Annotated in this window: 52 protein-coding genes and 1 pseudogene (2 of these 53 running past the window's edge); 19 read left to right on the plus strand and 34 right to left on the minus strand. The window is 66.0% G+C overall.

The features are described from left to right. The 5 genes from AC4EEO_RS14560 to AC4EEO_RS14580 form a co-directional block, all read left to right on the plus strand. A protein-coding gene (locus AC4EEO_RS14560; RefSeq protein ID WP_491339155.1) for an MSMEG_6728 family protein crosses the window boundary here: on the plus strand, positions 1-465 show its 3' portion. It extends 450 nt beyond the left edge of the window; the window shows 465 of its 915 coding nt (coding positions 451-915); its start codon lies off the left edge, out of view; its stop codon occupies positions 463-465. Between the two features lie 2 nt (positions 466-467). Beyond that, the gene (locus AC4EEO_RS14565; RefSeq protein ID WP_491339156.1) at positions 468-1325 is read left to right on the plus strand and encodes an SDR family oxidoreductase; all 858 of its coding nucleotides are present in this window, start codon (positions 468-470) and stop codon (positions 1323-1325) included. A 66-nt stretch (positions 1326-1391) separates the two neighbouring features. After that, positions 1392-1787 carry a DUF1622 domain-containing protein gene (locus tag AC4EEO_RS14570; protein WP_491329393.1) on the plus strand — a complete coding sequence of 132 codons (396 nt, stop codon included), beginning with the start codon at positions 1392-1394 and terminating at the stop codon, positions 1785-1787. A 116-nt stretch (positions 1788-1903) separates the two neighbouring features. Beyond that, complete coding sequence (locus tag AC4EEO_RS14575; RefSeq protein ID WP_133832481.1) at positions 1904-2683, plus strand: isocitrate lyase/PEP mutase family protein; 780 nt, start codon at positions 1904-1906, stop codon at positions 2681-2683. 100 nt (positions 2684-2783) lie between these two features. After that, positions 2784-3527: a YqjF family protein gene (locus AC4EEO_RS14580; RefSeq protein ID WP_491330901.1), complete on the plus strand. Its 744-nt coding sequence runs from the start codon at positions 2784-2786 to the stop codon at positions 3525-3527. Positions 3528-3555: 28 nt separating this feature from the next. Here AC4EEO_RS14580 and AC4EEO_RS14585 read toward each other — a convergent pair whose 3' ends face one another. Continuing rightward, complete coding sequence (locus AC4EEO_RS14585) at positions 3556-6006, minus strand: Tex family protein (protein WP_491339157.1); 2451 nt, start codon at positions 6004-6006, stop codon at positions 3556-3558. 128 nt (positions 6007-6134) lie between these two features. Between AC4EEO_RS14585 and AC4EEO_RS14590 the strand changes: the two genes are divergently transcribed. Beyond that, positions 6135-6452 (plus strand): hypothetical protein, encoded by a 318-nt coding sequence (locus AC4EEO_RS14590; protein ID WP_018762229.1) that lies wholly within the window; start codon positions 6135-6137, stop codon positions 6450-6452. A 231-nt stretch (positions 6453-6683) separates the two neighbouring features. Here AC4EEO_RS14590 and AC4EEO_RS14595 read toward each other — a convergent pair whose 3' ends face one another. The 4 genes from AC4EEO_RS14595 to AC4EEO_RS14610 all read right to left on the minus strand — a co-directional run bounded on the left by AC4EEO_RS14595 (position 6684) and on the right by AC4EEO_RS14610 (position 11414). Next, positions 6684-7754: an alkene reductase gene (locus AC4EEO_RS14595; RefSeq protein WP_285318498.1), complete on the minus strand. Its 1071-nt coding sequence runs from the start codon at positions 7752-7754 to the stop codon at positions 6684-6686. 122 nt (positions 7755-7876) lie between these two features. Next, the gene (locus tag AC4EEO_RS14600) at positions 7877-8620 is read right to left on the minus strand and encodes a hypothetical protein (protein WP_491339158.1); all 744 of its coding nucleotides are present in this window, start codon (positions 8618-8620) and stop codon (positions 7877-7879) included. Between the two features lie 188 nt (positions 8621-8808). Continuing rightward, positions 8809-9486 carry a DUF6318 family protein gene (locus AC4EEO_RS14605; RefSeq protein ID WP_491339159.1) on the minus strand — a complete coding sequence of 226 codons (678 nt, stop codon included), beginning with the start codon at positions 9484-9486 and terminating at the stop codon, positions 8809-8811. Positions 9487-9686: 200 nt separating this feature from the next. Further along, entirely contained in the window at positions 9687-11414 is a 1728-nt protein-coding gene (locus AC4EEO_RS14610) for a purine-cytosine permease family protein (protein WP_491339160.1), read from the minus strand. Between the two features lie 217 nt (positions 11415-11631). Between AC4EEO_RS14610 and bioB the strand changes: the two genes are divergently transcribed. From bioB to AC4EEO_RS14630, 4 genes are read left to right on the plus strand one after another with little or no spacing between them, the layout of a single operon-like run. Continuing rightward, positions 11632-12651, plus strand: a complete 1020-nt coding sequence (bioB, locus tag AC4EEO_RS14615) for a biotin synthase BioB (RefSeq protein WP_285318492.1) — start codon at positions 11632-11634, stop codon at positions 12649-12651. Beyond that, the gene (gene bsaP / locus AC4EEO_RS14620; RefSeq protein ID WP_491339161.1) at positions 12648-12941 is read left to right on the plus strand and encodes a biotin synthase auxiliary protein BsaP; all 294 of its coding nucleotides are present in this window, start codon (positions 12648-12650) and stop codon (positions 12939-12941) included. Before bioB ends, bsaP begins: the two co-directional genes overlap by 4 nt. Positions 12942-12992: 51 nt before the next feature. Then, a complete protein-coding gene (locus AC4EEO_RS14625; protein WP_026264709.1) occupies positions 12993-13427 on the plus strand; it encodes a pyridoxamine 5'-phosphate oxidase family protein in 435 nt (144 codons plus the stop codon). Between the two features lie 18 nt (positions 13428-13445). Beyond that, positions 13446-13904: a very short patch repair endonuclease gene (locus tag AC4EEO_RS14630; protein WP_491339162.1), complete on the plus strand. Its 459-nt coding sequence runs from the start codon at positions 13446-13448 to the stop codon at positions 13902-13904. A 126-nt stretch (positions 13905-14030) separates the two neighbouring features. On the opposite strand, the gene AC4EEO_RS14635 is transcribed toward AC4EEO_RS14630, so the two are convergent. Further along, positions 14031-15248, minus strand: coding sequence for a glycosyl hydrolase (locus AC4EEO_RS14635; protein ID WP_018762220.1), 1218 nt, complete (start codon positions 15246-15248; stop codon positions 14031-14033). A 247-nt stretch (positions 15249-15495) separates the two neighbouring features. On the opposite strand from AC4EEO_RS14635, the gene AC4EEO_RS14640 reads away from it, so the two are divergent. Beyond that, complete coding sequence (locus tag AC4EEO_RS14640) at positions 15496-15906, plus strand: Hpt domain-containing protein (protein WP_018762219.1); 411 nt, start codon at positions 15496-15498, stop codon at positions 15904-15906. Here AC4EEO_RS14640 and AC4EEO_RS14645 read toward each other — a convergent pair. Then, on the minus strand, positions 15879-16643 hold the full coding sequence (locus AC4EEO_RS14645; protein WP_208294429.1) for a response regulator transcription factor: 765 nt from the start codon (positions 16641-16643) through the stop codon (positions 15879-15881). The two genes, AC4EEO_RS14640 and AC4EEO_RS14645, sit on opposite strands and share 28 nt — an antisense overlap. Before the next feature lie 94 nt (positions 16644-16737). On the opposite strand from AC4EEO_RS14645, the gene AC4EEO_RS14650 reads away from it, so the two are divergent. After that, entirely contained in the window at positions 16738-18393 is a 1656-nt protein-coding gene (locus tag AC4EEO_RS14650) for a sensor histidine kinase (protein WP_491339163.1), read from the plus strand. A gap of 11 nt (positions 18394-18404) precedes the next feature. On the opposite strand, the gene AC4EEO_RS14655 is transcribed toward AC4EEO_RS14650, so the two are convergent. The 11 genes from AC4EEO_RS14655 to AC4EEO_RS14705 form a co-directional block, all read right to left on the minus strand. Beyond that, complete coding sequence (locus AC4EEO_RS14655) at positions 18405-19652, minus strand: 5-methylcytosine restriction system specificity protein McrC (protein WP_491339164.1); 1248 nt, start codon at positions 19650-19652, stop codon at positions 18405-18407. Continuing rightward, positions 19639-21870, minus strand: a complete 2232-nt coding sequence (locus AC4EEO_RS14660; protein WP_133832488.1) for an McrB family protein — start codon at positions 21868-21870, stop codon at positions 19639-19641. Before AC4EEO_RS14660 ends, AC4EEO_RS14655 begins: the two co-directional genes overlap by 14 nt. Before the next feature lie 83 nt (positions 21871-21953). Beyond that, a complete protein-coding gene (locus AC4EEO_RS14665; RefSeq protein ID WP_018762214.1) occupies positions 21954-22211 on the minus strand; it encodes a PLDc N-terminal domain-containing protein in 258 nt (85 codons plus the stop codon). A gap of 66 nt (positions 22212-22277) precedes the next feature. Next, the gene (locus AC4EEO_RS14670; RefSeq protein WP_018762213.1) at positions 22278-22694 is read right to left on the minus strand and encodes an acyl-CoA thioesterase; all 417 of its coding nucleotides are present in this window, start codon (positions 22692-22694) and stop codon (positions 22278-22280) included. A gap of 38 nt (positions 22695-22732) precedes the next feature. Beyond that, on the minus strand, positions 22733-24814 hold the full coding sequence (locus AC4EEO_RS14675) for an ABC transporter ATP-binding protein (protein WP_018762212.1): 2082 nt from the start codon (positions 24812-24814) through the stop codon (positions 22733-22735). Beyond that, a complete protein-coding gene (locus AC4EEO_RS14680; RefSeq protein WP_109863821.1) occupies positions 24811-26544 on the minus strand; it encodes an ABC transporter ATP-binding protein in 1734 nt (577 codons plus the stop codon). Before AC4EEO_RS14680 ends, AC4EEO_RS14675 begins: the two co-directional genes overlap by 4 nt. A gap of 190 nt (positions 26545-26734) precedes the next feature. Then, complete coding sequence (locus AC4EEO_RS14685; protein ID WP_491339165.1) at positions 26735-28942, minus strand: MDR family MFS transporter; 2208 nt, start codon at positions 28940-28942, stop codon at positions 26735-26737. Further along, positions 28942-29424: a MarR family winged helix-turn-helix transcriptional regulator gene (locus AC4EEO_RS14690; RefSeq protein ID WP_018762209.1), complete on the minus strand. Its 483-nt coding sequence runs from the start codon at positions 29422-29424 to the stop codon at positions 28942-28944. Before AC4EEO_RS14690 ends, AC4EEO_RS14685 begins: the two co-directional genes overlap by 1 nt. Positions 29425-29580: 156 nt before the next feature. Beyond that, entirely contained in the window at positions 29581-31284 is a 1704-nt protein-coding gene (locus AC4EEO_RS14695; RefSeq protein WP_491339166.1) for a thiamine pyrophosphate-binding protein, read from the minus strand. Between the two features lie 4 nt (positions 31285-31288). After that, positions 31289-32353 carry an agmatinase gene (gene speB / locus AC4EEO_RS14700; RefSeq protein ID WP_109863824.1) on the minus strand — a complete coding sequence of 355 codons (1065 nt, stop codon included), beginning with the start codon at positions 32351-32353 and terminating at the stop codon, positions 31289-31291. 113 nt (positions 32354-32466) lie between these two features. After that, entirely contained in the window at positions 32467-33042 is a 576-nt protein-coding gene (locus tag AC4EEO_RS14705; RefSeq protein WP_018762206.1) for a helix-turn-helix domain-containing protein, read from the minus strand. Positions 33043-33317: 275 nt separating this feature from the next. On the opposite strand from AC4EEO_RS14705, the pseudogene AC4EEO_RS14710 reads away from it, so the two are divergent. Next, positions 33318-34839, plus strand: a pseudogene (locus AC4EEO_RS14710) (sodium:solute symporter family protein). 77 nt (positions 34840-34916) lie between these two features. On the opposite strand, the gene AC4EEO_RS14715 reads toward AC4EEO_RS14710, so the two are convergent. Then, a complete protein-coding gene (locus tag AC4EEO_RS14715; protein ID WP_018762204.1) occupies positions 34917-35144 on the minus strand; it encodes a hypothetical protein in 228 nt (75 codons plus the stop codon). Positions 35145-35409: 265 nt separating this feature from the next. On the opposite strand from AC4EEO_RS14715, the gene AC4EEO_RS14720 reads away from it, so the two are divergent. Continuing rightward, entirely contained in the window at positions 35410-36552 is a 1143-nt protein-coding gene (locus AC4EEO_RS14720; RefSeq protein WP_133832495.1) for a VIT1/CCC1 transporter family protein, read from the plus strand. A 41-nt stretch (positions 36553-36593) separates the two neighbouring features. Here AC4EEO_RS14720 and AC4EEO_RS14725 read toward each other — a convergent pair whose 3' ends face one another. Further along, the gene (locus tag AC4EEO_RS14725; protein WP_491339167.1) at positions 36594-37730 is read right to left on the minus strand and encodes an LOG family protein; all 1137 of its coding nucleotides are present in this window, start codon (positions 37728-37730) and stop codon (positions 36594-36596) included. A 257-nt stretch (positions 37731-37987) separates the two neighbouring features. Between AC4EEO_RS14725 and AC4EEO_RS14730 the strand changes: the two genes are divergently transcribed. Then, a complete protein-coding gene (locus AC4EEO_RS14730) occupies positions 37988-38728 on the plus strand; it encodes a GntR family transcriptional regulator (protein WP_018762201.1) in 741 nt (246 codons plus the stop codon). 17 nt (positions 38729-38745) lie between these two features. Beyond that, positions 38746-39639, plus strand: a complete 894-nt coding sequence (iolB, locus tag AC4EEO_RS14735) for a 5-deoxy-glucuronate isomerase (RefSeq protein ID WP_491339168.1) — start codon at positions 38746-38748, stop codon at positions 39637-39639. Between the two features lie 36 nt (positions 39640-39675). Here iolB and AC4EEO_RS14740 read toward each other — a convergent pair whose 3' ends face one another. Beyond that, entirely contained in the window at positions 39676-40878 is a 1203-nt protein-coding gene (locus tag AC4EEO_RS14740) for an MFS transporter (RefSeq protein ID WP_018762199.1), read from the minus strand. A 172-nt stretch (positions 40879-41050) separates the two neighbouring features. Between AC4EEO_RS14740 and AC4EEO_RS14745 the strand changes: the two genes are divergently transcribed. Further along, a complete protein-coding gene (locus AC4EEO_RS14745; RefSeq protein ID WP_018762198.1) occupies positions 41051-41500 on the plus strand; it encodes a MarR family winged helix-turn-helix transcriptional regulator in 450 nt (149 codons plus the stop codon). A 63-nt stretch (positions 41501-41563) separates the two neighbouring features. Here the strand turns inward: AC4EEO_RS14745 and AC4EEO_RS14750 are convergent, their stop codons facing one another. The 8 genes from AC4EEO_RS14750 to AC4EEO_RS14785 form a co-directional block, all read right to left on the minus strand. Beyond that, on the minus strand, positions 41564-43021 hold the full coding sequence (locus AC4EEO_RS14750; RefSeq protein ID WP_491339169.1) for a sugar porter family MFS transporter: 1458 nt from the start codon (positions 43019-43021) through the stop codon (positions 41564-41566). 76 nt (positions 43022-43097) lie between these two features. Continuing rightward, entirely contained in the window at positions 43098-44111 is a 1014-nt protein-coding gene (locus AC4EEO_RS14755; RefSeq protein ID WP_133832500.1) for a Gfo/Idh/MocA family protein, read from the minus strand. A gap of 57 nt (positions 44112-44168) precedes the next feature. Further along, on the minus strand, positions 44169-45080 hold the full coding sequence (locus tag AC4EEO_RS14760) for a sugar phosphate isomerase/epimerase family protein (RefSeq protein WP_491339170.1): 912 nt from the start codon (positions 45078-45080) through the stop codon (positions 44169-44171). Between the two features lie 71 nt (positions 45081-45151). Further along, positions 45152-46666: a CoA-acylating methylmalonate-semialdehyde dehydrogenase gene (locus AC4EEO_RS14765; protein WP_018762194.1), complete on the minus strand. Its 1515-nt coding sequence runs from the start codon at positions 46664-46666 to the stop codon at positions 45152-45154. Positions 46667-46696: 30 nt separating this feature from the next. After that, positions 46697-48646, minus strand: a complete 1950-nt coding sequence (gene iolD, locus AC4EEO_RS14770; protein ID WP_491340429.1) for a 3D-(3,5/4)-trihydroxycyclohexane-1,2-dione acylhydrolase (decyclizing) — start codon at positions 48644-48646, stop codon at positions 46697-46699. Between the two features lie 29 nt (positions 48647-48675). Next, the gene (locus AC4EEO_RS14775; protein ID WP_196803332.1) at positions 48676-49596 is read right to left on the minus strand and encodes a Cgl0159 family (beta/alpha)8-fold protein; all 921 of its coding nucleotides are present in this window, start codon (positions 49594-49596) and stop codon (positions 48676-48678) included. Positions 49597-49607: 11 nt separating this feature from the next. Then, complete coding sequence (gene iolC, locus AC4EEO_RS14780) at positions 49608-50627, minus strand: 5-dehydro-2-deoxygluconokinase (protein ID WP_491339171.1); 1020 nt, start codon at positions 50625-50627, stop codon at positions 49608-49610. Between the two features lie 186 nt (positions 50628-50813). After that, entirely contained in the window at positions 50814-51218 is a 405-nt protein-coding gene (locus tag AC4EEO_RS14785) for a tautomerase family protein (RefSeq protein WP_109863835.1), read from the minus strand. A gap of 142 nt (positions 51219-51360) precedes the next feature. Here AC4EEO_RS14785 and AC4EEO_RS14790 point away from each other — a divergent pair, with 142 nt between their 5' ends. Together AC4EEO_RS14790 and AC4EEO_RS14795 are read left to right on the plus strand one after the other, a co-directional pair. Continuing rightward, the gene (locus tag AC4EEO_RS14790; protein ID WP_240617841.1) at positions 51361-51741 is read left to right on the plus strand and encodes an ArsR/SmtB family transcription factor; all 381 of its coding nucleotides are present in this window, start codon (positions 51361-51363) and stop codon (positions 51739-51741) included. Next, on the plus strand, positions 51738-52226 hold the full coding sequence (locus AC4EEO_RS14795) for an SRPBCC family protein (protein ID WP_018762188.1): 489 nt from the start codon (positions 51738-51740) through the stop codon (positions 52224-52226). The genes AC4EEO_RS14790 and AC4EEO_RS14795 overlap by 4 nt, the downstream gene beginning before the upstream one ends. Here AC4EEO_RS14795 and AC4EEO_RS14800 read toward each other — a convergent pair. The 5 genes from AC4EEO_RS14800 to AC4EEO_RS14820 all read right to left on the minus strand — a co-directional run. Continuing rightward, positions 52178-52993, minus strand: coding sequence for a triose-phosphate isomerase family protein (locus tag AC4EEO_RS14800; RefSeq protein ID WP_491339172.1), 816 nt, complete (start codon positions 52991-52993; stop codon positions 52178-52180). The two genes, AC4EEO_RS14795 and AC4EEO_RS14800, sit on opposite strands and share 49 nt — an antisense overlap. Before the next feature lie 29 nt (positions 52994-53022). Beyond that, positions 53023-54369: an MFS transporter gene (locus AC4EEO_RS14805; RefSeq protein ID WP_491339173.1), complete on the minus strand. Its 1347-nt coding sequence runs from the start codon at positions 54367-54369 to the stop codon at positions 53023-53025. Positions 54370-54466: 97 nt separating this feature from the next. After that, positions 54467-55234, minus strand: a complete 768-nt coding sequence (locus AC4EEO_RS14810; RefSeq protein ID WP_133832505.1) for an SDR family NAD(P)-dependent oxidoreductase — start codon at positions 55232-55234, stop codon at positions 54467-54469. A 28-nt stretch (positions 55235-55262) separates the two neighbouring features. Continuing rightward, positions 55263-56216: a 3-hydroxyacyl-CoA dehydrogenase family protein gene (locus AC4EEO_RS14815; protein ID WP_491339174.1), complete on the minus strand. Its 954-nt coding sequence runs from the start codon at positions 56214-56216 to the stop codon at positions 55263-55265. Continuing rightward, on the minus strand, positions 56213-56655 hold the 3' portion of the coding sequence (locus AC4EEO_RS14820) for a ribose-5-phosphate isomerase (protein WP_018762183.1). Its footprint extends 52 nt past the window's final position; 443 of the gene's 495 nt are visible here — the last part of the coding sequence; its start codon lies off the right edge, out of view; the stop codon is at positions 56213-56215. The genes AC4EEO_RS14815 and AC4EEO_RS14820 overlap by 4 nt, the downstream gene beginning before the upstream one ends.

Below are 56655 nucleotides of genomic sequence, written 5' to 3' on the forward strand. Positions count from 1 at the left end.
CAGGAGCCGGACGGAGACCTGTTGTGGATCCTCCGCGACCCTCACGACGACGTCGACCCGCAGTCGCTCACCACGGTGGCACTTCCGCCGGTGAACCGGAACGCCTCCGCAGCGGCGTCAGCCGGGGACGATGGTTACGCCCCGGTCTATGTTGACGACGGTTCCCGGCGTCCGTCCCGCGCCCCGAAGAAGGCGCCGCCCAGGCCCCAGGTGAAGAAGCCCACCCGTAAACGGCAGGCGCAGGAGGAGGCATTCCGCACCCTCCCAGGGAAGACGCCCGTCGCTGTCCCGCTGGAACACGGGGCAAAGTTCGCGCTCGGCCAGGTAGTGGGCCGTCCGATCACCCTCGATGACGGTCGCTTTGGCAGGACTTTCGAGGTTTTGGAGATCATCGACCGTTCGGCATTCGCCTACCCCGCCCTGCTGCAGGACCCCCGGGTGTTCTTTCCGGTCGAGGCCCCGTAGCCATGACTGTTTTGCTGGCAGGGTGCGGCGACCTGGGCACCGAGGCGGGCCTGCGGTTCGCCGCCCTTGGCCACAGGGTCATAGGGTGGCGGCGGTCCCCCGAAAAACTGCCGGCAGCCATCGAGGGAGCCGCGGCAGACTTGGGATCCGCAGACCTGCCGCCGATCCCGGCGGACACCACCGCCGTCGTCATCGCCGTTGCGGCTGATGCCCCCTCAGAGGAGGCATACCGTGCTGCGTATGTACGCGGCGTGGCACATGTGCTGGATGCGCTGGAGCGGGACGGCGTGACACCGGAACGCGTCCTCTTTGTGTCTTCCACGGCGGTTTACGGGGACGCAGCGGGCGGCTGGGTGGATGAGGCCACGGAGCCGAACCCGGGTGGTTTCTCCGGGAAGGTGCTGCTTGAGGCCGAGGAGCTCCTGCACGGCCGGCTTTCCGGCAGGAGCGCCACCACGGCCCTCAGGCTGGGTGGCATCTACGGACCCGGCCGGACCAGGCTGATCGACCAGGTGCGGAGCGGCTCCGCCGTCATTCCGGACGATGTGCGCTACACCAACAGGATCCACCGGGATGACGCCGCGGCGGCGATCGTGCACCTGGCCACCATGGCGGATGTCCCTGCTCCGGTTTACGTCGGCGTGGACGACGAACCGGCCGATCTGGGTGCCGTACTGCGTTTCCTGGCGTCCGAACTCGGGCTGCCCGAACCCCAGACGGGCGATGCTGGTCCCGCCCGCGGCGGCAACAAGCGCTGCCGGAACGACTTGCTCCGAAGCACCGGGTTCAACTTCACGTTTCCCACCTTCCGGGAAGGGTACAGGGACGTCATCGCAGGGAACGGCAGCCGCCATCCGTAGCCCGGCCCCGTGCCCCAGTCGGTTCCACGTCGGGCGGCACATGCCAGGCTCTAAGTAAGGCAGGGAATGGAATTCAGGCAGATCATTGAAGCCACCGGCCAGCTGGTCGATTTTGCAGGGGTTGCGGTCATGGTGGTTGGGGCGTTGGTGTCCCTCCCGCTGGCGATCCGCGGTTACCAGCCGCGGCAGGTCCCGGCCGGGGCGAAGAGACTGAGCTTCTACCGCTCCTACCGCCAGTCGCTGGGCCGTTCGATCCTCCTGGGCCTTGAATTACTGGTCGCTGCGGACATCATCCGCACTGTCGCGGTCACTCCGACGTTCGAAAGCGTCGGGGTGTTGGCCGTCATTGTGCTGATCAGGACCTTCCTCAGCTTTTCCCTGGAGCTTGAGATCACGGGTCGCTGGCCTTGGCAAAAGGACCCGGCGGCAGCCCACCCCGGAGCCTCCGCCCCTGCCGGATAAAGGCGCCTGGGACCGCGCCGTCGGGCCCATCCCTGGCAGGGGCTAATCCGCGCCTGGGAATAGAGGTTTGCGCTATGCCCCGCCGTTACCCTTGCAACGTCCGTTAGGCTTCAGCCATGGCTGAAACTCTTCGCACCAAAGCGTCCGAACTGCTCCGACTCCATCAGGCCCCTGAGATCCTTCAAGTGGTCAACGTGTGGGATGCCATCACCGCCAAAGTCATCACGGACGTCCCGGGCACCACCGCCCTCGCCACGGCAAGCCACTCCATCGCGGCCTCGCTGGGCTACGAAGACGGCGAGAACATTCCCGTCGACGAGATGATCGCCGCCGTTGGCCGCATCGCCGCCGCCTCGCATCTTCCCGTCAGTGCCGATCTGGAGTCCGGCTACGGCAACCCCGGGGAGACCACCCGCAAGGCCATCGGCGTTGGCATCGTCGGGGCAAACATCGAGGACCAGATGAGGCCGCTGGCGGATGCGGTCAACCAAATGTCAGCAGTGGTGCACGCCGCGTCAACGGAAGGGATCGATTTCGTCCTTAACGCCAGGACCGACGCCTTCCTCAAGGGCAAGGACCGGGACGCCGGCGAGGTGCTGGCGGACGCCATCGCCCGCGGCAGGGCCTTCCTGGACGTGGGTGCCACTACAGTCTTCGTGCCCGGGCTGCTGGATGAGCCTACCGTCACCGCGTTGGTCGAGGGTATTGGCTGGAACAAGGTCTCCGTCATCAACGTCCCCGGGTCCCTTCCCCCGGCCCGGCTGCAGGAACTGGGCGTTGCCCGCATCTCCTACGGTCCGTGGACACAGCGCGTGGCACTGACCGCACTGGCCGACACCGCGGCCGCGTTGCTCGCCGGCGGACAGCTTCCCGAGAACACGCGTCCCTTGAACTAGGAGCGTCGGCGGCCGTGCCCAGCGAAGGAGTCGATTGACTGTGACCGGAAGTGCAAGTGCGGCAGGAGTGTGGCCGCGGCCTCCGGAACTTCCTGCGCCGGTGTTCTCCGACCAACGCTGGCTTGAGGCCGTTTTCCTTCACTGGCGTACCCCGGAGGCGGAGGCAGCGGCGTTCATGCCTGAGGGAATCCGGCCGGACGTGTTCGACGGCAGTTCCTGGGTGGGTTTGATCGGCTTTCGCATGGAGCAGGCGGGGCTTGGGCGCGGCCCAGGCGTTCCGTACTTGGGCAGCTTCAACGAGGTGAACGTCCGGCTGTACTCCCGTGAGCCGGACGGGACCCGCGGAGTGGTGTTCCTGAGCCTGGATGCGAACCGGCTGCCGGTGGTCCTGGCCACACGGGCGGCTGCCATCCCCTACGTCTGGTCGCGTATCCGGCAACGTCCGCCCTTTCCGGACGCCAGGAGCCGAACACAGCATCCCGGCGGAGACGCTGCCGGGTCCACTGATGAATTTCCAGTCGGCTACACCGTGCGCCGGTTTGGCAGCACGGGAGCACGGAGCGACTTCGTGGTCGTCCCCAAGCTCCGGGAGCCGGCCACTGATTCCCTGTCTGTCTTCCTGACCGCGAGGTTCGGGATGCACGGCCGCTTTTTGGGCCGGACCGCCTACGTGCCGAACACCCACCAGGCGTGGCCGCTCTTCCACGCGGAGGTGCGGCAGCTAACCGATGGACTGATTGGAGCTGCCGGGATCACTGTTGACGGGCCGCCGGATTCAGTGCTCTATTCGCCGGGAGTCCGGACCAGGTTCGGACGGCCCCGCATGATCGGTGGGCCCGGATAACAGCGTGTCCGGGCTCACCGCAAGGCTGCTAAGCCAGGCCGGCTTTCCGGAGCGCCTCGGCCATGGCCGTATTGCTGCCGGGCTGGGGTTTGGGAGCCGACCGGACAGAGCCGGGCGCTCCGGCCGCTTGCTTTGGCTGTTGGCGGTCGGGGCGGCCACCACGCTCGCCGCGGTCAGGTTTTCCGCCGCGCTCAGGCTTTCCGGTCCGCTCCGTCTTACCGGCGCCCGGGCCGCGCCGCCCCGAAGCTGCCCCGCCGCCGGCCGGTTCGTCGTCGAGCCTTAGGGTCAGCGAAATCCGCTTCCGTTCCGGATCAGCCTCCAAGACTTTGACGCGCACCACTTGCCCGGACTTGACCACCTCGCGGGGGTCGGAGACGAACCGGTTGGCCAAGGCCGAAACGTGAACCAGTCCGTCCTGGTGCACTCCCACGTCCACGAACGCCCCGAACGCCGCAACGTTGGTCACCGTCCCCTCCAGGACCATGCCGGGCTTGAGGTCCGAGATCTTCTCGATCCCCTCCGAGAAGGTGGCTGCGGCGAAGGCGGGGCGTGGGTCCCGGCCGGGTTTATCCAGCTCGGCCAGGATGTCCTTGACCGTGGGGAGCCCGAAGGTATCGTCGACGAAGTTCCGGGGGTCCAGGGATGTCGCGGGCGCCGACCCGGCGGCCACCAGAATCTTCCTCGCCACGGCATACGATTCCGGGTGCACGCTCGAGGCGTCAAGCGGTTCCGCTCCCGCGGTGATCCGGAGGAAGCCGGCGCATTGCTCGAACGCCTTGGCGCCCAGCCGTGGGACCTTCTTCAGGTCGGTCCGCTTGGAGAAGGGCCCGTGTTCGTTGCGGTACGCCACGATGTTTTCACTCAGCAACGGTCCGACGCCGGCCACCCGGCTCAGCAGCGCGGGTGAAGCTGTGTTGACGTCCACGCCCACGGCGTTCACGCAGTCCTCCACCACTGCGTCAAGGCTCCGGTCCAGCTTGGACGCTGTCACGTCATGCTGGTACTGGCCCACGCCGATGGACTTGGGATCGATCTTGACGAGTTCGGCGAGTGGATCCTGCAGGCGCCGGGCAATGGACACGGCGCCGCGGAGCGAAACGTCCATCCCCGGGAGTTCGGCGGCGGCGAGCGCCGACGCTGAGTAGACCGAGGCGCCGGCTTCCGACACGACGAGCTTTTGTGGCTTTCGGTCCACGTCCGGCAGCAGCTTGATCAGTTCCGCGGCGAGCTTGTCCGTCTCGCGCGACGCGGTCCCGTTGCCGACCGCCACGAGTTCGACCGAGTGCCGGCGGGCCAAGTGCACCAGGGTGGTTAGGGCTTCGTCCCATTTTCGCGCCGGCGCGTGCGGGTACACCGTGTCCGTGGCGACGACTTTGCCGGTACCGTCCACGACGGCGACTTTCACTCCGGTCCGCAGCCCGGGGTCCAGTCCCAGGGTGGCACGGTTCCCTGCGGGGGCGGCCAGCAGGACGTCGCGCAGGTTGGCAGCGAACACCCGCACCGCTTCGTCCTCCGCAGCGGCGAACATCCGGCCCCGGAGGTCGGCGGTGAGCCGGGCAAGGACGCGGGAACGCCATGCCACCTGGGCGGTCTGCAGCAACCAGGCGTCGGCGGGACGGCCACGGTCAGCGACGCCGAGGAACCTGCCCACCGCGGACTCGTAGCGTGCCCGGGCGGCGGTCAGCGCGGCGTCGTCGGAGGGATCGGCTTCGGCGAGATCCAGGTCCAGGATGCCGTCTTTCTCGCCGCGAAGCAGCGCCAGCACCCGGTGGGACGGCATCCGGTCCGGGGCCTGCGCAAATTCGAAGTAGTCAGAGAACTTCTGGCCCTCGGATTCTTTGCCCTTCTTGACGCGGGACACCATCCGGCCCTGGCTCCACAGCCGGTCCCGCAGGGTGGCGGCAAGATCCGGATCCTGGGCCACCCGCTCCACCAGGATGGCCCTGGCGCCGGCGAGCGCGGCGGCGGCATCGCCAATGGAGTGCTCACTGTTGAGGTACTTTGCGGCCTCCCGTTCAGGGTGGAGGTCCGGGCGCTTCAGCAGCGCGTCCGCGAGCGGTTCCAGTCCGGCTTCCCGGGCAATCTGGGCCTTGGTGCGTCGCTTGGACTTGAACGGCAGGTAGATGTCCTCCAGCCTGGACTTGGTGTCCGCCGCCAGGATCGCCCTGCGGAGTTCCGGCGTCAGCTGGCCTCGCGCCTCAACCGCTTCAAGCACTGTTCGACGCCGGTCCTCGAGTTCGCGGAGGTAGCGGAGGCGTTCGTCGAGGTCGCGGAGTTGGGTGTCGTCGAGCGTCCCCGTGGCTTCCTTGCGGTACCTGGCGATGAAGGGGACTGTTGACCCGGCGTCGAGCAGTCCTACCGCCGCCTTCACCTGCCAGGCCTTGACCCCCAGTTCATCGGCGATCTGGCCGTAGATGGGGTCCTCGGCGGTCACGGCTGAGGAGGTGGAAGCGGGGGAAGGCACAGGCTGTTGGGTCACCAGAACATCTTGCCCTACCGGCCCGCATGGCTCCACCGCGGCCGGCACTGACCGGCAAGCGCCAGCAAAAGCGAGTATTCCACTCGGGCCCGCAAAGTGCTGTAGTGGTCTTGCAGTCACTGGCACCCATGCTCGAGGAAGAGGCCACCATGCGGGAACTGCTTGTCGTGTTTCAGGAGGGGTTTGAAGAAGCCAACATCACCGTGACGGTCAACGGCAAAGTTGTGCGCAGGGACATGGATGTTTCCACCAATCCGTTGCTGGGCATCGCCTCTGAAGTTTCGGTGGAGCTTCCGGCCAAGGGCGCCCAGGTGGGAGTTGAAGTCACCAACCGCGGGCTCAAGGCCATCACCAAGGTCAGCGGCAGGCCCAAAAGCGTGCTGGTCTCCATTGAGGACGGCAGGCTGCTGATGCGGGAGGGCACTGGCCGTGAGGCCGTGATGTGAGCCGGATGCCGACTCACAAAGTGGCTCTGGCAGGAGTCCATTCGTTGGAGTATCATCTGATCACCGCCGGCTTCCGAGGGAGTCCGGCGGGCCACATAAATTCTCAGCCGGAGGCCGTCGGATGGCCTCGCGGCACTGCTGCCCGGGACCAGCACCCCTGACAGCCAACGACGGCGGCACCCACGCTGGGTGCCGCCGTCGTCGTTTGATTCGGGTTGGCCGAAGAAATGCCTAGCCCTGGTACACCGGGTAATCCGTGTAGCCGGTGGCGCCTTCTGCGTAGAAGGTGGACGGGTCCGGCTCGTTCAGCGGAAGGCTTTCCTTCCAGCGGCGGGCCAGGTCCGGGTTGGCGATGGCCGGGCGTCCCACCACCACGGCGTCCGCGTGGCCGTCGGCCACCAGGGTCACGGCTTCTTCCTTCGTGGTGATCACGCCGAAGCCGGTGTTGACCAGGAAGGGGCCGCCGAAGCGTTCGCGGAGGTCCTGGACCAGTTCGCCGGTGGGCTCGTGGTGCAGGATGCTCAGGTACGCCAGGTTGAGCGGCGCGATGCTGTCCACCAGGACCTCATAGGTGTCACGGACATCCGCTGCATCCGTTTCGGAAATGCCCTGGACGTTGTGCTCGGGGGAAATGCGCAGGCCCACCCGGTTGGCGCCGAGGGCTGCCACCACGGCGTTGACGGTTTCGATGACGAAGCGGGCACGGTTCTCCGGTGATCCGCCATAGCTGTCAGTGCGGACATTGGAGTTGGGGGCCAGGAATTCGTGCAGGAGGTAGCCGTTGGCCGAGTGCAGTTCCACGCCGTCGAAGCCTGCCTCGATGGCGTTCAGTGAGGCGTTGACGAATTCCTGGATGACCATGGGGAGTTCGTCGGTGGTCAGCGCGTGCGGCACAGGGTACGGCTTCTTGCCTTCGGGAGTGCGGACGACGCCGTCAATGGCCACCGCGCTGGGGGCGACAATTTCCAGGCCCCCGGTGATGTCCGAATGGGAAACCCGTCCGCCGTGCATGATCTGGGCGAACATGTGGCCGCCCTCGGCGTGGACGGCATCCGTTACCTTCTTCCAGCCGGCGACCTGTTCCTCGGTGACGATTCCGGGCTGGCCGGGGTATGCCTGGCCGGCGGGAGTGGGGTAGGTGCCCTCGCTGACGATGAGGCCCAGGGAAGCGCGCTGGCGGTAGTGTTCCGCCAGGAGCGGGCCCGGGACGCCCTTTTCGCCTGCACGGAGGCGGGTCAGGGGCGCCATCACCAGGCGGTTGGGAAGTTCGAGCTCGCCGAGGGTGAGGGGGGAAAACAGCATGCGCAGTTCCTTTCGAAGGCTGGAGACGTACTGTCCATGCCAACTGTAGGGCGCGTGCAACTATTCCTTCTGGGACCGGGATCACATTCTTGGACTTTGGGCGTTCGGATCCGGGAGCGGGCTCAGCGCGGTGTCACGGCACCTGGGCAACCTTGGCCTTGGGGGTTGGCGTTGCAGTCGTCCGCGTAGTTGCGGGTCAGCGAACGCCAGACGCTGATGCCTTCCGGCGGGGCGCTGAACTGGCCTTGGCCCGGGATGGGCAATGGTGGACCGGAATTCACCGAGTACGTGCCTTGGAAGGACGTCGTCAGCACCACCTGGAAATCCCCGGTTGCGGCGTAGGCGTGGCTGGTCCGCGTCTTTTCTCCCCACCGGTCCTGCGGGAGGGGACCGCCCATAGACGGCTGGGGGCCGAACACAGTCCCGTCACCGTAGTTCCAGGTGTACTGGACGGGTGTTGCCACGACATGGACCTGCTGGCCGAACATGGTGATGTCGAACTGCTGCTCGACGGCCTCCGCGTAGAAATTGGTTTCGGCGCCACGCAGAGTATTGGGGCTGGGCTGGGCCACGACGCTGCCCGCATTCACAGGCAGGTTCTGGAATTGCCGTTGAATGTCCGCAGCGATCCGTGGCAGGAGATCCTCCGGTTTGGCATCGTAAAGGCAGGTGGGGCCTGAGTGGTGTGCCCAGACCGCACCGGGAACACCGCGTGGCCGCGAGAGCCACATGACCGGAATACCCTTGGCGCCGTCTTCCCTGTCCTTGCAGTCGAGCTGTCGGCCAAGGCAGGGAGTGTCGAAGTCTCCGCCGCCAAGGTGGCACTGCAGCTCGTATTTGTACTCGTTGGGGTCAGCATTGGGCACGCTCGGGTCGACTTGAACAAACTCGTTCCGCTCCGGGTCCCACGTATGACCAACCACCGTGAGACCGGGGTCCCAAGCGCCTCCGAAGTCTGGGTCGCCGCTACCGTCCGCCAGGGCAGGCAAAGTTGAATTCCCCAACGACATCAATGCTGCGAGTACGACGGAGAGAAGTCGAAGAGCCGTCACAACTAACCAACGATGCTTCCGAGCTCTACCACCGACCACGCCCCCGCATCGTATGAGAGGACAAGCAGGTTTCCTTGATCGGGTGCCTGGGGGTCCGTACGAGCTACAGTCCCATCAGCCCTCATGTATGAAAGCGGCTCCTGATGTACCTGAAGAGATACCTGGTACGTGCCGTTCTGAGTCTTGGTGAATGTAGTGTTTACTACCGGGGTCGACACCTTCCCGCCTACTAGCCAGCGTCCTTCGGAATGCCAGTCTTTGATCACTTTGCTTACTTTCTGACAGGCTTCGCAAGGATCAGGCGAAATGCTGTCGAACAGCGCAGCGTCGCCAGTCTCATAGGAATAACTGAGAACGCTGAACCAATAACTGGAAAAGGCTTCCGCCCCTTCCTTCGTCTCCGTCTTCGCAACGTCAGGAAGCACGGGGACCGGGACGTTCTGGGCGGGGCCGGATGCGTCGGCCGGCTTGTAGACGGCGCTGGGCGTCGAGGTTGGGGTGGCCGCGGCGCTTGGCGTGGCGCTCTCCGATGCAGCCGGCGAGGTTGTGCCTGGATCTGCGGGGGATGAGCCCGCGCAGCCGGCCAGCAGGAGCGAGCCCGCAATCACAAGGGCCCCCGCGGTGTACCGCTGCGGACGGGACCAAAAAATGCGCGACGTAAAAGGCTTCTGTAGTGTCATGGGCCGCTATTCCCCCAGTAGTTTCAAGACGGCTTGCTCCGAACAGTGACTTAAGGGTAGCCCAGGTCACAATGTGGCGCTAAGACTTATCCACAGGCCAACGTCCTCGGTTCTACCACCAGCCCGCAGCACAGAAAAGTCATAAAGGAAGCCGGCGCCATACGGCACCGGCTTCCTTCCCAAGAAAAGAATGAACCCTGCTATTTCGCGGCCGGCAGCACCAGTTCGCCTGTCTTGTCGGTGGACAAGGCGAGCGACGAAACGTACTGCGGTCCGCCGTCGGGGGCGTCCTGCGCCGAGCGCACCATGTCCGGCCGTTCGAATTCCATCCCGGTCACGTGGCACAGGAGCTTGGCGTCGCTGGGGTTGCCGTCGGCGTCGAACATGGGGAGCTCAATGCCGTCATCCGTGCGCCGCAGGTAGTACCTCCCCCGGGTGAGCACCGCGAGGACCGGAGGAAGGACCAGCGCCAGGCCCACGGCGAAGATCGGCGAGTACGGCTGGATGGCGGCCCCGAACGCCCCGAAGAAGACAGCGATCGAAACACCGGCTGACACCAGCATGGACACGAATCCAACCGGGTTCACGGCGTACAGCATGCCGCGGCGGAACTCCGGCACCTTGGGCGAGATCTTGAGCAGGTATTTGTTGATAGCGATATCGGACGCCACCGTGACCACCCAGGCCATGGCGCAGTTGGCGTAGAACCCGAGGATGGTGTTGAGGAAATCGAACATGTTCGCTTCCATCAGGACAAGGGCGATCAGCAGGTTCACCACCACGAACACCATCCGGCCGGGGTAGGTCTTGGTGATCCGGGTGAAAGAGTTGGTCCACGCCAGCGAGCCTGAATAGGCGTTCGTCACGTTGATCTTGATCTGGGAGATGACCACCAGCACCACCGCAAGGGTCATGGCCAGCCAGGCCGGCATCATTTCCTGGTAGACGCCCAGGAACTGGTGAACCGGCTCGTTGGCCGTTGCCGAAGCGGCGGGGTCGAGCGTGGCGATCAGGTAGATGGCAATGAACAGCCCCACGATTTGCTTGATGGCACCGAAGATCACCCAGCCCGGACCGGCCAGGATGACAGCCCGCCACCAGGCTCCCCTGTTGGCATCCGTACGCGGCGGCATGAACCGGAGGTAGTCGATCTGTTCAGCGATCTGCGCCATCAGCGACAGGCACACCCCGGCGGCAAGCATGACGGATGCCAGGTTGGGGCCGCCGTCCGCGGACGCACCGGTGTACGCAAAGAAGCTGTCGATGCTCTCGGGGTGGGAGAAGAGCAAGTACCCCACCGGCACCACCATCAGGAGCAGCCAGAGCGGAGTGGTCCACACCTGCAGCTTGGCAAGGGTGTTCATCCCGTAAATGACCAGCGGAATGATGATGATGGTGGACGCGGCGTAGCCCATCCACTGCGGAATTCCGAGCCCCAACTCCAGGCCTTGGGCCATGATGGAGCCTTCCAGGGCGAAGAAAATGAAGGTGAAGGTCGCGAAGATGACGTTGGTGACCACGGACCCGTAGTAGCCGAAACCGGAGCCACGGGTGATCAGGTCCAGGTCGATGTTGTAGCGGGCAGCGTAGTAGGCCAGCGGGAATCCGGTGGCGAAGATGACGACGGCGGCCACCACAATCCCCAGGATCGCGTTGACCGTTCCGTAGGAAATGCCGATGTTGGCGCCGATCGAGAAGTCTGCAAGATACGCGATGCCGCCCAGCGCGCTGGTGGCCACCACCCCGGCGCTCCACTTGCGATAGGAACGCGGCGCGAACCGGAGCGTGTAGTCTTCCAGGCTTTCCTTGGTGGCGGTGAGGGCGGCGGTGTTGCCCGCCGTCGTGGTCGCCGGAGGATGTCCGACGACGGCGGCCCCGGCGGGTGCCGCGGGTTCCAGCAACTGCTGGGTATCCAGGTCCTGGCTCATTTGCCTGTCTCTTTCGATGGGAGGGGAACGTCTCGAAGCGACGCTATCCAGCCGAAACGACAGGGCGGTCACGGAACTGTTTCGGCAGCGTTAAGTATTGACTGCAGGTGTCAACAAAGTCCGCGATCCCGCCTTGTATGCGGTCCACAAAAACAGCAGGCGCGCACCGAACTAGCGTCGGAAAGGAAAGGACATGAAGGCGAGCCAAAGGACAGCAATGACGAATTCCCCTCCCTTGCAGGACCACTCCATCCTGGAAACGGCCAGGCGGCAGGTCCTTGAACAGGGCGCCGGCCTGGCCCGGGAACAGCTGCTGGACGTCCTCCGCCTTCCTGACGAGGCACTCCCGGCGCTCCTGGAACTGGCCCACCACGTCCGGTTAAGGCATTGCGGCGAAGACGTGGAAGTGGAAGGCATCATCTCCATCAAGACCGGAGGCTGCCCCGAGGACTGCCATTTCTGCAGCCAATCCGGGCTGTTCGATTCCCCGGTCCGCGGCGTATGGCTGGACATACCGGAACTGGTCAAGGCCGCCAAGGAAACCGCAGCCACCGGCGCTACGGAATTCTGCATCGTGGCTGCTGTCCGCGGCCCCGACATCAAACTCATGAACCAAGTCAAGTTCGCCATCGACCGCATTAGGCAGGAAGTGGACATCAATATCGCCTGCTCCCTGGGCATGCTGACCCGCCGGCAGGTGGAGCAGCTGGCCGGCTGGGGCGTCCACCGCTACAACCACAACCTGGAAACCGCCCGCAGCTTTTTCCCGCAGGTGGTCACCACCCACACCTACGAGGAACGGCTGGAAACCTGCGCCATGGTCAAGGATGCCGGCATGGAGCTGTGCTGCGGGGCATTGATCGGGATGGGTGAAACCCTGGAGCAAAGGGCCGAACTCGCCGCGCAACTGGCGGCCCTTGGACCACACGAGGTTCCGCTCAACTTCCTCAACCCCAGGCCGGGCACGCCGCTCCAGGACCAGCCGCTCATGGACGGCAAAGACGCCCTGCGGGCAATCGCGGCTTTCCGGCTGGCCATGCCCGGTACCGTGCTGCGCTACGCCGGCGGCCGCGAACTGACCCTCGGCGACCTCGGTACCCGGCAAGGCCTCCTTGGCGGCATTAACGCCGTGATTGTCGGCAACTACCTGACCACCCTGGGCCGCCCGGCCACCGCCGACCTGAACCTCCTGGTGGACCTGAACATGCCCATCAAGGAATTGCAGAAAACCCTGTGAGCACCCCGGACCTGATCCCCTCGACTGGGACGCCCTACTGCGAACTCTGCGGACTTCCTCTGCAGCCCCGTTCCCTGCACGGGAACGCGCCCGCGGAGGAGAACGCGCCCAAGCAGGAGGAGGACGACGGCGGCGACGCACCGCCGTCGTACCACCACACCAGGTGCGCGGACCTTCTCCAGCTGGAGCCGCCGCGCTTCTGCGCGTCGTGCGGCCGCCGGCTCCGGGTCCAGGTTTCCCCGCTGGGCTGGTGGGCCAGTTGCTCCCGGCACGGATTGCATGCTTCGTAAAGGGGACTCCGGACTCTGGTGCGTTTCCAGCCGGACGAGAACAATGGCGGCATGATGTTTGAACATGCGGACGGCAATCCCGTCCTGGAACTCGACGATGAGCAGTCCTGGCGGCTTCTGGCGGCCACGCAACATGGCCGGCTGGTGGTTTCCGTTGCGGGCGAACCCGATATTTTTCCGGTGAATTACGTGACGTCGAACCGGAAGGTCTATCTCCGGACGGCACCAGGGAACAAACTGGCGCAGCTGACCATCAACGCCCGGGTCCTTTTTGAGACCGATGGCATCCTGTCCGCTGAGGCGTGGTCCGTTGTGCTGCGGGGCACGGCGCGCGTGCTGAGCAACTCGGACGAGCTGGCCGCCATTGAAGAGCTCGGCCTGAAAACCTGGGTTCCCACGCTCAAGGACTTCTACGTGGAGATCACCCCCTCCTCCGTGAGCGGCAGGCACTTCGTTTTTGGCGAACAGCCGGAGCGCGAGATCTAGCACTCCTAGACTGGAAAGATGCCAGGCACCTCCAGCGCGGCCGAACCCACCGCGGACAAGCTCTCCCCGGAGAGGCGCAGCTGGAACATGTCCAGGATCCGCGGCAAGGACACCAAACCGGAGTTGCTGGTGCGCCGGCTCCTGCACGCCAAGGGCTACAGGTACCGCCTGCACGGCACCTCCGCCGGCACCAAGCTCCCGGGCAATCCGGACCTGGTTTTCGCCGGGCGCCACAAAGTGATCTTTGTCCATGGCTGCTTCTGGCATTTCCATACCTGCCGGGTGGGTCAACACGCACCCAAGGCCAATGCGGACTTCTGGAAGGCAAAACGCACCCGCACCCGTGAACGCGACGCCGATCAACTGCGCCAACTGGAAAGCGCCGGCTGGAAGGTGCTGACCGTCTGGGAGTGCGAAATGAAGGACCGTTCAGCCCTCGAAACCCACCTGCTCGAGTTCCTCGATGCCCGCCCCTGACACCGCAATCTGGAGGCAATCTTTGGTTGTTTCCGCCGCCGTCCTTGATCCGGGCAGGACAAGATCATTGGGTTGCCGGGATACGGCAGCCCGCCACCCGTCGTTCCGGAGCAGTGCCCCTATCCCCTAGCTCCTCCGGGCCAACAAGGCTGACTTGAACGCGGTAGCTGACGACGCGCTGCTGTTGATGCGCCAGTCGGTTTCCTTTTGCATGTGGAACCAGACGAAGCCCATGACGTCTGGCTGCGCGGCCAGGTAGGACACCAGGTCCGTGTTCCACGTCGGCTTGGAACCGCCCAGCTCGCTGGAGGCGGTCTCGGCAATCAGGACCGGTTTCCCCGGGGCAAGGGAACGGAGCTGGGTGATGCCCGGGGCAAAGAGGTCCACGGGTGAAACCCAGCTGCTCCAGGTTTGCGACGTGCCCCAGTTGTAGCCGTCCAGGGCCACGACGTCGACGTATCCCCCGCCCGGGTACAAACCTGCCAGGTCCGTGGACCCCCAGTAGGGCACGTTGGGCGACCACACCCACTGGACGTTGGCGGCACCCGTGGCGGCGACGACGTCGTGCACATGCCGCCAGGCGGCCACGTAGTCGCCTGGCTGGTTGCCGTTGACGCCTTCCGCCCACGGGTACCAGTTGCCGTTCATTTCATGGGCGAAACGCAACATCACCGGCTTGCCCCAGGCAGCGATTGACTGGCCCCACTGGGTGATGGTCGCGTCGAAATCGCCGGCGGCCACCCGGTCCAAAGCGTAGGCAGGCTGGTTCACCCCACCACCCCACGCCCACGGTTCCCAGGTGACCAACGGGGTGGCACCCCGGGAGCGGGCGGCGTCCATCTCAGCCACCGGAGGCGCTTGGAGGAAATCCTTGTAGATCATCAGGATGGACGGACTTTCCCCGGCAAGGGTGGCTACCTCGTCCAACTCACTGCCGGCCAACGGCCCCCCGGCGTTGGCCACCCCGAAGCGAAGGGCCGCGCTGCTGACGGTGGGAGGGGCCGGCGCCGGTTGCACTACGAACGTGGCGGATGCCTTGATGGACGAGGTCTTGGCGGCAATGGTGATGCTTCCGGTGGACGCGGCAGGAATGGTGATGCCGGTACTGAACGCCCCGGTGGAGCTGGTCTGGAACGCGAAAGTCGCCGAACCCACAATCACCGTCCCGGTAGTGGAGGCCTTGAACCCGGTTCCGGCGACGGTCACGGCGGAGCCGGCCGGACCGGACGCCGGGTTGAGGGTGATTTGAGGCGAGGTGGCCGCGCTGGCTGGTTGGACCGCGGCCACCACCAATCCGGAGGCCACCAACAAAGCCAGGACAAAAATCTTCAGCGAACGAAACACGGCAATCTATCCCCAGATTTGAAGGCGGCCAGGCCGCTTGTGTGGTAGCGCGAAAAGCACTGGCTTGATGATAGGGCCAAAAACCGCAATCTCATCAAGAAACCCGCAATTAATTTCCCAACCCCGGATGCCGCCCGGGAACAGTCCTAACCTGAACAAACACCGGTTCCCACGCCTAACCGCGTGGTTCCAGAGTCCGCAATTTCACGTGGTTCCAGAGTCCGCAGTGTCAGCCGAAAGGAGTGTCATGAGCACCTCAGATGATGCACCCAGACCGCTGGTGGACCCATCGGTCCTGGACCGTTTGCGGGAAGAGCTTGAGGAGGAAGAGGGCTACGGCCGGGTCTTCGTGGCCAACTTCATCGACTACCTCCCGGAGCGGCTGGAAAAGCTGAGGCTCGCCCTCACCACGGGTGACCTGGAAGGTTCAATGGACGCGGTCCTCAGCCTGAAGACGGCAAGCCAAATGGTCGGTGCTGAACGGCTGGCGGGCATGGCCCAGGACCTGGAAGCCGAAATCAGGGCCGAGGCCCGCCACGCTGACATGTCGGTGGCGTTGCCGAGGCTGGCGGCGACGTTCCTGCGGCCCATCACCCAGTGCAGCCGGCAGACCATCCACCGGTTACAGGCTCAGTGTTGTCCCGGCGCCAACCGGTAACCGACCCCGCGGACTGTCTGCAGCCACCGCGGCTGCTGCGGCGAGTCGCCCAGCTTCTTGCGAAGGTTTCCCATGTGGACTTCGACGGAACGTTCGTCAGCCTCGCTGATGTAGCTGCCGACGTCGTAATCCTCGTCCCGGAGCCGGCGCACCAGGTCCGACTTGGTCCGGACCGTGCGGCCCGCCTCGAGGAGCGCGTACAGCAGCTCGAATTCGGTGCGGGTCAGGTTCATTTCCGTGCCGTCGACGGTTACGGTACGGGACGCGTAGCTCAACTCAAGGCCGTTGTGGCTGAAGTTTCCACGCTCCGGGTGGGCGGCGCCGTCCGACGACGGGTCCACCGCGACGTCGCCGGGGTCCGGAACGGACCGTGGGCGCCGCATCATGGCCGCGACCCGGGCACGGAGCTCCCGGGGCCGGAACGGTTTGGTGAGGTAGTCGTCCGCACCCGATTCGAGCCCGATCAACGTGTCCAGCTCTTCGGTACGCGCCGTCAACATCACAATATAGGCGTCCGAAAACTCCCGGATCTGCCGGGAAACTTCAAAGCCGTCAATGTCCGGCAGTCCCAAATCCAGCGTAATAACGTCAGGATTCAGGCTCTTGGCCATCAAGACGCCCTCAGCGCCGCCACTGGCGACGGTAACGTCAAATCCAGCCTGGGTCAGCACAGTGCGAACCAGTTCCCGAATGTCGTGGTCATCTTCGATGACCAGACCCACACGTGCCTCACTCATAGAGCCCCCTCAGTGCCAACGTCAGAAGTATAGCTGGCTGCGGATATCCTGCTGGTATGGTCTCGAACACTCCGACTTCCGCGTCTACCGAACGATGAGCGCCCCGACGGCCTGGTCATCCGGTCGGCTGCGGTTTTTCAAGCGGCCCTTCCATGAATACCGGCTGACGGACCGGGTGGCATTGAGCCAGATGCCGTTGTTCGTCACCACTCTCCTCACGGCATTCCTGGTGTGGGCGTTCTTCCCGGACACCATGGGCAATCCCCTGTTCGTCACCTTTCTCATCTCCCAGCTGGTGCTCATGGCGCTTTGCTACGCCGTCCCGTGGGACCGGCTGCCGTACACCAGTTTCCTGGCCATCCCGGTGCTGGACTTCATCTCTATTGGTGCAGGCCGCGAGGGCGGCCAGGAAAGCCTTACCGGAATCAGCCTGCTGGCCGTGTTCCCCGTCATCTGGCTCTGCGCCTCCGGGTACTACCCCAAGGCGGCACTGTGGTTCTCCTTCCTGGGTCCACTGGCCATCATCTGGGTGCCGCTGCTCCTGAAAGGCAACTACACCCCGCAGGACTTCGCCCGGTCCCTCCTGCTGCCCGTCATGATGCTGGGGATTGGAGTGTCCGTGAGCGTCCTGACGCTGAGCATGATGCGCCAGCAGAACCAGCTGGAGGACAAGGACGAGCAACTGCGCGCCAGCCTGCGCACCAGCAACCGGCAGGAGTCGCTGCTGAACACCGTCCTGGATACCGTGCACCTTGGTGTCCTGGCGGTGGACGCCGACGGCCACGACGTGCTGATGAACCGGAAGCAACGGGCCAACCACGAGCTGGCACGGCCAAAGGATATTGCGGACCCCAACGAGTCCCAGCTCCTGGTCTTCGGCCCGGACCGGAAGACCCTGGTCCCCGTGGCGGAACGTCCGGTCCGCCGCGCCGTCCTGGGGGAAACCTTCACCGACTACCTGGTGTGGCTGGGTGAAGGAAGCCAACAACGGGCCCTGGTGACCACAGCCCGGCCCATGAAGGATTCGGACGGCCGCTTCGCCGGTTCCGTGATCGTCTTCAGCGACGTCACGGACCTGGTGAACGCCCTCGCCGCCAAGGACGACTTCGTCTCCAGCGTCTCGCACGAGTTCCGCACCCCGCTGACGTCCATCCTGGGCTACGTCGAGATCCTGCTCGCGGACGAACCGGACCCGTCGCAGCGGGAGATGCTGGAGATCATCCACCGCAATTCCGAGCGGCTCCTGACCCTGGTCTCGGACCTGCTGTCCAGCCGTAACGGCCAGTTGATCGTCACACCCCACACCGTTGACGTGGCCGAACTGGTGCAAAGCAGTGTGTCCTCGGCGATGCCGCGGGCTGCCGCGGCCGGGGTGGAGCTGCGTGCCGAAACTCCGCCGCAGCTCGAGGCCCACGTGGACAGCGCCCGGATCTCGCAGGTGCTGGACAACCTGGTGTCCAACGCCATCAAGTATTCCCCCGACGGCGGCCAGGTGGTGGTCTCGCTGGCGCAGGAGGACGGACACCTGGCCTGCAGGGTATCGGACACGGGCATGGGCATGAGCCCGGAAGACGCGTCGGAGGTTTTTGCCAAGTTCTTCCGCACCAGCAACGTCCGGCGCACCGCGATCCCCGGGGTGGGGCTGGGCCTGCCCATCAGCAAGGCGATCGTCGAGGCCCACGGCGGGACCATCGACGTCGACAGCACGCTCGGCAAGGGGACGACGTTTACGTTCCGGGTGCCGGTCTGACTTCGACCGGCTCAACCACCGGTGGTTGAGCTTGCCGAAACGCGGGCGACTTCGCCCCAGGACTGCCGGGCAAGGTCCCGGATGGAGTCCAGGATGTCCGACGGCGGCTGGCTGAGGTCCAGCGGGAACTCCACAATGTCGATGTCCGTGTTCAGGATCCGGCGGAGTTTCATTTCGCCCTTCCCGGCGTAGACGAGCCAGGCGGTAGGCACCGCAAGGGCGGTGCAGTGCGCCAGCACCTGGTAGTGGTCAGCTGTCAGGGAAGCACCGGCGTCGGAGGCTGCCCGGTATTTGGCGTTGTAGGCCACCACCGGGCGCCCACCCAGCAGGTGCACGGCGTCCGGACGGACGGACAAACGGTCGGAATCGCGCACGGCCTCGCTGAGCAGGGCGTTGTAGCGAAGCCGCAGCTCCCCCGGGTAGGCGGCCATCGCGCTGCGCAACGCGGTGCCCACAAAATCCTCGAACACCTGCGCCATGTCCACCACGAATGAGGCCGTCTGCTGCTTGCCCTCGCCTGATTCCGCGGAGGCGTTGCGCAGGATCAGCTCGGCCAGGCGCAGGACGGCGTGGTAGCGCAGGTTCATCCTGGTTGGCTTCCACGGCGGAACCGGCGCCCCGGAGGGAAGGCGGGTGACGGCGTCGAGCTTTCCCTTCAGCTGCCGCAGCCGGCCCAGCACCTCCGGCCGCACGCCGGGCACCTGCCCCATTCGTTCCAGGGCCGCCCGCAGGATCCGGTTTTCCGCGATGTCCTCGGTGAACTCGTCGTAGGAGACCTCCAAGGGAACCAGCATTCCCGGCCGGCGTGAGATCTGGTCCGAAATCCGGATCCGCCCCTTGACGGTCCGCAAGGATTCGTCCACCGTGAGGTAGCCCTGCAGGACGCCGCGGCCCAAGGCGCGTTCGGCCAATTGCGCCAGGGATTCCGCCAGCGCACTCCACAGGTCGCGTTCTTCGTCGGCGGCCACGGCGTCCGGGCGAAAGCCCTGTTCCCCCGCGTAGCTGAGCAGGAACAGGAGCCTGCCCAGACCCAGCCGGTCCTTGGGCCGGACGTCGAGCTGCACCGTTGGGGTCCGCACGGAGCCCACCTTGCCCACCGGCTCGATCCGGTACAACCCCATGCCCATAGGCGAGGCCCTGGCCAGGCCGCTGGCGTTCAGGAAGGACGCGCTTGGTGCGTCCAGCCGTTCCACCATGCCGCCGGACAGCTCGTCCAGGACCAGGTGCCGGACGGACGCCCGGGGGTCAGCGCGCTGCAAGGCGTCCCAGCAGCTGGTCCAGCCCGAAACGTTCCTCCAGCTGGGCCCTGGTCAGCTGGCCATGGTAGTGCTCCTCCAGCAGCGGCATGAGCTCGTATTTCCAGATCCGGCGCAGCCCGGCCGGGGTCTGGGCTGCCGGTTTCATGAAGTAGGACGGCCCGATCATCAGGTCCCGGTCCCATTCGTCGATGGCACCGTTGAGCGCATCCAGCAACAGAGCCGGGGTGGTGTCCAGCTGCCGGGTCGCCAGGAACCGGAGCAGGGACCCCTTCACCGGCTCCGTCTGCGGGTGCAGCTCAATGAAGGAGAAACGGCGCCGGATGGCGGCGTCCATCATGGCGATGGACCGGTCCGCGGTGTTCATGGTGCCGATGATGTAGAGGTTGTCCGGCAGCGTGAAGGGTTCGTTGGGGCTGTACTGCAGGTAGATCCGGTCATCGCGGTATTCCAGCAGGAAGTACAGCTCGCCGAACACCTTGGCCAGGTTGGCGCGGTTCATCTCGTCAATGATGAGGAAGTACGGCTTCTTCTCGTTCCCGGGTTTCGCGGCTTCTTCCGCCAGCCGGCGCAGGGGGCCGGCCACCAGTTTGAAGGAGACCTGTCCGTCGTCGGTCTTGTCCGGCCGGTATCCCTCGAAGAAATCCTCGTAGGCGTAGGACGGGTGGAACTGGACCAGTTTGACGCGTTCGTCCGTGGTGTCATCCGCCAGCTCCGCCGCGAGGTGCTTGGCCAGGTAGGTCTTGCCGGTGCCGGGCGGACCGTAGAGGACCACCTGGCGGTTTTCCTCGAGCAGCTCGGCGATCTCCTGGAGCGGTTCCAGCTCCATGTGCAGGGACGCGGCGAACTCGGGCGTCAGTGCGCGGAAGCCCTCCTGGACGGGGGGTACGACGGCGGCGCCTTCGGTTTCGGCGTCTGGCTCGGTCTCCGCTTCTGCGGGCAGGAGCGCCTGCAGCGCCTGCACCACCCTGGTGGCGTCCACGACGATGCCGGGCGTGCTGAGCTGGCGCTGGACGTGGCGGGGCAGGCTGGTGGTGGCGTGGCCGACGTCGAACCAGCGCACCTTGCGCCGCAGCCGGCGGTTGTCGTCGTTGTACTCCGGCTCCCCCAGCACGCCACCCAGCCGCACCGTACCGGCGTGCTGGTAGAGCACCAGGTCCCCGGGCTTCATGACGGTAAGGAACGCCAGGGCAGCGGTTTTGGTGTCCTCACGCTCCACGTAGCCAAGGTGCTTGTAGTCCTCGTCCACGGCGTGTTGGACCACGCCTGCACTGACCCCCGGCTCCAGGGGGCGGAGATGTTCGACGTCCAGGGTCACTTTCTCCTCCGCGTGCCAGGCTGTGAGGAGCTCGGGGTGGTCGCCGTGGGTCCGGAGCAGCCAGGCCCGCCGTCCGGGGTCCCCGACTTTGCGCCACTGGCTGACCAGTTGCCGGGAGTACCAGTCGATGCGCTGGCCCGCCTGCTCGTCCAGGTGCAGGCGGATGCGGTGGATGTCCGCGGTGATGTCCTCTTCGCTGTCGCCGTTGGCCCCGCCCACGAGCGAGGCGAACGCGTCACGGATTTCCTGCCGCTCCACATCCGCCACCACGGGCTCGAAGTAGCTGGGCCACGCCAGGAATTCGATGCTGCGGCGGATGGCAGGCTGGTCATCCGGCGTGGAGGCCGCAAGGCGGTGGAACTGCAGGGGATCCTTGATGGCGGCCTGCACCACGGCGGCGGGCCGCTGTGCGACGTTCCGGACGAACCGGCAAAGCCACTTGAGGTGGTCCCAGATGGTCCAGTTGAATTCAGCCGTCCGGTCGCGGATCACGCCGTGGTCCGTCATGCCCGCGTAAAGCTCTTCGGGAAGCTCAAGCGGCGGCTCCAGCCAGCCGGCGGCCTCGGCGACGCGGGCGCGCTTGACCTTGAGGGATTTCACTTCGTGGGCCAGCGGCAGGGACTGCAGGAAGAGCAGCTCCACCGCCAGTTGCTTGGCTCCACGGGTGGCGCCGCCCAGGTTCTCGCGGAGGTTGGTCATCATCGGCGCCTTGGCGTCCGGAATACCCCGCTCCAGGCGGTCCAGAAGCTCTGAAGCCGCCGCGACCGACCACGTCCGGGTTCGCCCGTCCAGCGGCGACGCCTTTCCCTGCAGGCCGGGGCCCAGGACAAACCACGCTGCGTCTTCGATCTCCCTGGAGATGCCGAGGGCGCGGGTCATGGCAGCAATGGCGGTGGGGGTCATGCCCTCAAATTTACAGGGTCAAGCTGGGCGGCGGCTCCACGCCGGTTCGCTGCCGCCGCGGCCTGGCGTCCCCGCCTGCCGGTTTAGGCGCCGCCGGCAGACCGCTTCCGGCCAAAGACGAAGTACCCCATGGGTCCGATGAAGTTGACGAAGGAAGCCGCCCGCCAGGCAGCCTTCGGCCCGTTGATGAGCTCCGCAGGCCGGCGGGAGATGTCCCGCTGGGCGGCAATGAGCAGGGACACCTGCACAATCGCCGTCAGGATGGTGCCCGCCTTGCCGGAAGGGGACATCTCCTTCCATGTCTTCTTCTTCCGCGCGGCACGGTTCTTAGTCCTGGCCATCAGGGTTTCCTTTCGCTGTCCGTCGTAGGTCCAGTCCAATGGGTCGGGCCGGACTTGTACAGGGGCTTAGTGCCTGTACGGGGCCATCCGGTCCTTTTGTTCCTGGGTGAGCCTCAGTACCCTGCCGGTGGCTTCGTCCACGAACGCCAGGTGGCTGCTGGCCTTCACGCAGTCCTCCCTGCTGACGGGGTCCTGGAGGACGTAGTGGATGTCGAAACTGGCCCCCTTGACGGCGCCGATCCATACCTGGACCACGGCCGGGACGTTGCGGTACTCGAGTGTCCGTACGTACCGGATCTTATGGTCAACCACCAGGGCCAAGGTTCCGGGCGGAAGGTCATTGAAGAGGGACACGTGCGGCTCGATGCCCGGCAGGCCGGCGCCCCGGGGCGGTCCGAAGGCTGCGATCCTCGCCTCCTCCAGCATGCGTACGATCTGGACGTTGTTGATGTGGCCATAGGCGTCCATGTCGCCCCACCGCATGGGCACCAGGACTTCGATCCGGCCGCCCCCGTGCGCGCTCAGCTGTGCACCGCCGTCGAATCATCCACCGGCATCTCGCCCGCATCCGCACCGGCAAACTGGGACATGTACAGGCGGTGGTAGGCGCCCCCGGCCGCGAGCAGCACCTGGTGGTTGCCTTGTTCGACGATTCGTCCGTTCTCCATGACCAGGATGGTGTCCGCGTCACGGATGGTGGAGAGGCGGTGCGCGATCACGAAACTGGTTCGATCGCTGCGCAGTGCCGCCATGGCCTTCTGCACCATCAGTTCCGTGCGGGTGTCCACGGAGCTGGTGGCTTCATCCAGGATCAGCAGCGAGGGGTTGGCCACGAAGGCGCGGGCGATGGTGATCAGCTGCTTCTCGCCGGCGCTGACGTTGTTTCCTTCCTCATCAATCACGGTGTCGTAGCCCTCGGGGAGCGCGCGGACGAAGCGGTCCACGAAGGTCGCCTTCGCCGCTGCCATGACCTGTTCCTCGGAGGCTTCGAGGTTGCCGTACCGGATGTTGTCGTAAATCGACCCGCCGAACAACCAGGCGTCCTGGAGCACCATGCCCACCTTGGAGCGCAGCTCCGCCCGGCTGAGGTGGGTCACGTCCACGCCGTCGAGCATGATGGAGCCGGAGTTGAGCTCGTAGAACCGCATGACCAGGTTCACCAAGGTGGTTTTGCCTGCCCCGGTGGGACCGACGATCGCGACGGTATTTCCAGGCTCGGCCGTGAAAGACAGGTCCTCGATGAGCGGCTTGTCAGGGGTGTAGCTGAAGGTGACGTTCTTGAAATCCACATGGCCGTCGGTCTTGGCGGGCAGGTGCTCGGTGGCGGTTTCCGCTTCCTCTTCGTCGGCGTCCAGGAATTCGAAGACGCGCTCGGAGGACGCCACGCCCGACTGCAGCATGTTGGCCATGCCGGCCATCTGCCCCAGCGGCTGGGTGAACTCGCGGGAGTACTGGATGAACGCCGTCGCATCGCCCAGGGACATGGCGCCGGAGGCCACCCGCAGGCCGCCCACCACGGCGATGCCCACGTAGCTGAGGTAGGACACGAACTGCATGACGGGGAAGATGATCCCGGAAACGAACTGCGCTCCGAAACTTGCCTTGTAGAGTGCTTCGTTGCGTTCCTCGAACCGCTCCAGCATGTCCGCATCCCGGCCGAACACGCGGACGAGGTCGTGCCCGGAGAACGACTCCTCGATTTGGCCGTTAAGGGTTCCGGTGTTCTTCCACTGGGCCGCAAAGAGCTTCTGGCTTCGAACCCCGATCATGCCCGCGGCCACGCCGGAGAGCGGGAGGGCGATCAGGGCGATCAGGGCGAGCTGCCAGGACACGATGAACATCATGATCACGATGCCCACCACGGTCAGCACGGAGTTGACCAACTGGGCAAAGGCCTGTTGGAGTGCCTGCTGGATGTTGTCGACGTCGTTGGTCACCCGGGACAGCACGTCGCCGCGCTGCCGGGTGTCGAAGTAGTTCAGCGGAAGGCGGTTGAGCTTGCTCTCGGTGTCGTCGCGCAGCCGCCGGATGACCTTCATGACAATGCGGTTAAGCACGTACCCCTGCAGCCACATAAAGATGTTTGCAACGAAGTACATCAGCAGGACCACGGCGATCAGCGTGGTGAGCTTGTCGAAGTTGATGCCGGTCCCGGGTACCAGTTCCATCCGCGACACCATGTCCGCGAAGTTGTCCTGGCCCTGCTGGCGAAGGCCGGCGACGAACTGCTCCTTGCTCGCCCCGGCGGGCAGCTGCTTGCCGACGACCCCGGCGAAGATGACGTCCATGGCCTGGCCGAGGATCTTGGGGGCAATGACATTGAGGACCACGGAAACCACCACCAGGCCCACCACGGCGTAGATGCCAACGGCTTCGGGCCTCAGCAGGCCCATGAGGCGTTTGGCCGATGGCCAGAAGTGTTCGGCCTTCTTGGCGGGCATGGCACCGAACATGCCGCCGTCCGCTTCGGTGGGCGTGAACTCCTCCTCGACGAAGTCCTCGTCGCCGGGCTGCCCGGGCGGGACCTCTCCGGCGCCTGCCGCCGGCTGGGCGGGCAGCGGGGTTTCTTCCATGGGGCTGGAGTCCTTCTTGCGGGCGCTCATGCCATTTCCTCCACGCTCAGCTGGGATTCGACGATTTCCTGGTATGTAGGCGACGTTTCCAGCAGTTCCTCATGGGTGCCGCGGTCCACGATCCTGCCGTTGTCCAGCACCAGGATCTGGTCGGCGTCGGTAATGGTGGAGATCCGCTGGGCCACGATGATGACGGTGGCGTCCGAGGTTGTGCCTTTGAGGGCGGCCCGGAGCCGGGCGTCCGTGGCCACGTCCAGGGCCGAGAAGGAGTCGTCGAAGAGGTAGACCCGGGGCTTCGTCACCAGCGCACGGGCAATGCAGAGGCGCTGCCGCTGGCCGCCGGATACGTTGGTTCCACCTTGTGCGATCCGTGATTCCAACCCGTTCTTCTTCTCCCGGACGAAGGACTCGCCCTGGGCTACCCGGAGCGCCTCCCACAGTTCCTGGTCCGTGGCTTCGGTCTTGCCGAAGCGGAGGTTGTGCTCGATGGTCCCTGAAAACAGGTAGGGACGCTGCGGCACCAGGGCCACCCGTTTGGTGATCTCGGCACGGTCCATGCGGTCCACCGGAACGCCGTCCAGCAGTACCTGGCCCTCCACGGGGTCGTACAGCCTGGGGAGGAGGGACAGGAGTGACGTCTTGCCCGCACCCGTGGACCCGATGATGGCAATGGTCTGTCCGGGCCGGGCCGTGAAGCTGATGTTGCTGAGCACCGGAGACTCAGCTCCCGGGTAGGCGAAGGTGACGTTGCGGTACTCCACCACGCCGGCCAGCGAGGCCGGGGCCTGCGGGTCCTGGGGATCGTGGATGGAGGGTTCCACGCCGAGCACCTCGCCGATGCGGTCGGCGCAGACGGAGGCGCGCGGGATCATCATTGCCATGAAGGTGCCCATCATGACGGCCATCAGGATCTGAAGCAGGTACTGCAGGAACGCCGTCAGCGATCCCACCTGCATGGCCCCGGCGTCCACCCGCTGGCCGCCGAACCAGAGCACCGCGGCGGTGGACAGGTGCAGGATCATGCTGATGGCCGGGAACATCAGGACAAACAGTGCCCCAATCCGGAGCGAGACGTCCGTAAGTTCCTTGTTGGCGCCGCCGAAACGTTCGGTTTCGAACGGTTCACGCACGAAGGCCCGGACCACCCGGATGCCAATGATCTGCTCCCGCAGCACGGCGTTGATCCGGTCGATCTTGCGCTGCATGGTGCGGAACAGCGGCATGAGCCGGACCACCAGGTACCCCACCACGACTGCCAGCAGCGGAACCGATACCCAGACGAGCCACGACAGGTTGAGGTCCTCGCGCAGCGCCATGATGATGCCGCCGACGCACATGATGGGGGTGGCAACCATGAAGTTCAACCCCATCAGCAGGAGCATCTGCACCTGCTGGACATCGTTGGTGCCTCGGGTGATCAAGGTGGGGGCTCCGAACCCGTTGACGTCCTTGGCAGAGAAGCTCGTGACCTTACGGAACACCGCGCGCCGCAGGTCCCGGCCCACCGCCATGGCCGTGCGGGAGCCGAAATACACGCCGGCAATGGCCGCACCCACCTGGGCGAAGGCCACCAGGAGCATCATGGCACCGGTACGCCAAATGAAATCGGTGTCTCCGCGCGCCACCCCTTCATCGATGATCTGCGCGTTCAGGCTGGGAAGATAGAGCGCGGCGATGGTGGATGCAAGCTGGAAAACGACGACAGCAAGGATGTACGGCGCGTACGGTTTGGAGTAGCGCCGAATGAGGGTCAGGAGCATGGTTTCACTCTAGCGATCCCCACTGACATTGACGCCGGGCATGAATGCTTTTTCTGCCCCAAAGTGGTCCATGACCAGATGGAAATGCCGCAGCCCGCGCCCGGAGGGTGCTCCGGGCGCGGGCTGCGGCATTGGGTCCGCGGCAATAGGTCGGCGGGAAGGGGGCCGTGGCTGGTCCGCCAGCGGCGGGCTAGCTTCCCTGCACGGACTCCGGCCGGTCGGCGCGAGACTGCGAGGGGGCGGCGGCACTGTGCTTGCCGTGGCCTGCCAGGTACAGCGCGGCCGCAGCCTGAAGCTTGCGCTCCTTCAGGAGCTTGCGCTGGACCCTGCTGAGCTCAGCGGCCGTGGCCGCCTGCTTGGCTGCAACCTCCCGCTGCGAACGCAGCTGCTCCTGGACATCCAGGACCAGGCCGCCCAGTTCCACCTGCTGGCGGGCCAGGAGCTGTTGGGTGTCCTGCAGTTTCCGGAGCGTGTCAGCGGCGCTGGCCACGGCGTCCGCGGCCTTGTCGACGCTGTCGGCGGACCGCAGGTCCAGCCCGTCGGAGCGGAAACTCCTGGCGAAGACTTCCTCGAAGTCCTCCGTGGCAACCCTTCCGGACGCTGTCGCCGCGGCGGCAGCACCGCCGTCGTACGTCTTGGCAGGGGCAACTGCGGCACCGGCATGCGTCGAAGTCCGTGCCGCGGTTCCCAGTCCGCCGGGGACGGGCCCGTTCCCGGCGGCAGCAACCACCGGCAGCTGGCCGGTCATGGCGGTCATTCCCGCTTCACCGGCGGCATTGGCCTGCAAGGTCGCCTCCGGGGTCATGTCCACGGTCCTTCGCAGCGGCCTTTCCTTGATGAAGATGACGGCGATGAGGGCCACCACGCTGACAATGGCAGTGATCATGAAGATGCCTGCCGTGGCGTCGCCGTAGGCCGCGCGCATGATGTCCGCAATCGGCGCGGGCAGGTCCTTGAGGTCCAGCGTGGCACCGCTGCTGCCGCCGGCTTGGACGCCGATTTTTGCGAGCCCGTCGGTGGCCAGGTCCTTGACGTGGTTGGCCATGACGGCGCCCAGGACGGACACGCCGATGGCGCCGCCCACCGAGCGGAAGAACGCGACGGAGGCACTGGCGGAACCGATGTCCTTGGCCTGGACGGTGTTCTGCACGGCGAGGACGAGGTTCTGCATCAGCATGCCCAGTCCGAGGCCGAAGATGCCGGTGTAGAGGCCGGTCAGCCAGAGTTCGGTGGTGTGGTCCATGGTCCCGGCCAGGGCCAGGCCGCCGATCAACATGATGGTGCCGCCGATCAGGAAGCGCTTCCACTTGCCGTAGCGGCTGATCAGCTGGCCGGACACGACGGAACCGACCAGGTTGCCGGCGATCATGGGCAGGGTCAGCAGGCCGGCCTCGGTGGGCGTGGCGCCGCGGGCCACCTGGTAGTACTGGCCCAGGAAGGTGGAGGAACCGAACATGGCCACGCCAACGGCCACGGACGCAACGATGGCCAGGGCGGTGGTGCGCTCGGAGATGATCTTGAGCGGGATGATCGGCTGGGACACCTTGGATTCCACCAGGACCAGCAGTGCCAGCAGGAGGACACCGCCGCCCACCATTACCGCGGTCTGCCAGGACCACCAGTCGTAGTAGTCGGGGTTGCCGGCGAAGGAAACCCAGACCAGGAGCAGGCTGACGCCGGACGTGAGCAGGATGGCGCCGAGCCAGTCGATCTTGGCGGGGCGCTTAATGTGCGGAACCTTGAGCGTGATCTGGAGCAAAATCAGGGCGACGACGGCGAGCGGCACGCAGACAAAGAAGGTCCAGCGCCAGCCCAGCGGGCTGTCCACGATGAAGCCGCCGAGCAGCGGGCCACCGGCCGTGCCGACAGCCATGACGGCGCCCATGTAGCCGGAGTACTTGCCGCGCTCGCGCGGCGGGATGATGGAGCCGATGATGGCCTGCGCCAGGGCGGTCAGCCCGCCCATGGCGATGCCTTGGATCACGCGGGCGGTGAGCAGGAACGGAATGTTTTCGGAGAAACCTGCCATGACCGAGCCGGCAACGAAGATCACGATGCTCAGCTGGACCAGGACCTTTTTGTCGAAGAGGTCGGCGAGCTTGCCCCAGATGGGGGTGGTGGCAGCGTTGGCCAGCAGGGCGGCCGTGATGACCCAGGCGAAGTCGGTCTGGGTGCCCTTGAGCTCGGACATGATGGTGGGCAGCGCGTTCGCCACGATGGTGCTGCTGAGGATGGCGGTGAAGAAGGCGGCAAGGAGGCCGGTCAGGGCTTCCATGATCTGCCGGTGGTTCATGGGTGCGCCGGGTTCGTGGCGCTTGGATTGCCGCGATTCCTGTTTAGCGGAGCGCTGGCGCTGGCGCTCCTGCTCCTGGTCCGCGGCGGCGGTGACGTTGGCCATTAGTTGACTCCTGCGTGTTCGTTGGTGGTTCCGGCCGCCCTTGCCCGGATGGAATTCTTCAGGGATGCGGTGAGCTTGTTCAGCATCGCGGCGGTTGCAACGGCGTCGTCCTCGTTCCAGTCGGCGAGGTAGCCCTGCAGGGTTTCTGCCCGGTGGCGCACCAGCTCTGCGAGCTTTTCCTTTCCCTTGGGTGAGAGGGCCAGCAGCTGGGCCCTCCCGTCGTCGGGGTCCGGAGTGCGAAGCACCAGGCCGGCGTCCGCCAGTTCCGCGACGTGCCGGCTGAGGACCGGAGCGCTGACCCCCAGCCGTTCGGCGAGGTGCGCGGCACGGGTTTCCCCTTCGCCAATGAACTTGAGCACGCCTTGGAGTGCGATGCCCGTATCTTGACCTTTGACGTTGACCATGGTGACGCAGCGCAGCGCGCGCTGGAGGTCATAGATATGGCTGACGAGGTCGGCTGCGGTGGCCGGTGCGACAGACATGATCCTCCCTAAAGAATTAGTTGCTGCAAGCAACTGTACCAGTAAAAGGTTGCTTAGGGAAACGAAGTTATTGTCGTGGACGTCTCTTAAATGGCAACGCTCCCCCACGCAGCCGTTGCCGGCGCGTAAGGGAGCGTATGCGCAGAAGCCTTGGGTTCAGCGGCCCAGATGGGTGGGCGCGAACATCTTCAGGAGCGTTTCAACCACGACGACGTTGGGGCCGTCTGCGGCGAACGCTGCCTTGAGCGCGTTCCCCACATCCTCCGGGGCCACCCGGGTTGCCGGCACGCCGAAGGACTCCGCCAGCTTCACGAAGTCGGGGCGGGCCAGTTCGGTGGCCGTGGCCTTGCCGAAGGCACCCACCATGTACTCGCGCAGGATGCCGTAGCCGCCGTCGTCCACGATCAGCCAGGTGACCGGCACGTTGTGCTGCTTGGCAGTGGCCAGCTCGGCAATGGAATACATCGCCGAACCGTCCCCGGACACTGCCAGCACCCGGGCGGCGTTGGCGCCCTTGCCGGTGGTTTCCAGTCCCACCGCACCGCCGATCGCCGCCGGGAAGCCGAAACCGAGCCCGCCGGCGCCCTGGGCCGAGTGGAACTGGCCCTGGCGGGCGTCCCAACAGGACCAGGCCCAATAGGCGCTGATGGTCATGTCCCAGAACGTCTGCATGTCCGCCGGCACTGCCTCACGGATGTCCGCCATGAACTTCAGTTCCTTGCCGAGGTCCTGGGACTCGAGCCGGGCCTTGACCTTGGCGAGCGTGTCCCTGACCAGGTCCTCGGGCGTGGTGCCGTGCCAGTCCGCCTGTTCCCCGCGCGGCTCCGTCAGGGCGCCGTCGAGCGCCGCCAGCGCCTGGCCGGCGTCGGCACGGATGCCCAGGCCCGGCCGGTTCGACTCGAGCACGCGGGGTTCGGCGTCGATCTGGATGATCCGGCCGCGCGGCTCGAACGTGAAGTAGTTGGAGGTCACTTCGCCAAGCGAAGAGCCGATGACCACCAGCACGTCGGCGTCCTCGAGCAGCTCCGTCATGTACTGGTCCTCGATCCAGGACTGGAGTGAGAGTTCATGGTTCCAGGGGAACGCGCCGTTGCCGCCGGGCGTGCAGATCACCGGGGCGCGGAGCTTCTCGGCTAGGGACAGCAGGGACTTTTCCGCGCGGCCGCGCCGGGTGCCGCCGCCGGCAATGATCGCCGGGCGCTTCGCCTCCGAAAGCCAGGACACGGCCTCGCGGACCAGTTCAACGCGCGGCGGGTTGTCCGCGGCCTCGGCGAGCGCATCCTCCACCGGCGGCACCATGATGGGATCCAGCAGGACGTTCTGCGGGATTTCGAGCCACACCGGGCCCTGCGGCGAGGAGATCGCCTCGGTCCAGGCGTCCTGGATGGCCGAGGGGATGCCGGACGCGTGCTGGATCAGCCGCTGGCTCTTGGTGACGTTGGCGGCCGAGGCCTTCTGGTCATCGAGCTGGTGCAGCATGCCCTTGCGGCGGGCACCGAGGCCTTCGAGCGGAATTTGGCTTGCCACCACCACCATCGGGACGCCGGTGGCATAGGCCTCCTGCAGCCCGGCCAGGGACGTCAGCGCGCCGGGGCCGGTGGAGAGGAAGAGAACGCCGACCTCTCCCGTGGCTCGGGAGTAGCCGTCGGCGGCGAAGGCAGAGTTGTTCTCCACCCGCGAGGAGACGAACTGCAGGTTGCCGCGGCCCATCGCATCAAAGAGTCCCAAGGCGTGCTGGCCCGGAATGCCGAACACCGTCTTGGCGCCCAGGGCTTCAAGCGTTTCGACGACGAGATCCCCGCCATTGCGCGCGCCTCCCCCGGGGGCGCCGGCAGGAGTGGGGTGTACAGGTTCGGTCATGGATCTACTCCTTGGCGGCGGCAGCGAAACCGGCGGGCCGGTGGGCCTCCCGGCCCAGCGCCTGGGCCTCGTAGCCGTTTGCCGCACCGAAGCGGTCCCCGGGAACGGCGTTGTCCGCCATCAGGGTCACCAGCTCGTACGCGACGTGGCTGGCCGCGACGCCGGTGATCTCGGCGTGGTCGTAGGCCGGGGATACTTCGACGACGTCGGCGCCCACCAGGTTCATGCCGCGGAAGCCGCGGATGATTTCCAGGAGTTCGCGGCTGGTGATGCCGCCGGCTTCCGGCGTGCCGGTTCCAGGCGCATGCGCGGGGTCCAGGACGTCAATGTCCACGGAGATGTAGAGCGGGCGGCTGCCGATCCGGTCGCGGACCTTGGCCACCGTCTCCAGGACGCCCTGGTAGTAGACGTCGGCGGAGGTGACGATGCCGAACCCGAAGCGGTGGTCGTCGTCGAGGTCCTTCTTGCCGTAAAGCGGGCCGCGGGTGCCGATGTGGCTGATCGCCTCGGTATCCAGGATGCCCTCCTCAACGGCGCGGCGGAACGGGGTGCCGTGGGTGTATTCGGCGCCGAAGTAGGTGTCCCAGGTGTCCAGGTGGGCGTCGAAGTGCAGCATGGCGATGGGGCCGCCGGCACGCTCGGCAGCCGCCCGAAGCAATGGCAACGCGATGGTGTGGTCCCCGCCCAGGGTCAGCAGCTTGCTGCCGGCCGCGGTCAGGTCCAGTGCGTTCTGCTGGATGGTCTCGATGGCCTCGTTGATGTTGAACGGGTTGACCGCCATATCCCCGGCGTCGGCCACCTGGATGTTCTCGAACGGGCTGACGTCCCAGGCCGGGTTGTAGGGGCGCAGCAACCTGCTGGCCTCGCGGACGTGGTTGGCGCCGAAGCGGGCGCCGGGCCGGTAGGAAACTCCGGAATCGAAGGGGACACCCACCACCGTGACGTCAGCCTTGGCCACCTGGTCCAGGCGGGGCAGCCGGGCATAGGTGGCGGCACCTGCGTAGCGCGGAATCCGGGATGAATCGATGGGGCCAAGGTTGCCGTTGGCTTCGATGCGCAGTTCTTCCAATGGAGGCCTCTCCTTCGAGGAGTTGAGGGGATTGTGTGACTGCCATCATACACTTCTGTTTCCTTTGGAGCATCAGGTGTTTACCAAACCGACCCCGGGACCCTGAGGAGCAGTCAGCGGCTGGCGGCGGGCACCAGGACCCAGAGCACCTCGACCGGCTTATCCGAGGGATTGATCCACGTGTGCGGCTCCCGCCCCGGGAACGTCACCGTATCGCCGGTACTGAGGTCGTATTCCTCGTTGGTGAGGATCAGCTTGATGGACCCCTTGATCACATGCAGCACGTCCACGTCGCAGTCCACGGCGTAGAGTTCGGACTCGCCGCGGCCGTGCGGCTCAATGACGGCCTGGATGATCTGGACCCGGCGTTCCGAACGGGCGGTCAGCAGCCGCTCTACGATGCCCTGGCCGCCGAGCGAGATGCGCGGGCCGTCATTGCGCTTGGTGAGGTGGGTTTCCGGCGCAGCGAAGAGGTCGCCAATCGAAATCGAAAGCACCTGGCAAAGTGTCACCAGTGAAGCCACGGACGGTGAGGTCAGGTCGCGCTCCACCCGGCTGAGGAACCCCTTGGTCAGCCCGGTGGCGTCCGCAACTTGCTCGATGGTGAGCCGCTGGGACTGCCGGGCGGCCCGGATCCTGGAACCGATGGCGACCGGGACGTTGCTGGGCTCAACTGGCAGTGCCTTCATCTACGAACCTTTCATGGCCGGCAGCCCGGCTCCACTCTCGAGCCATCCTAATCCGCGGCGCTTTTGTGACGCGCGCATGCCACACCCGGGCCGCGCGGCGCGATTGTTCTTGACTGTTGCGGCCGTCACATCCTAGGCTTTGAAAACTCCTGTTGCCTATAAGGCAATACTGGAATCCCCAATACTGGAATCCCCTCCGTTCGTCCGCGGCGGTTCCGCGGGTCCTCGCCCCCGGTCCCATACCCGGCGCCCAACAGCTCCAAGGAGCCCTTCACATGGATGCAAGTGCCATCAACATCGCCATCGTGGTGGTGTATCTGCTCGCAATGCTGGCCTTCGGCTGGTGGGGCAAGTCCCGCACCAAGAACAACAGTGACTTCCTGGTTGCCGGCCGCCGGCTGGGCCCCTTCCTGTACACCGGCACCATGGCCGCGGTGGTCCTGGGCGGTGCGTCAACCGTGGGCGGCGTGGGACTTGGCTACAAGTTCGGCATCTCCGGGATGTGGCTCGTGGTGGCCATTGGCGCCGGGGTCCTGCTGCTGAGCCTGCTCTTCGCCGGCACCATCCAAAAGCTGAAAATCTACACCGTGTCCCAGATGCTCACCCTCCGGTACGGGAGCCGGGCAACGGAAGGCCTCGGGCATCGTCATGCTCGCCTACACCCTGATGCTCTGCGCCACCTCCACCGGTGCGTACGCCACCATCTTCGTGGTCCTGTTCGGGCTTGACCGGGCCCTCGCCATCGCGATCGGCGGAGCCATTGTGCTGGTGTACTCCACCATTGGCGGCATGTGGTCCATCACCCTGGCGGACCAGGTCCAGTTCGTGATCAAGACCGTGGGCATCTTCTTCCTGATGCTCCCCTTCACCCTTAACGCCGCCGGCGGCCTTGACGGCATCCGCAGCCGCGTTGATGCCAGCTTCTTCCAGATTGACGGGATCGGCGTCCAGACGATCATCACCTACTTCGTCGTCTACACGCTGGGCCTGCTGATCGGCCAGGACATCTGGCAGCGGGTCTTCACCGCCAAGACGCCCAAGGTGGCCCGCTGGGGCGGAGCCACGGCCGGCGTCTACTGCATCCTGTACGGTGTGGCCGGTGCGCTGATCGGCATGGCCGCCAACGTGGCGTTGTCCAACGTCAAGATCGCGGCCAAGGACGACGCCTACGCCGAAGTGGCGCAAAACCTCCTGCCCGTCGGCATCGGCGGCCTGGTCCTGGCCGCCGCCGTAGCTGCCATGATGTCCACCGCGTCCGGCGCACTGATCGCCGCCGCCACCGTGGCAAGGGCGGATGTCCTGCCGTTCGTCGCCGGCTGGTTCGGCAAGGAGGTTTCCACCGGCGATTCCGAGAACCCGGAGCACGACGTCAAGGCCAACCGGGTGTGGGTCCTCGCGCTGGGCATTGTGGCCATTGTCATCGCCATCATCACCAAGGACGTAGTTGCGGCCCTGACCATTGCCTACGACATCCTGGTGGGCGGCCTCCTGGTAGCCATCCTGGGCGGCCTCGTCTGGAAGCGCGGCACCGGACTGGCAGCAGCGGCATCCATGGCAGTCGGCTCCGTGGTGACCCTGGGCACCATGATCATCCTGGAGGTCAATGCCAAGGCGCCACTGGACGGCATCTACGCGAACGAGCCCATCTACTACGGCCTGATCGCCTCGGCCATTGTCTACGTCGCCGCCTCGCTGCTCACCCGCCCCACCGACCCCCTGGTCATGCAGGCCTGGCAGCGCCGCGTGGCCGGGCAGGAGCCGGAGGAAGCTTCCGAGGAAATCCTCGCCGGCCACTGACCGGACACAGGCTTCAACGCACGACGACGGCGCCTCCTTTCGCTTCAAAGCGGAAGGAGGCGCCGTCGTCGTTGGTCCTACTCCCCTTCGCCGCGGAGCTCGTCATCATCCAGCGGGACCTCGCGGTCCTCGGCGTCGATGACGACCGGAGGGGCCTTGACCACGGGCTCTTCCTGGTCCAGGAATTCATCCTCCGCGTCCCAGCCGGCATCGTCCACCGGGGCATCCTCGGCGTAATCGTAGGCGGGGTCCGCTTCTACGGCGTCCAGGTGCGGCATGTCGGGGTGCTGTCCGGTGGTGCCCATGATCCAACCTCCGTGTTTCGCCTGGCGTGCTCTTTCGGGACGGGCGAAGGCCGCGCCACCCCTTCATCACAGCACCGGCCGGGCTGGGGGTCAAGGGCCGCGGCGGCACCATCAAAGGCCGTGGAATCGAGGAAATACGGGGTGTTTTTTACGGTAAACCGAAACTCCCCAGCGAGGTTTGCCAGCCAAAAAACCGCGGAAAATCGCAGTACGCTGGCAGGGCAAAGGCGCCGCAACCATGCCCTTTCCAAACCCAGGAGTACCAGTGTCGCAGCACGCCCAGTCCGAATCCCATGCCGTCCCGGAGGCCGCCACGACCCCCCGGAGCCAGCCCTCGCCGTCGAACATCAAACGGTGGCGCCAGTACCTCGCCGACGAGCGCGCCGAAGCCGCCGTCTACCGCGACCTGGCGCAGAACCGCGAAGGGGAAGAGCGGTCCATCCTGCTGGCCCTGGCTGAAGCCGAAGGCCGGCACGAGGCGCACTGGCTGGCCCTGCTGGGCGAGCACGCGGGCAAGCCGAAACGGGCATCCGCCCGAAGCCGGTTCCTGGGGTTCCTGGCCCGGCACTTCGGCTCCGTCTTCGTGCTGGCCCTGGCCCAGCGGGCGGAGGGCCGCTCCCCCTACGCCAAGGACCCTAATGCCACCGAGGCCATGGCGGCCGACGAACAGATCCATGAGGAGGTGGTCCGGGGACTGGCAACCCGCGGCCGCAACCGGTTGGCCGGTACGTTCCGCGCCGCCGTCTTCGGTGCCAACGACGGCCTGGTCAGCAACCTCTCCCTGGTGATGGGCATGGCGGCGTCCGGAGTGGCCAGCAGCGTGGTGCTGCTCAGCGGCATCGCCGGGCTCCTGGCCGGCGCCATGTCCATGGGGGCCGGCGAGTTCATTTCCGTCCGTTCCCAGCGGGAACTGCTGGCAGCCACGCGCCCCACCCAGGTCACCCTGGCGGCTGCGCCCAAGCTTGACCTCGAACACAACGAACTCCTGCTGGTGTACCTGGCCCGTGGGATGTCCCGGGAGGCAGCCGAACACCGGGTGGCCGAGCGCACGGGCCTGCTGTCCTGCGACTGCGACCCGAGCCTTTCGCTGCAGCCGGAGCTGCCGGAGGAAGAGGACCAGCATGAGGCAGTAGGCACCGCATGGGGTGCCGCGCTCTCCAGCTTCTGCTTCTTCGCATCCGGCGCCATCATCCCCATCCTGCCGTTCCTGTTCGGCCTCACCGGCGTTGCCGCCCTCGTGGTGGCGGGGTCCCTGGTGGGCATCTCCCTCCTGGCCACAGGCGCCGCTGTTGGCCTGCTGTCCGGCACGTCCCCGCTGACCCGCGGCCTGCGCCAGCTGGCCATCGGCTTGGGCGCCGCCGTCATCACCTACCTGCTGGGACTGCTGTTCGGCACGGCGGTGGGCTAGCCGCCACCTGCCCACACTCCGTGGAGGTCTTCGGGCGCCCCTCATCGGCGCCGGATGACCTCCACTGCTTCGTCCACTGTGTCCACCAGGAAGATGTAGTCGGCCATGGTGCGCCCGGCGGCCAGGCTGGCCAGCATGGGCCAGGCCGGGTATTCCTGTTCCCAGTGCCGGCGCCCCACCAGCACCATGGGAGCCACCTTTTCCCGGGCACCGTAGTAGTTTTCGCAGGCGTCCTGGAAGATCTCCTGGACCGTGCCCGCGGCTCCGGGGAGGAACACGATGCCGCCGTGGCACAGTTGCAGGAGGATGGCTTCGCGGATGGCGTTGGCGAAGTATTTTGCGATGTGCGTGGCGAAGTAGTTGGGCGGCTCATGCCCGTAGAACCAAGTGGGGATCCCCAGGGACGGAGTCCCGCCCGGGTGGCGGTCGACGACGGCGGCGGCCGCGCGTGCCCAGGCCGAGACCGAGGGCCGGAACCCGGGGACGGCGGCGAGCGCCGTGAGCTCCCGCTGCAGGTCGTCGTCGGACGCCCCGCTCAGGTACGCACCCAGGTTCGCCGCCTCCATGGCGCCGGGTCCGCCGCCGGTGGCCACCACATGTCCGTCGCGGGCAAGCAGCCTGCCCAGCCGCGCCGCCTGGGCGAACCCCGAACTGCCGCGGGGGGCCGCATGGCCGCCCATCACGCCGACGATGGACCGGCGGTTCCAGGGCGCGGAGCGGGTGAGTTCGTCGAGCGCATCGCCGATGGCGTGGTCGTGCAAGGCAGAGGCCAGGGTCGCGTCCACGCGATGGCGCTGGCCGGACTGGATGCTCCAGTGGTAGATGCGGGCATCGGGAAGTTCCTCGTAGGGAGAGGAAGCCAGCCCGTCGTAGAGCTCGGCCGGGGAATACAGGGTCGCGCGGTAGGGGTCGAACGGGACGCCTTCGAGCCGGGGAAAGATCAGCGCGCCACGGCTGCGGAGGTTGGCCTCCATGCCGTCGTCGAAGAGGCAGCCAAGGAACATGGCCCCCTCAACATCCACCCTCTTTAGGTCCGCGGCCCGCCCCCGGAGGTCCAGCGACTGGGCGTGCCAGCCATGCAGGTTGACGGCGCCGCCGGCAACCAACCGGTCGAAGCTGGCCAGGTCCTGGACTTCGAGGTTGCGGGGACGGGGGCCAAGGCTGCCGGCGAAGTTCACGGTTGCTGCCCTCCGGTCCTGGTCATGGAGCCAGCCTAGGGCACCGCAGATGCACGGCGGGGCTCTGCCGCATGCCGCGATGGGCGCCGGGCCTGTCCCGTCCGGCCACCAGCCGCGACTTCCCTTGACGCCCGGAACCCGCCTGCTACGATCGAGCAGGATAGTATGTCCTATCAAGAGAACATATAGGCGCTCGGTACGTCGGCACGCCGCCCGGACCGACTGCCGCGCAGACACCAAAGACGAGGGACCGCACCGTGGCGAACAACCTGGGACTGAACATCGACCGTTCCTCCCCCGTACCCCTGTACCACCAAGTGGTCCAAGGGATCGAAGCCGCAATCTACAGCGGGGTGCTCGAACCCGGCAGCCGGCTGGACAACGAAATCGACCTGGCCGCCCAGCTCAACCTCTCCCGGCCAACCATGCGTAAGGCGATGGACGAACTGGTGCGTTCAGGCCTCCTGGTGCGCAAGCGCGGTGTGGGAACCCAGGTGGTGTCCAGTCAGGTGCGCCGCCCGCTGGAGCTCTCGAGCCTCTACGACGACCTCACCAACAACGGCAAAAAGCCCACCACCGAGGTCCTGAGTTTTTCCCATGTGGAGGCGGACGACGCCACCCTCACCACGCTCCAGCTTCCGGCCGGCTCCAAGGTCTACCATTTCACCCGGCTTCGGAAGGTGGCCGGCAAGCCGCTGGCCCTGATGGAGAACTGGGTGCGCGACGATATCGCCGACATGGACGAGGCCATGCTGGGGGCCGAGGGCCTGTACTCGATCCTGCGCCGTGGCGGCGTGAACTTCCGGCTGGCCAACCAGCGCATCGGCGCCGTGAATGCCAACGACTACCAGGCATCCATGCTGGACACAGCCGCCGGTTCCGCCCTGGTCACCATGGAACGCACGGCCGTGGATGACACCGGCCGCCGCGTCGAGACCGGGCACCACGTCTACCGGGCCGATTCATACAGCTTTGAAATGACCCTCGTACAGCGCTAGCGCAAAGGAACACCGCCATGACCAACTGGGTCTATCCCCTGGGCACAGCCGCGGACGGAAAATGGGACGTTTCGATCGGCACGTCCGACTCCTCCCTCTCCGTGGAGGGCTGGGCACACACGGGACTCAAGGTGGCCACCTTGCCGGCGGGCGCCGCCGTCGACCTTCCCGCCGCAGGCGAGGAACGGATCGTGGTGCCCCTCAGCGGGTCGTTCACGGTGACAGTGGACGGCACGGAATACCCGTTGGCCGGCCGCCCGGCCGTTTTCGCCGGCCCCACCGACGTACTCTATTCCGGCACCGGACGCACCGTCCGCATCACGTCAGCCGACGGCGGGCGGGTGGCCGTTGCCACCGCCCCGGCCCGGGCCTCGTACCCCACCCGGATGGTGCCCGCCGCCGACATCCCGGTGGAACTGCGTGGTGCGGGCAACTGCTCCCGCCAGGTCCACAACTTCGGCACACCGGCAGCACTCGAGGCGGACCGCTTCATCGTTTGCGAAGTCCTCACCCCGGCCGGCAACTGGTCCTCCTACCCTCCGCACAAACATGACGAGGAGACGGACGGCGAGACCTCCCTGGAGGAGATCTACTACTTCGAAACCCAGGTAGCGGCCGGCGGCGCGGCACCTGCCGATGCGGATGCCATTGGATACCAGCGCGTCTACGCTTCGGACGAGCGGCCCATCGATGTCTCGGCAGAAGTCCGCACGGGCGACGTTGTGCTGGTGCCCTACGGCTGGCACGGCCCCGCCATGGCTGCCCCGGGATACGACCTCTACTACCTGAACGTCATGGCGGGCCCGGGGCCGGTGCGCGAATGGCTGATCAGCGACGACCCGCACCATGGCTGGGTACGGCAGGCCTGGGAGGGCCAGGACATCGATCCCCGGCTGCCCTTCGGGGCCTAACCAAAGACCGGGCGCTTCTTTTCCCGGCCCGGCGGCCTAGCGGACCGCCAACGGTTCCGCCGCCTGCACCTCGCCGGCCGGCCGCTGTTCGCCGCGCTTGGCGGCCGCCGCTGCGAACGCCATGACCACCACTCCCGCAAGGGTGATGACAGCCCCGGCCCAGATGGGCGACGTATAGCCGAATCCCGCAGTAATGGTGACCCCACCCAGCCAGGCGCCCAGGGCATTGCCCACGTTGAACGCACCGATATTCGCCCCGGAGGCAAGCGTGGGAGCGCCGGGGGCATACTTCATGACCCGCATCTGCAACCCGGGAACTGTGGCGAAGCCGAAGCCGCCCATCAGGACCAGTGAGATGACGGTGAGCACCGGATTGGCGGCGGTGACGGCAAAGGCCACCAGGACCACGGAGAGGATGGCGAGCACCGCCAACAGCGTCCGGTCGACGTTGCGGTCTGCCGCTTTTCCGCCCAGCGTGTTGCCGGCGAAGAGTCCCACGCCGAAGACAATCAGCAGCCATGGCACGGTGGAGGCGGCGAAGCCGGACACCTCGGTCAGCGTGTAGGCGATGTAGGTGAACGCGCCGAACATTCCGCCGAAGCCGAGGATGGTCACCACGATGGACAGCCAAACCTGCCCGGAGCGGAAGGCCCGCAGCTCGGAGCGGAGGCTGCCCGCCTTGTCGGCTTCACCGGCCTGCCGGGGCACCAGGGCAAGGATTCCGGCGAGGGCGGCCACCCCGATAACCGTGATGGCCCAGAACGTAGCCCGCCATCCGGCGGCCTGGCCCAACAGCGTGCCGAACGGAACGCCCAGGACATTGGCGGCGGTGAGTCCGGTGAACATCAGCGCAATGGCACCGGCCTTCTTGCTGGGCGGAACCATGCCCGCGGCCACCACGGCGCCAATTCCGAAAAAGGCACCGTGCGACAGGGCGGCGATGATCCGGCCCAGCATCATGGGCCAATATCCGCCAGCGGTGGCGGAGAGCAGGTTTCCTGCGATGAACAGGACCAGCAGGGCAGCCAGCACCGGCTTGCGTTCAAACCTCGTCACGGCTGCGGTGAGGCCCAGCGCGCCCACCACGACGGCGAGCGCGTAGCCGGAGATGAACCATCCGGCGGAGGCCTCGCTGACGCCGAAATCCGCGGCCACCTGCGGAAGCAGTCCGGCGATGACAAATTCGGTGAGTCCAATTCCGAAGCCGCCGAGGGCGAGGGCTATCAGGCCAACAGGCATGGAAATGCTCCTTTGAGTTGCAGGGGTTGGTTGTCCCGTGGAAGGGAAGGCGCCTAAGATAGTTGCAGGCGCGGTATTTATTGTTGCACATGCAAATATACCGCGCAAGCAACTATCTGCGTTCAATGATCGATGGCCGCCCGTTTGGCGCCATTGTGGTGAAGGAGCAACCATGGGCATCAAGGACGACGCCGTTGAGGTACGCGCCCAGGGGTGGCGCACCTTGGCGGCCCTGCATGGCTTGATTGAAGGTGAGCTGGAACGTTCCCTGCAGGCCGAGTCGGGGCTTTCTGTGGTGGAGTACACCGTGCTGGATGCCCTCAGCCGGCAGGACGGGTGGCATATGCGGATGCAGCAACTTGCCCGCGCCACGGCACTCAGCCCCAGCGCCACCACCCGGCTGGTGAACCGGCTGGAGGACCGCGGCCTCCTGACCCGGATCCTGTGCGACGACGACCGCCGCGGCATCTACACCGAGCTGACCGGCAGCGGCATCAACCTGCTTTCTGAGGCCCGGCCGGTCCACGATGCCACCCTGGAGCGTGCGCTGGACCAGGCCCAGGCGGTCCCGGAGCTGGCGCCGTTGGTGGACGCCCTGCCCCGGTTGCACGCGCCGGCATAGAGCAGCCCCCGGAAGGATCAGCACGCGGGACGCTGCTTCCTGCGTGGTAACGGACGGGGAGGGTCAGGGAACCTTGGCCGCGGCGTCCGTGGGGTGGCCGGCGACGACGTTCTTGAAGTAGTGCTCCAAGTCCTCCAGGCTCTTGTCCTTGGTCTCCGGCACGTACTTGGCGGCGAAGCCGATGGCACCGATGCCCAAGCCGGCAAACACGAAGAAGGTGTTGGAGATCCCGATGACGGCCAGCAGCTGCGGGAATCCGAAACCGACCAGGAAGTTGATGGTCCACAGCAGGAACGCCGAAGCACCCATCCCCAGCCCCCGGATCTTCAACGGAAAGATTTCCGAGAGCATCAGCCACGTCACCGGTGAAATCGCGCCTTGCTGGAAGGCCAGGAACGTCACGGTCAGGGCTAGGATGGCGAAGCCCCTGTCCGGGCCTTCGGGGAGGATCAGCGAGAAGAGGCCGATCAGCAGCAGCGTCGTCGTGGTGCCAATTTGTCCCGTGATCAGCATCCTGCGCCGGCCCACCTTGCCCAGCAGCCAGATGCCCACGAACGTGGCAAGCACCGAGATGGCGCCGTTGGCGATATTGGCCGTCAAGGCGGCCTCGCGGCCAAAGCCTGACGTGGAGAGGATCTGGGTTCCGTAGTACATGATCGAGTTCACGCCGGTAATCTGCTGGATCACGGCAAGGCCCAGTCCCACGAAGAAGATGCGCCGGAGCCATGGGATGCCGAGGTCCTTCCACGAGCCCATCGTGGACTTGCCGTCTTCCAGGGCCATGGCTTTGACTTCTTCGAACTCCCTGGCTGCTTCCTCCTGCGATCGGATCCGCTGCAGCACCCTGAGCGTCTCGCCGAAGCTGCCAGTGGACGCCAGCCACCGGGGGCTCTCCGGCATGAAGTTCATCCCGATCCACAAAGCGATGGCCGGCAGCGTGGCGATCACCAGCATCCAGCGCCAAATGCCGTGCGACCCGCCGAAGGAGTTGCCCAGGCAGGCGTTGAAGGTGAACGCCAGCAGCTGCCCGGTGACGATCATGAGTTCGTTTCGCGTGACAATGCGGCCGCGCCGGTTTCCCGGCGCCACCTCGGCCAGATACACAGGGACCGTAACGGACGCCCCGCCCACGGCGAGCCCCAGGACGAACCGGGCGGCGACCATCACCCCGGTGTTCGGCGAGAAGGTACAGGCAAGGGTGCCCGCCAGGAAGATCACGGCCAGCCCCATGAGCACCAGCCGCCGGCCGTGGCGATCCGCCAAGCGTCCGCCGAACAATGCACCGAAGGCCGCACCGAACAGCAGGGACGACGTGACCAGGCCCTCGGTCAGTGGTGTCAGGCCCAGGTCCTCCTGCATGTACGGCAGTGCCCCGTTGATTACACCGGTGTCATAGCCGAAGAGCAGGCCGCCCAAGGTGGCGATGATGGTGGCAGTCCGCAGTGCCCGCCTGTGGTTGCCCGGCGGGATGGTGGCGTGCTGCAGCCCGTGCGACGCATGCTGGTCAGGAGTGGATTTCACATAAACACTCCATTGTGGACCAGCAGGGATGCGGACACAAAAGAGGGACGGACGGCCGGCCCGTCCCCCTCCTGTCCTACTTGTACAGGTCCGGCTTTGCGGCCAACTTCACGGCCACCTTTTCACCGTTCTTCTGCGCCTCGACGCCCGCTTCGCAGCACGCGGCGGTGGCGTACCCGTCCCAGGCGGAGGGGCCGCCGATCCCGCCCTTAAGTGCCGCGTCCACCCACGACTGGATTTCGACGTCGTACGCGGCTCCGAAACGCTCCTCGAACCCTGGCGTGACGTTGCCGCCCCAACGGCCGGCGCTGCGCGTGTAAGGGCCGGTGTCCCCGCCGATGCTGACGATGCCGTCCTCGAAGGTGGCCTGGGTAGCCACTTCGTAGCCGAACTTGGCATTGACGTAGATTTCGACGTCGGCCAGGACCCCTGACTCGGTTTCAATGAGGACGTGCTGGGGATCGTGCTGGCCGTTGGGCGCGGTCCTGGTTGCCTTGCCCAGGCGGACCTGGACGCTGGTGATTTCCTCACCGGTGAAGTAGCGGATGGCGTCGAATTCGTGGACGACGGAGTCGTTGATGAGCATCTCGTTGGTGAAGCCTTCGGGGGTGGTGGGGTTGCGGTGCTGATGGTGCAGCATCAGCAGCTCACCCAATTCCTGGTTCCGGATGATCGAGCCAAGGGCTGCGTATTCGGCGTCGAAGCGGCGCATGAAGCCCACCTGGATGCGCTGGTGGCCCAGGGCAACCTCGGCTTCGACGATTTTCCAGGATGATTCGGCGTCCGGGGTGAGCGGCTTTTCGCAGAGGATCGGGATGTCCTTGGCGAGCGCTTTGAGCAGGATGTCCTGGTGGAGGAACCCCGGGGTGGCGATCAGCACCGCGTTGACGCCACCGTGAGTGAGGGCTTCCTCGGCGTCGGTGAGGGCAACGGCACCGGGGATGCCTTCGATGGCGGCCTGCGCGCGGGCAAGGTCGACGTCGACGACGGCGGCAACTTCTGCTCCGTGGATGCGCTTGCTGAGGCGCTGGATGTGGTCTGCGCCCATGCGGCCTGCCCCGATAACGGCGACGCGGAGGGATTCAGTCATTGTTCAGTCCTTCTGGTTCTGGAGGGAAGGGAGGTGCAGTCCGCCTGTGCTGGTCCGTCAATTGACAGTGGTGCGGGAGCCGCAGGACAGCAGGTAGTTTCGGGTGCGCTTGGCGATCGGCATCGGAACGTCGAAGGCCACGGGGTACATGTCCTGCTCCACGATGCCGAAGATGGGCCGGTTCAAGGCTTCCACTGCGTCGATGACCGCACGCAGGTCGGGCAGCCCGTTCGGCGGTTCGGTCATGACTCCTGCGAGGTTCGCCGCGGCCCAGGTCATGTTCTCGTCGTTGACCTTCTTCAGGATCTCCGGGTTGACCTGCTTCAAGTGCAGGTAGCCGATCCGGTCCGGGTAGTTCTTGATCAGTTCCAGGCTTGAGGCGCCGCAGTATTCGGCATGGCCGGTGTCCAGGCACAAGTTCAGGTATTTCGGGTCCGTGGCGTTCAGAAGGGTTTTAATGTCCTCCTGGGCTCCCACGTGCGAGTCTGCGTGGGAGTGGAACTGCTGCTGCAGGCCAAAGTCCTCCAGGAGGGTCTTGCCCAGGCGGTCGTGGCCGGCGAACAGGTCTCGCCAACCCTTCTCGCTCAGTGTCCCGCTCTCCACGGCTTCGCCGGTGACGTCGTCGCGCCACATGGCCGGGATGACCACCATATGCTCTCCGCCCATGGCGGCGGTCAGTTCAGCGACTTTCCGGGCAGGTTCCCAGGCGGTTTCCCACTGGTCCAGGCCGCGGTGGAACGCGGTGAATACGGTGCCGGCGGTGACCTTGAGGTCACGCTGCTTCAGTTCTTCGGCAAGCCGGATGGGATCGTTGGGCAAGTAGCCATAGGGGCCCAGCTCGATCCATTTGTAGCCTGATTCGGCCACCTCGTCGAGGAAGCGTTCCCACGGGGTCTGCTGGGGATCGTCCGCGAACCAGACGCCCCAGGAGTCCGGTGCCGTGCCGATGATCAGCTTGTTCTCAGTCATGTGCCTGTTCCTTTGGAGGGTTTCGGCAGGTTCAACCACCGGTGGTTGAACGTGCCGAAACCGGATGGGGACTAGTTGGAGGGGAAGTTGTAGGAGGCGCCGGAGGCGTGGTGGGTTTCGGGCCAGCGGGAGGTGACCACTTTGCCGCGGGTGTAGAAGGAGACGCCTTCGGGACCGTACATGTGCTTGTCGCCGAAGAGGGAGGCTTTCCAGCCGCCGAAGGAGTGGTAGGCCACCGGTACCGGAAGGGGCACGTTAATGCCGATCATGCCGACGGTTACCGAGCGCTGGAACGTGCGGGCGGCCGCGCCGGAGGAGGTGAAGATGGCGGTGCCGTTGCCGTAGGGATTGGCGTTGATCAGCTTGATGCCGTCCTCGAGGGTATCGACGCGGACCACCACCAGGACGGGACCGAAGATTTCCTCCGTGTAGGCGGTCATTTCGGTCTTGACATGGTCGAGGACGGTGGGGCCTACCCAGAAGCCGTTTTCGTGGCCGGGGACCACCAGGTCGCGGCCGTCCACCACCATGGCGGCGCCGGCGGTTTCGGCGTCGGTGACGATCCGGACAATGCGTTCCTTGGAGGCCGGGGTGATGACAGGGCCCATTTCGGCGCCGGGCGCGGTGCCGTTGTTGACCCTCACGGCTTCGGCGCGTTCCTGGACCTTTGCCACCAATGCATCGGCGGCGTCTCCGACGGCGACCGCGACGGAGATGGCCATGCAGCGTTCGCCGGCGGAGCCGAACGCGGCGGCCGCGAGGTGGTCCGCCGCATTGTCCAGGTCGGCGTCGGGCAGGACGATGGCGTGGTTCTTCGCCCCGCCCAGCGCCTGGACGCGCTTGCCGTGCCGGGTGGCGGTCTCGTGGACGTACTGGGCGATCGGGGTGGAGCCGACAAAGGAGATGCCGTCCACGTCCGGGTGGGTGAGGAGCCCGTCCACGGTTTCCTTGTCGCCGTGCAGGACCTGGAACACGCCGTCCGGCAGCCCGGCTTCCTTCCAAAGCTTGGCCAGCAGCAGGGAGGCGGAAGGGTCGCGTTCGGAGGGCTTCAGGATGAAGGCGTTGCCCGTGGCAATCGCCATCGGGGCCATCCACAGCGGCACCATGACGGGGAAGTTGAACGGGGTGATGCCCGCAACCACGCCGAGCGGTTCACGGAAGGAGAAGACGTCGATGCCGGTGGAGACCTGGTCCGAGTAGTCGCCCTTGAGCAGGGTGGGGATCCCGCAGGCGTACTCCACCACTTCCAGGCCACGGCCGATCTCGCCCTTGGCGTCGGAAAGGACCTTGCCGTGCTCGGCGGTGACCAGGGCCGCGAGTTCATCCACATGGGCGGCGACGAGCTCGCGGAACGTGAACAGCACTGCGGTACGCCTGGCCAGGGAGGTCTCGCCCCAGGAATCGGCGGCCTTGCGGGCAGCGGCGACGGCAGTGTCCAAGTCGGCCCGGTTGGCCAGGCGCAGCTCGCCGGTGACCTGGCCGGTGGCCGGGTTGTAGACGTTCGTGGTGCGGTCGCCCTCGCCCGGGGTTTCGGCGCCGTTGATGAAGTGGTTGATCACGGTAGCTTCAGTGGTGGTGGCAGTCATGGAACTCTTCCTTGAGTAGGGGAAAGTGGGTCAGCCGAGCAGTTTGCGCTGGCGTGACTTGTGGTCGGCGTAGGCCCCGTAGGCCTGCGTGGTGGAGTCCAGTTCGGAAACCTGCGCGACCGGAACGTCCCACCAGGACTCGGAGGATGGTGCGTCCAGGAGAGGATCGGACTCGACATGGATCAGGATGGGCCCGCTGCCCTCAGGGGCGGCTTTGGCATCGCGGATGGCCTGCTCCAGTTCGGCGATCACCTTCTCCCCGGGTTCGATCCTGATGACCTTCACGCCCAGGGATTCGGCGTTCAGTGCAAGGTCCACCGGCAGGGTCTCGCCGGTGTCGAAGCTGTGCTGCTCCTCGTCCAGGGCCCGGTAGCGGGTGCCGAAGCGCTGCGAGCCCAGGGATTCGGACAGGGAGCCGATGGAGGCGTATCCATGGTTCTGGATCAGGACCACGATCAGTTTGATGCGTTCGGCGACCGCGGTGACCAGTTCGGTGTGCATCATCAGGTAGGAGCCATCGCCCACCATGACGACGACGTCCCGTACGTCCGCGCGGTCCCCGCCTGCCGCCGTCGCACGCGCCGCTTCGGCGAGCACTGCCCGCTTGACCCCGAGGCCGCCGGGAATTTCGTAGCCCATGCAGGAGTAGGCGTATTCGACGTGGTAGCCGAACGGGTCGCGGACGCGCCACATCTTGTGCAGATCGCCGGGCAGCGACCCTGCAGCGCAGATCACCACATCCGCCGCCTCCATGGCCCGGTTGGTGGCGCCGATGATTTCGTTCTGCGCCGGCAGCGGGGTGTACCGGGTGTCGAACGCCTGATCCACGGTGGCGTCCCAACGCTTCTTCTCCGCCGCGACCTTTTCCGCCAGGTCTGCGCCGGTACGGTAGCCACCCAGGGCCGCGTTCAGCTTCACCAGCGCCTTGCGGGCGTCCGCGACGATCGGAAGGCTGGTGCCGTGCTTGTAGGCATCGAGCGGGGCGACGTTGATGTTGATGAACGTCACGTCGGGGTTCTGGAACGCTGTGCGTGACGCGGTGGTGAAGTCCTCGTAGCGCGTGCCGATGCCAATGATCAGGTCTGCCTCTGCGGCAATGGCGTTCGCCGCGGTGGTGCCGGTGGAGCCGATCGCTCCGAGGGAGTGCTTGTGGTCCCACGGCAGGACGCCGACGCCGGCCTGCGTGTTGCCCACCGGGATGCCCGTCAGCTCGGCGAACTTTGCCAGTTCGTCGTTGGCGTAGGCGTAGAGGACGCCGCCGCCGGCGATGACCAGCGGGCGCTTGGCGGCGCGGATCGCCGCCGCGGCGCGGGCGATGTCGTCGTCCTCGGCCTCGGGGCGGCGGATCCGCCATTCCCGCTCGGCCAGGAATTCCTCCGGGACGTCGAGCGCCTCGGCCTGGACATCCTGCGGCAGCGAAATAGTCACCGCCCCGGTTTCGGCCGGGTCGGTCAGGACCCGCAGCCCGTGGTGGAACGCGGAGAACAGCTGCTCCGGCCGGGAGACCCGGTCGAAGAACTTGGACAGCGGCCGGAACGCGTCGTTGACCGAGAGGTCATAGGCGTACGGCTGTTCGAGCTGCTGCAGCACCGGATCCGCGACCCTGGTGGCGAACGTGTCAGACGGCAGCAGCAGGACCGGCAAACGGTTGGTGGTGGCCAAGGCGGCGCCGGTCAGCAGGTTCGAGGACCCCGGGCCGATCGAGGTGCTGATGGCGAACGTCTGGCGGCGGCGGGTGTGCCGGGCGTAGCCGACAGCCTGGTGGACCTGGGCCTGCTCGTTCCGGCCCTGGTAGTAGGGCATCAGGGACGGGTCCTGCTGCTGGTATTGCTTCAGCGCCTGGCCAACGCCGGCAACGTTGCCGTGGCCGAAGATACCGAAGGTGCCCGGAATGAGCCGCTCCCGGTAGTCCACGCCGCCAACGTTGTCAACGGTGTACTGCTTGGACAGGTATTCGACGACGGCCTGGGCCACCGTCATCCTGCGTGTTCCTGTGGTGCCCATGGGGACTACTCCGATGCTTCCGTGGTGTGGCGCAGCAGCGAGGCGGCGGTGGCGACGGCGCCGGCGACATCCCCGTCTGCGGGATAGAGAAGGGTGCGGCCCACCGTGAGGCCTTGGACGCCGGGAAGCGCCAGCGCTGCTTCCCAGGTGGCGAAGACCTCATCCTGGGTGCCGTCCGGGTCACCGCCCAGGAGTACCGTGGGCATGGTGGTGGCCGCCATGACGCGTTCCATCTCCGCCACCACCGGCAGCTTCATCCAGGTGTAGGCGCTGGTGGAACCCAGGCCTTCGGCGATCGCAATGGACTTGATCACCGCATTGGTGGACAGGTCGTTGCGGACGCGGCCGTTTTCGCGGACCGAGAGGAAGGGCTCCACCATGGCGATCAGTTTCCGTTCGGCCAGCGAATCGATCGCGTGGGCGGTCGCCTCCAGGGTGGCGACCGTATCCGGGTCGCCCAGGCAGATCCGGGTCAGCATCTTCCCGCCGTCGGCACCAAGGGCCGCCAGCGCCGCCGCCGTGTGGCCGGTGAACCGGTCATCGATCTCGTTGACCAGCCCGGCCAGGCCGCCACGGTTCATCGAACCGAACACGAGCTTCCCGTCCAGGGCACCCAGCAGCAGGAGGTCGTCCATGATGTCCGGGGAGGCCAGGACACCGTCAACTGCAGGGTTGGCCAACGCGATCTGGAGCCGGTCCAGGAGTTGGCGGCGGTCTGCCATGGCCACCGGATCCGCACCGACGGCAAGGGCGCCGCGGGCCGGGTGGTCGGCCGCGACGATGAAGTTCTGTCGTCCGGACTTCAGGCCCGGGTGGCGGCGGCGGGACTTCGCGGCGCGGGCCACAGCCTCCGGGTCCTCAAGGCGGATGGTGCTCAGGTGCTCATAGCGGCGCGGATCATCATCCAGGGTGCGGTTGGAAGCCATCGGGGTGAGGGTCACAGTGCTGCTCCTTCGGTGGCAAGCTGCGCGGCGGCACCGTCGCCGGGGACCGGCCGGCCGCGTTCGGCCAGCAGCGAGGTGACCTCCTCCGACGTCGGCATGGCATCTGCGCAGGAGAGCCGGGAGGCGACGATCGCACCTGCGGCGTTGGCGTAGTCCAGGACCTGGGCCAACGGCCAGCCGGAGAGGAGCCCATGGCAGAACGCGCCGCCAAACGAGTCGCCGGCACCCAGGCCGTTCAGCGTCTCCACCGGAACGGGAGCGGACACCACCCGCTCGGTGCGGGTCTTCGCCATCACGCCTTCGGCGCCGAGCTTGACGACGGCGATCTCCACGCCCGCAGCCAGCAGGCGGTCCGCCTGCTCATCAGGAGTCCCCTCCCCCACGGCGACGGCGCACTCCTTGTCGTTGCCGATAGCGACCGTGACATACGGCAGGACTTTGGCGACCTCGGCCCGTGCCTCTTCCTCGGATGGCCAGAACATGGGCCGGTAATCCAGGTCAAGGATGGTGAACTGACCTTCAGCCAAGCGGGTGCGCGGGCGCGCTTCGTGGGCTGCGATGTGCGCCGACCGGGAGGGCTCCTGGCACAGGCCCGTCACGGTGGACCAGAAGATCCCTGCCTGGCGGATGGCGTCCAGGTTCAGCTCTTCAGCCTTGATCTGCAGGTCCGGCGCGGTGGGGAACCGGCCGTAGAAATACAGCGGGAACTCATCGGTTGCCGGCTTGATCGCGCAGAAGGTTACCGCCGTGGGCAAGTCCTTCACCGGGGTCACGAAGGTGTCATCGACGTTGAACTTGCGCAGCTCGCGGTGCAGGTAAACACCGAACGGGTCATCCCCGGTACGGGTAATGACGGCAGTGCGGCGGCCATGGCGGGCGGCGGCAACAGCAACGTTGGACGGTGAACCACCCAAGTACTTGCCGAAGGAATTAACGTCCTCCAAGCCAACCCCGATGTCGTTCGGGTAGATATCAACGCTGATGCGCCCGATCGTAAGAAGCTCGTGGGTCACGGTGATCGCGGACCTTTCTGGTGTGGAACCCGGGCCCTTTGAGGGGCAGGAGTTCCGGGACTGGCAGGCCGTGGCGTGGGCCACAGGCACTACTTTGCCGTAGATCGAATGTCCTGTCAAAAGTTTGTTCTGACATACTTACAACCAACAGCAGACCCGGCCCCTACGACCGGTAGGGGCCGGCAGTCAGTGTTTGGGGACCGCCAGCTCGCCGGTAACGTACTGCGCGCGGCCGAAACCGAACGACCAGTCACCGGCGCCATTTTCCACATAGCCGATGAAGACATCCTCGCCGGCGACCCCCAGTCCGGCGAGCTTTTCCGCCACGGCCGCGAAAAGCCCCTGCTTGGCCTCCTGCGACCGGCCCGCCTGGGTGAAAATCTGGATCATCACCACGCCCCCGCTGCGCTCGAATCCGAGGCCCGCATCCTGGGCAATGATCCGGCCTTGGGGGTGTTCCGTCAGGATGTGGAAGTAGTCCCGCTCCGGAATGCCATACTCGGCCAGGATTGCTTCATGGATCCCTCGGCTCAGCGCCTGCAATTCTTCGGCGGTGCGGCCTTCGTTGACGTCAATGCGGACCAGCGGCATGCTCATTCTCCTTTGCTTGCTTTGTCCTGACATACTAACAAGTGATGCAACAAGGGAACAAACCCTTGCAGGGAACCCGCGATGGTGCCTACAATTAATCAACCGCAAGGTTGATAAACAAAAAAGTTGATTAAAGGAAATGATGTTGATCTCCGATGACGCGGCCCTGGACGTGGCCTTCATGGCCCTGGCAGATCCCGTGCGGAGGCGCCTCATCGCCCGGCTCAGCAGGGGCCCGGCAACAGTGAACGAATTGGCGGAACCGTTCGAGATCTCCAAGCAGGCGGTCTCGAAACACATCCAGGTACTCGAGCAGGCGGAACTGGTGACCCGGACCAGGGACGCACAGCGCCGGCCCGTGCACCTGAACCCGGCCCGGCTTGAGGCGCTGACCGCATGGATTGACCAATACCGGTTGATCCGCGAAGGCCAGTTCCGCAGCCTCGACGCCGTTCTTCGATCAAGCACTGCCCACAGCGGCGGCCACCACAGTGGCGACCAATCCACCCAGGAGTCAAGATGAGCAATTCCCTGAAACTCAGCGTTCCCGAGGGCGTCCCCTTCATCGATTACGAGCGCGAGTTCGATTTCCCGGTCGCGGACGTGTTCCGCGCCCACAAAGAACCGGACCTCATTGTCCAGTGGCTGGGCCCGCGGGGCATGAAGATGGACATTGACCACTACGACTTCCGCACCGGCGGCAGCTACAGCTACCTGCACACCGGACGCGACGGTGTCGCCTACGAGTTCAAGGGCATTTTCCACACGGTCCGCGAGAACGAATTCGCCATCCAGACCTTCGAGTTCGGCGGATATCCGGATGTGGTCAGCCTGGAGTTCATGACGTTCGAGGACCTCGGCAACGGAAGGACCCGACTGCGGGGACATTCCGTCTACCCCAGCCAGGAAGCGCGCGACGGCATGGCCCAGTCCGGCATGGAGGGCGGCCTGTCCGAGGGTTACGAGCGGCTGGAAGAATTGCTGGCCGGGGCAACGGCTCCCGCCTGACGCAAAAGCACCGCCTCATCCAGGACGCGGCCCAGGTTCGCGGGGTCGTGGGCGAACCGGCCCAGGAAGAGTCCGTCCGCGGCTCCCAGCTGCGGCAACAGTCCAGGGCCGGCACTGCCGCCGTACATCACGGGGCAGCCCGGGCCCAGGGCCTCCCGGATCAGCCCGAGGACGGCGTTGACGTGGTGCGGGGCGGCGGGCTCGTCGGCGCCGATGGCCCAAACAGGTTCGTAGGCCAGGACCAGGCGGGGCAGCAGGTCCGTGTCGCCGCCCGTCGCGGCCCGGACCTGCCGCACGCAGAAGTCCGCGGCAGCACCGGCGTCGAGCCTGTCCGGTTCCCCGATGCACAGCAGCGGGGTGAGGGAATGGCCGACGACGGCACGCACCTTGCGGGCCACCACGGCGTCGTCCTCGGCGAACAGCCGGCGGCGCTCGGCATGTCCAACTTCCACCAGGCGGACGCCAAGTTCGGCCAGCATGCCGGGGCTCACTTCCCCGGTGAGCGGCCCGTCCCCCCATGCGCAGTTTTGGGCCCCGAGCAACACCGGCGAGCCGGCCAGGATCCGCGCGGCCTGTTCCAGTACCGGAAAGGAAGGGATGACGAAGACCCGCACCGGGGAGTTCTGGGCGGCGAGCCCGGGCCTGTCATCCACGATGGAACGCACCTCCGACAGCCAGCGGAGGCTTTCCTGGTAGCCCAGGTACATCTTGGTGCTGACACCGATGTAGAGGGGGCCGTTGCCTGTGCTGCTGCCGGAGGTGCTCATGGTTTCCTTGCGTGGATGGTGTGGTGCGCTCAGTCGAGCAGGTCGTCGGCCTTGTTCTTGAACCGCCTCGTGGCGAACATCATTGCGGCCGCCACAAACGGCAGGACGCCCAGGGCATAGACGCCCATGGAGCCCGTTGGCGACTGGGTGGCCTCATTGACTGCGGTCCGCAGGATGGGTGCTACGAAGCCGCCCAGGTTGCCGAGGGAGTTGATCAACCCGATGCCTGCCGCGGCAGCAGACCCGGCGAGGAACGCGGTGGGGTACGACCACACCACGGGGCCAACGGCAAGGAAGCTGCAGACTGCCAGGGTGATGAAGACCATGCCCAGCACCGGCTGGTGGTTGGTCCCCGCCCAGGCTGAGCCGAAGATGCACAGTCCGGTGGAGATGAACAGGATGGTGCCGAACTTCCGCCGCTTCGCCACCGTGTCCGCGGCCTTGCCGATGAAGTAGCAGGAGAAGATGCCGAAGAACCATGGAACGGCGATCAGCAGGCCGACGGCGAGTCCCACCTTCTGCCCGGTGAGGGAGGACACCTGCTGGGGAAGGAAAAAGGTCACACCATAGACCGCGACCTGCAGGCAGAAGTAGATGACGGTGAAGTACCAGACGCGGCCGTTGCGCATGGCGGCGAGGATGCCGCGGGGCCCGGTCTCGTCCTTGATGGTGTCTTCAAGTGCCATGACCTCCTTCAGCGCATACTTTTCCTCGCGGCTGAGGAATTTGGCCTTTTCCGGGCCGTTGATCAGGAAGAAGAAGGCCGCAATGCCGGCCAGGACGGCCAGCAGGCCTTCCACGAAGAACATGACCTGCCAGCCTCGCAGGCCCGGCACCTGGTCGCCAATGTTGATCAGCCAGCCCGAAAGCGGGTTGCCGATCATCTGGGAGAAGGGCTGGGCCAGGTAGAAGATGGCGAACATCTGGACCCGTACCTTGTTGGGGAACCACTCGGCGAGGTACATGATGACGCCGGGGAACAGCCCGGCCTCGGTGACGCCCAGGAGGAAACGCAGGATAACGAACGAGGTCTCGCCCTGGACGAACGCGAAACACGCGGAGACGATGCCCCAGGTGATGGCGATGCGTGCCAGCCAGATCTTGGCGCCAACCTTCTTGAGCAGCAGGTTGCTGGGGATTTCGAAGATGGCGTAGCCAATGAAGAAGATGCCGGCACCGAGGGCGAAGGCCGCGGCGGACACCCCTTTGTCTGCTCCCAGGGCCGCCTCAGCAAAGCCGACGTTGGTGCGGTCAAGGAAAGAAACGACGTACAGGATGACCAGCATCGGCATGAGCCGGCGGGCCGCCTTGGAAATCGCGGACTTCAGGACCGGACGGCCCAGAAGTTCCTTGGATGTTGCGGTGGTTTCTGACACAACACTCTCCTTCGAGTGGTGACGTTGGGGATTCCCTGGCAGGCCGGCGGCCTGCGGGGCTTATGGTGGCGCCCGGTCGGTGATGCCGGGGGCGCGGTCAGTGCATGTACAGGCCGCCGTCGACGTTCAGCGTCTGGCCGGAGATGTAGCCGGCGTCCTCGCCGATGAGGAAGGAGATGGCAGCCGCGATGTCGCGGGTGGTGCCCACCCGGTTCACCACGAGGTCCCTGACCAGTTCATCCTTGCGCTCCTCGCTGAGGGTGCCGCCCATGATGTCGGTGTCGATCGGACCGGGCGAGATCGCGTTGACCGTGATGTCGTACTCACCCAGTTCGCGGGCGGTGGCGCGGGTCAGTCCGATCACACCGGCCTTCGCTACGGAGTACGGGGTCTTGCTGAACGTGCCGCCGCCGCGCTGGGCGGAGACCGAAGAGATGTTCACGATCCGGCCCAGCCGGTTCTTCACCATCGATTCGGCGGCCCGGCGGGTCGCGTAGTGCACGCCGTTCATGTTGATGTTGAGCACCCGGTCCCATTCGCCGGCGTCGAGCTCGAGGTAGGGAACCGGGGAGCTGACGCCCGCGATGTTCGCCAGCGCCACCAACTGCGGAAGCTCGGCTTCGATCTCGTCGATGGCGGCGCGGACCGAGGCTTCGTCGCCGATGTTGGCGCCGGCACCGTGGGCCCTGACACCGTGCTTTTCGGCCAGTTCCTTGGCCAGGCTCTTGCTGGCGGCGTCGTCAAGGTCGATCACGCCGATGTTCCAGCCGCGTTCGGCGAGGTAGACGGCCGTGGCGCGGCCGATGCCGCGTTCAGAGACGGCGCCGGTGACAATCACTGTGCGGTCTGCGGGGAAAACTGTCATGGAATGTTCCTTCTGGTTCGGGGAGGGGCTAGGACAGCGGGGCCGGGCCCAGGTCCTCGATGAGCTTCTGCATGGCGACGTAGGCCTTGTTCCGGTAGGCAACCAAAGCTGCGGTGCGCTCAGCCGGGACGTCGAGGAAGCCGGAGCCGGTCTTGGTGCCCAGCTGGCCGGCGTCGACCTTTTCCTGCAGGATCTGCGGGGTGGCGAACCGCTCCGGGAAGCCGGTCTGCAGCGACTTGTAGCAGAACGCGTAGACGTCCAGGCCGGCCATGTCCGCGATGGCGAAGGGACCGAAGAACGGCAGCCGGAAGCCGAAGGTGGTACGGACCAGCGTGTCCACGTCCTCGGCCGTGGCGATGCCTTCCTCCACCACCTGGGCGGCTTCGTGGAAGAGGGCGTACTGGAGCCGGTTCAGCACGAAGCCGGTGACATCCTTGACGGTAGCCGTTTCCTTGCCGGTCTCCCCCACGATGGTGCGGGCGGCCTGCACGGTCGCCTCGGAGGTCCCCTCGTGCGGAATGACTTCCACGCCGGGGATGAACGGTGCCGGGTTGGAGAAGTGGACGCCCAGGAAGCGCTCCGGGTTCTCCACCACTTCGGCCAGCTTGGCAATGGAAATAGTGGAGGTGTTGGAGCCAATGATGGCGTCCGGGCGCGCGGCGGCGCTGATCCGGCCCAGGGTGGCGTGCTTGATCTCGAGGACTTCCGGCACGGCCTCCTCGATGTATTCGGCGTCCGCCACCGCCTCCTCGACGTCCTTGGCGGCCCAGAGGTTTTCCTTCAGCAGGTCCGTGGCGTTGGCCGGGAAGAGGCCGGCAGCCACGAATTCGTCGGATTCCTTCAGCAGGCGCTCGTAGTTGCCCTGGGCGATCTCGGCGGAGACGTCAGCGAGCGCCACGCGGGCCCCGGCAAGAGCCAGGACCTGGGCGATCCCGCCGCCCATGTAGCCGGAACCGACGACGGCGATATTACGGATGCTCATGTGGTTTCAAGTCCTTCCGACGCGCCCTCATAGGAGCAGATGGCGTCTACTTTGGCCGCGGATGCGGAGTTTTCATCGAAGCGGTAGTTGAGCCACTCGCCCACCAGCTTCTTGGCCAGTTCCAGGCCGATGACGCGCTGGCCCAGGGTCAGCACCTGCGCGTTGTTGGAGAGCACAGACCGCTCCACGGAGTAGCTGTCGTGGGCCGTCACGGCCCGGATGCCCGGTACCTTGTTGGCTGAGATGGCGACGCCCAGGCCGGTTCCGCAGATCAGGAGGGCACGGTCCGCTTCGCCGGCCGCCACCTTGCGGGCGGCGGCGACGGCCAGGTGGGGGTAGGCGGTGGTGTCGTCGGCGCCGACTCCCACATCCTCCACGGAAGCAACCCGGGGGTCAGCCTCCAGCAGTTCCCGCAGGGCGTTCTTGTATTCCACGCCTG

The sequence above is a fragment of the Pseudarthrobacter sp. MOO13 genome, from assembly GCF_058267655.1.

What these genes read in the sequence shown, in the direction of transcription:
- AC4EEO_RS14745 (WP_018762198.1), top strand. Translation starts at nt 41,051, where the DNA reads ATGGGCATCAAGGACGACGCCGTTGAGGTACGCGCCCAGGGGTGGCGC.
- AC4EEO_RS14795 (WP_018762188.1), top strand. Translation starts at nt 51,738, where the DNA reads ATGAGCAATTCCCTGAAACTCAGCGTTCCCGAGGGCGTCCCCTTCATC.
- AC4EEO_RS14695 (WP_491339166.1), bottom strand. Translation starts at nt 31,284, where the DNA reads ATGACCGAACCTGTACACCCCACTCCTGCCGGCGCCCCCGGGGGAGGC.
- AC4EEO_RS14705 (WP_018762206.1), bottom strand. Translation starts at nt 33,042, where the DNA reads ATGAAGGCACTGCCAGTTGAGCCCAGCAACGTCCCGGTCGCCATCGGT.
- AC4EEO_RS14630 (WP_491339162.1), top strand. Translation starts at nt 13,446, where the DNA reads ATGCCAGGCACCTCCAGCGCGGCCGAACCCACCGCGGACAAGCTCTCC.
- AC4EEO_RS14760 (WP_491339170.1), bottom strand. Translation starts at nt 45,080, where the DNA reads ATGACTGAGAACAAGCTGATCATCGGCACGGCACCGGACTCCTGGGGC.
- AC4EEO_RS14625 (WP_026264709.1), top strand. Translation starts at nt 12,993, where the DNA reads ATGATGTTTGAACATGCGGACGGCAATCCCGTCCTGGAACTCGACGAT.
- AC4EEO_RS14810 (WP_133832505.1), bottom strand. Translation starts at nt 55,234, where the DNA reads ATGACAGTTTTCCCCGCAGACCGCACAGTGATTGTCACCGGCGCCGTC.
- AC4EEO_RS14715 (WP_018762204.1), bottom strand. Translation starts at nt 35,144, where the DNA reads ATGGGCACCACCGGACAGCACCCCGACATGCCGCACCTGGACGCCGTA.
- AC4EEO_RS14685 (WP_491339165.1), bottom strand. Translation starts at nt 28,942, where the DNA reads ATGGCCAACGTCACCGCCGCCGCGGACCAGGAGCAGGAGCGCCAGCGC.
- AC4EEO_RS14785 (WP_109863835.1), bottom strand. Translation starts at nt 51,218, where the DNA reads ATGCCGCTGGTCCGCATTGACGTCAACGAAGGCCGCACCGCCGAAGAA.
- AC4EEO_RS14605 (WP_491339159.1), bottom strand. Translation starts at nt 9,486, where the DNA reads ATGACACTACAGAAGCCTTTTACGTCGCGCATTTTTTGGTCCCGTCCG.
- AC4EEO_RS14675 (WP_018762212.1), bottom strand. Translation starts at nt 24,814, where the DNA reads ATGAGCGCCCGCAAGAAGGACTCCAGCCCCATGGAAGAAACCCCGCTG.
- AC4EEO_RS14660 (WP_133832488.1), bottom strand. Translation starts at nt 21,870, where the DNA reads ATGACCCCCACCGCCATTGCTGCCATGACCCGCGCCCTCGGCATCTCC.
- AC4EEO_RS14575 (WP_133832481.1), top strand. Translation starts at nt 1,904, where the DNA reads ATGGCTGAAACTCTTCGCACCAAAGCGTCCGAACTGCTCCGACTCCAT.
- AC4EEO_RS14755 (WP_133832500.1), bottom strand. Translation starts at nt 44,111, where the DNA reads ATGACTGAATCCCTCCGCGTCGCCGTTATCGGGGCAGGCCGCATGGGC.
- iolB (WP_491339168.1), top strand. Translation starts at nt 38,746, where the DNA reads ATGACCAACTGGGTCTATCCCCTGGGCACAGCCGCGGACGGAAAATGG.
- AC4EEO_RS14690 (WP_018762209.1), bottom strand. Translation starts at nt 29,424, where the DNA reads ATGTCTGTCGCACCGGCCACCGCAGCCGACCTCGTCAGCCATATCTAT.
- AC4EEO_RS14570 (WP_491329393.1), top strand. Translation starts at nt 1,392, where the DNA reads ATGGAATTCAGGCAGATCATTGAAGCCACCGGCCAGCTGGTCGATTTT.
- AC4EEO_RS14740 (WP_018762199.1), bottom strand. Translation starts at nt 40,878, where the DNA reads ATGCCTGTTGGCCTGATAGCCCTCGCCCTCGGCGGCTTCGGAATTGGA.
- iolD (WP_491340429.1), bottom strand. Translation starts at nt 48,646, where the DNA reads ATGACGGTGGCCCAGGCCGTCGTCGAATACCTGTCCAAGCAGTACACC.
- bioB (WP_285318492.1), top strand. Translation starts at nt 11,632, where the DNA reads ATGACGAATTCCCCTCCCTTGCAGGACCACTCCATCCTGGAAACGGCC.
- AC4EEO_RS14670 (WP_018762213.1), bottom strand. Translation starts at nt 22,694, where the DNA reads ATGCGGTGGGGCGACATGGACGCCTATGGCCACATCAACAACGTCCAG.
- AC4EEO_RS14610 (WP_491339160.1), bottom strand. Translation starts at nt 11,414, where the DNA reads ATGAGCCAGGACCTGGATACCCAGCAGTTGCTGGAACCCGCGGCACCC.
- AC4EEO_RS14640 (WP_018762219.1), top strand. Translation starts at nt 15,496, where the DNA reads ATGAGCACCTCAGATGATGCACCCAGACCGCTGGTGGACCCATCGGTC.
- AC4EEO_RS14665 (WP_018762214.1), bottom strand. Translation starts at nt 22,211, where the DNA reads ATGGCCAGGACTAAGAACCGTGCCGCGCGGAAGAAGAAGACATGGAAG.
- AC4EEO_RS14680 (WP_109863821.1), bottom strand. Translation starts at nt 26,544, where the DNA reads ATGCTCCTGACCCTCATTCGGCGCTACTCCAAACCGTACGCGCCGTAC.
- AC4EEO_RS14790 (WP_240617841.1), top strand. Translation starts at nt 51,361, where the DNA reads ATGTTGATCTCCGATGACGCGGCCCTGGACGTGGCCTTCATGGCCCTG.
- AC4EEO_RS14650 (WP_491339163.1), top strand. Translation starts at nt 16,738, where the DNA reads ATGAGCGCCCCGACGGCCTGGTCATCCGGTCGGCTGCGGTTTTTCAAG.
- AC4EEO_RS14815 (WP_491339174.1), bottom strand. Translation starts at nt 56,216, where the DNA reads ATGAGCATCCGTAATATCGCCGTCGTCGGTTCCGGCTACATGGGCGGC.
- AC4EEO_RS14595 (WP_285318498.1), bottom strand. Translation starts at nt 7,754, where the DNA reads ATGCTGTTTTCCCCCCTCACCCTCGGCGAGCTCGAACTTCCCAACCGC.
- AC4EEO_RS14645 (WP_208294429.1), bottom strand. Translation starts at nt 16,643, where the DNA reads ATGAGTGAGGCACGTGTGGGTCTGGTCATCGAAGATGACCACGACATT.
- AC4EEO_RS14565 (WP_491339156.1), top strand. Translation starts at nt 468, where the DNA reads ATGACTGTTTTGCTGGCAGGGTGCGGCGACCTGGGCACCGAGGCGGGC.
- AC4EEO_RS14775 (WP_196803332.1), bottom strand. Translation starts at nt 49,596, where the DNA reads ATGGCTTCCAACCGCACCCTGGATGATGATCCGCGCCGCTATGAGCAC.
- AC4EEO_RS14800 (WP_491339172.1), bottom strand. Translation starts at nt 52,993, where the DNA reads ATGAGCACCTCCGGCAGCAGCACAGGCAACGGCCCCCTCTACATCGGT.
- AC4EEO_RS14590 (WP_018762229.1), top strand. Translation starts at nt 6,135, where the DNA reads ATGCTCGAGGAAGAGGCCACCATGCGGGAACTGCTTGTCGTGTTTCAG.
- AC4EEO_RS14765 (WP_018762194.1), bottom strand. Translation starts at nt 46,666, where the DNA reads ATGACTGCCACCACCACTGAAGCTACCGTGATCAACCACTTCATCAAC.